The sequence below is a fragment of the SAR202 cluster bacterium genome, assembly GCA_009392515.1.
Taxonomy (GTDB): Bacteria; Chloroflexota; Dehalococcoidia; order Lucifugimonadales; family UBA6952; genus UBA6952.
On the sequence record VFGE01000039.1, the window covers coordinates 1 to 50,167 of the forward strand.

Annotated in this window: 47 protein-coding genes; 26 read left to right on the forward strand and 21 right to left on the reverse strand. The window is 33.7% G+C overall.

The features are described from left to right. Positions 1-2,126: valine--tRNA ligase (locus FI695_06115; protein ID MQG51537.1), on the forward strand; the 2,126-nt coding region annotated here is incomplete at its 5' end. 6 nt (positions 2,127-2,132) lie between these two features. On the opposite strand, the gene FI695_06120 is transcribed toward FI695_06115, so the two are convergent. Next, the gene (locus tag FI695_06120) at positions 2,133-2,927 is read right to left on the reverse strand and encodes an enoyl-CoA hydratase/isomerase family protein (GenBank protein ID MQG51538.1); all 795 of its coding nucleotides are present in this window, start codon (positions 2,925-2,927) and stop codon (positions 2,133-2,135) included. A 76-nt stretch (positions 2,928-3,003) separates the two neighbouring features. Here FI695_06120 and FI695_06125 point away from each other — a divergent pair, with 76 nt between their 5' ends. Continuing rightward, positions 3,004-3,768 carry a 2-dehydro-3-deoxyglucarate aldolase gene (locus FI695_06125; GenBank protein ID MQG51539.1) on the forward strand — a complete coding sequence of 255 codons (765 nt, stop codon included), beginning with the start codon at positions 3,004-3,006 and terminating at the stop codon, positions 3,766-3,768. Here FI695_06125 and FI695_06130 read toward each other — a convergent pair. The 7 genes from FI695_06130 to FI695_06160 form a co-directional block, all read right to left on the reverse strand. Further along, the gene (locus tag FI695_06130) at positions 3,765-4,520 is read right to left on the reverse strand and encodes a hypothetical protein (protein ID MQG51540.1); all 756 of its coding nucleotides are present in this window, start codon (positions 4,518-4,520) and stop codon (positions 3,765-3,767) included. The genes FI695_06125 and FI695_06130 overlap by 4 nt on opposite strands. 1 nt (position 4,521) lies before the next feature. Continuing rightward, entirely contained in the window at positions 4,522-5,307 is a 786-nt protein-coding gene (locus tag FI695_06135; protein ID MQG51541.1) for a hypothetical protein, read from the reverse strand. Continuing rightward, positions 5,304-6,035: a hypothetical protein gene (locus FI695_06140; GenBank protein ID MQG51542.1), complete on the reverse strand. Its 732-nt coding sequence runs from the start codon at positions 6,033-6,035 to the stop codon at positions 5,304-5,306. Before FI695_06140 ends, FI695_06135 begins: the two co-directional genes overlap by 4 nt. Beyond that, entirely contained in the window at positions 6,025-8,607 is a 2,583-nt protein-coding gene (gene secA, locus FI695_06145; protein MQG51543.1) for a preprotein translocase subunit SecA, read from the reverse strand. Before secA ends, FI695_06140 begins: the two co-directional genes overlap by 11 nt. Positions 8,608-8,624: 17 nt before the next feature. Further along, a complete protein-coding gene (locus tag FI695_06150; GenBank protein MQG51544.1) occupies positions 8,625-9,578 on the reverse strand; it encodes a ribose-phosphate pyrophosphokinase in 954 nt (317 codons plus the stop codon). After that, positions 9,578-10,399 carry an enoyl-CoA hydratase gene (locus FI695_06155; GenBank protein ID MQG51545.1) on the reverse strand — a complete coding sequence of 274 codons (822 nt, stop codon included), beginning with the start codon at positions 10,397-10,399 and terminating at the stop codon, positions 9,578-9,580. Before FI695_06155 ends, FI695_06150 begins: the two co-directional genes overlap by 1 nt. Positions 10,400-10,496: 97 nt before the next feature. After that, positions 10,497-11,792: an MFS transporter gene (locus FI695_06160; GenBank protein MQG51546.1), complete on the reverse strand. Its 1,296-nt coding sequence runs from the start codon at positions 11,790-11,792 to the stop codon at positions 10,497-10,499. A gap of 241 nt (positions 11,793-12,033) precedes the next feature. On the opposite strand from FI695_06160, the gene FI695_06165 reads away from it, so the two are divergent. Together FI695_06165 and FI695_06170 are read left to right on the forward strand one after the other, a co-directional pair. Next, positions 12,034-13,218, forward strand: coding sequence for a thiolase family protein (locus tag FI695_06165; protein ID MQG51547.1), 1,185 nt, complete (start codon positions 12,034-12,036; stop codon positions 13,216-13,218). A gap of 14 nt (positions 13,219-13,232) precedes the next feature. After that, positions 13,233-14,570, forward strand: a complete 1,338-nt coding sequence (locus tag FI695_06170) for an MmgE/PrpD family protein (protein MQG51548.1) — start codon at positions 13,233-13,235, stop codon at positions 14,568-14,570. Between the two features lie 19 nt (positions 14,571-14,589). Here the strand turns inward: FI695_06170 and FI695_06175 are convergent, their stop codons facing one another. Beyond that, complete coding sequence (locus FI695_06175; GenBank protein MQG51549.1) at positions 14,590-15,777, reverse strand: pyridoxal phosphate-dependent aminotransferase; 1,188 nt, start codon at positions 15,775-15,777, stop codon at positions 14,590-14,592. 159 nt (positions 15,778-15,936) lie between these two features. Here FI695_06175 and FI695_06180 point away from each other — a divergent pair, with 159 nt between their 5' ends. Genes FI695_06180 through FI695_06210 form a run of 7 tightly spaced genes read left to right on the forward strand, consistent with a single transcriptional unit; the run spans position 15,937 to position 21,417 of the window. Beyond that, entirely contained in the window at positions 15,937-17,250 is a 1,314-nt protein-coding gene (locus tag FI695_06180) for an adenylosuccinate synthase (GenBank protein MQG51550.1), read from the forward strand. A 9-nt stretch (positions 17,251-17,259) separates the two neighbouring features. Further along, complete coding sequence (locus tag FI695_06185) at positions 17,260-18,180, forward strand: fumarylacetoacetate hydrolase family protein (GenBank protein ID MQG51551.1); 921 nt, start codon at positions 17,260-17,262, stop codon at positions 18,178-18,180. 25 nt (positions 18,181-18,205) lie between these two features. Further along, positions 18,206-19,123, forward strand: coding sequence for a fumarylacetoacetate hydrolase family protein (locus FI695_06190; GenBank protein MQG51552.1), 918 nt, complete (start codon positions 18,206-18,208; stop codon positions 19,121-19,123). A 2-nt stretch (positions 19,124-19,125) separates the two neighbouring features. After that, a complete protein-coding gene (locus FI695_06195) occupies positions 19,126-19,542 on the forward strand; it encodes a hypothetical protein (protein MQG51553.1) in 417 nt (138 codons plus the stop codon). After that, a complete protein-coding gene (locus FI695_06200; GenBank protein ID MQG51554.1) occupies positions 19,533-19,985 on the forward strand; it encodes a hypothetical protein in 453 nt (150 codons plus the stop codon). The genes FI695_06195 and FI695_06200 overlap by 10 nt, the downstream gene beginning before the upstream one ends. A 14-nt stretch (positions 19,986-19,999) precedes the next feature. After that, positions 20,000-20,707 (forward strand): PIG-L family deacetylase, encoded by a 708-nt coding sequence (locus tag FI695_06205; GenBank protein ID MQG51555.1) that lies wholly within the window; start codon positions 20,000-20,002, stop codon positions 20,705-20,707. An 8-nt stretch (positions 20,708-20,715) separates the two neighbouring features. Further along, positions 20,716-21,417 carry an amino acid ABC transporter substrate-binding protein gene (locus FI695_06210; protein MQG51556.1) on the forward strand — a complete coding sequence of 234 codons (702 nt, stop codon included), beginning with the start codon at positions 20,716-20,718 and terminating at the stop codon, positions 21,415-21,417. A 1-nt stretch (position 21,418) separates the two neighbouring features. Here FI695_06210 and FI695_06215 read toward each other — a convergent pair whose 3' ends face one another. The 3 genes from FI695_06215 to FI695_06225 all read right to left on the reverse strand — a co-directional run bounded on the left by FI695_06215 (position 21,419) and on the right by FI695_06225 (position 23,324). After that, positions 21,419-21,655, reverse strand: a complete 237-nt coding sequence (locus tag FI695_06215) for a hypothetical protein (GenBank protein ID MQG51557.1) — start codon at positions 21,653-21,655, stop codon at positions 21,419-21,421. Between the two features lie 72 nt (positions 21,656-21,727). Continuing rightward, entirely contained in the window at positions 21,728-22,396 is a 669-nt protein-coding gene (locus FI695_06220) for a hypothetical protein (protein ID MQG51558.1), read from the reverse strand. A 13-nt stretch (positions 22,397-22,409) separates the two neighbouring features. Continuing rightward, positions 22,410-23,324: a fumarylacetoacetate hydrolase family protein gene (locus FI695_06225; protein MQG51559.1), complete on the reverse strand. Its 915-nt coding sequence runs from the start codon at positions 23,322-23,324 to the stop codon at positions 22,410-22,412. A gap of 85 nt (positions 23,325-23,409) precedes the next feature. On the opposite strand from FI695_06225, the gene FI695_06230 reads away from it, so the two are divergent. Both FI695_06230 and FI695_06235 read left to right on the forward strand, forming a co-directional pair. After that, positions 23,410-25,665 carry a peptide ABC transporter substrate-binding protein gene (locus FI695_06230; protein MQG51560.1) on the forward strand — a complete coding sequence of 752 codons (2,256 nt, stop codon included), beginning with the start codon at positions 23,410-23,412 and terminating at the stop codon, positions 25,663-25,665. An 82-nt stretch (positions 25,666-25,747) separates the two neighbouring features. Next, positions 25,748-27,106 carry an MFS transporter gene (locus tag FI695_06235; protein MQG51561.1) on the forward strand — a complete coding sequence of 453 codons (1,359 nt, stop codon included), beginning with the start codon at positions 25,748-25,750 and terminating at the stop codon, positions 27,104-27,106. A gap of 11 nt (positions 27,107-27,117) precedes the next feature. Here FI695_06235 and FI695_06240 read toward each other — a convergent pair whose 3' ends face one another. Then, positions 27,118-28,431, reverse strand: coding sequence for a replication-associated recombination protein A (locus FI695_06240; GenBank protein MQG51562.1), 1,314 nt, complete (start codon positions 28,429-28,431; stop codon positions 27,118-27,120). A 21-nt stretch (positions 28,432-28,452) separates the two neighbouring features. After that, on the reverse strand, positions 28,453-30,090 hold the full coding sequence (locus tag FI695_06245; protein MQG51563.1) for a thiamine pyrophosphate-requiring protein: 1,638 nt from the start codon (positions 30,088-30,090) through the stop codon (positions 28,453-28,455). Between the two features lie 159 nt (positions 30,091-30,249). On the opposite strand from FI695_06245, the gene rpiB reads away from it, so the two are divergent. Beyond that, complete coding sequence (gene rpiB, locus FI695_06250) at positions 30,250-30,699, forward strand: ribose 5-phosphate isomerase B (GenBank protein MQG51564.1); 450 nt, start codon at positions 30,250-30,252, stop codon at positions 30,697-30,699. A 2-nt stretch (positions 30,700-30,701) separates the two neighbouring features. Beyond that, positions 30,702-31,031, forward strand: a complete 330-nt coding sequence (locus FI695_06255; GenBank protein ID MQG51565.1) for a multidrug efflux SMR transporter — start codon at positions 30,702-30,704, stop codon at positions 31,029-31,031. Between the two features lie 6 nt (positions 31,032-31,037). Here FI695_06255 and FI695_06260 read toward each other — a convergent pair whose 3' ends face one another. Beyond that, positions 31,038-31,994, reverse strand: a complete 957-nt coding sequence (locus FI695_06260) for an ROK family protein (protein ID MQG51566.1) — start codon at positions 31,992-31,994, stop codon at positions 31,038-31,040. Positions 31,995-32,106: 112 nt separating this feature from the next. On the opposite strand from FI695_06260, the gene FI695_06265 reads away from it, so the two are divergent. The 3 genes from FI695_06265 to FI695_06275 are packed head-to-tail and all read left to right on the forward strand — an operon-like array spanning position 32,107 to position 34,585. Next, positions 32,107-33,120, forward strand: a complete 1,014-nt coding sequence (locus FI695_06265; GenBank protein ID MQG51567.1) for an LLM class flavin-dependent oxidoreductase — start codon at positions 32,107-32,109, stop codon at positions 33,118-33,120. Positions 33,121-33,131: 11 nt separating this feature from the next. Then, positions 33,132-33,734, forward strand: coding sequence for a hypothetical protein (locus tag FI695_06270; protein MQG51568.1), 603 nt, complete (start codon positions 33,132-33,134; stop codon positions 33,732-33,734). After that, positions 33,731-34,585, forward strand: a complete 855-nt coding sequence (locus FI695_06275) for a hypothetical protein (protein MQG51569.1) — start codon at positions 33,731-33,733, stop codon at positions 34,583-34,585. The genes FI695_06270 and FI695_06275 overlap by 4 nt, the downstream gene beginning before the upstream one ends. Here the strand turns inward: FI695_06275 and FI695_06280 are convergent. Beyond that, on the reverse strand, positions 34,572-36,410 hold the full coding sequence (locus FI695_06280) for a CocE/NonD family hydrolase (GenBank protein ID MQG51570.1): 1,839 nt from the start codon (positions 36,408-36,410) through the stop codon (positions 34,572-34,574). The genes FI695_06275 and FI695_06280 overlap by 14 nt on opposite strands. A gap of 10 nt (positions 36,411-36,420) precedes the next feature. After that, positions 36,421-37,257, reverse strand: a complete 837-nt coding sequence (locus FI695_06285) for an alpha/beta fold hydrolase (GenBank protein MQG51571.1) — start codon at positions 37,255-37,257, stop codon at positions 36,421-36,423. Positions 37,258-37,334: 77 nt separating this feature from the next. On the opposite strand from FI695_06285, the gene FI695_06290 reads away from it, so the two are divergent. Together FI695_06290 and FI695_06295 are read left to right on the forward strand one after the other, a co-directional pair. Beyond that, entirely contained in the window at positions 37,335-38,213 is an 879-nt protein-coding gene (locus tag FI695_06290) for a hypothetical protein (GenBank protein MQG51572.1), read from the forward strand. 5 nt (positions 38,214-38,218) lie between these two features. Beyond that, positions 38,219-38,683, forward strand: coding sequence for a ClbS/DfsB family four-helix bundle protein (locus FI695_06295; protein ID MQG51573.1), 465 nt, complete (start codon positions 38,219-38,221; stop codon positions 38,681-38,683). On the opposite strand, the gene FI695_06300 is transcribed toward FI695_06295, so the two are convergent. Both FI695_06300 and FI695_06305 read right to left on the reverse strand, forming a co-directional pair. Then, positions 38,677-40,005: an MFS transporter gene (locus tag FI695_06300; protein MQG51574.1), complete on the reverse strand. Its 1,329-nt coding sequence runs from the start codon at positions 40,003-40,005 to the stop codon at positions 38,677-38,679. The genes FI695_06295 and FI695_06300 overlap by 7 nt on opposite strands. A 16-nt stretch (positions 40,006-40,021) precedes the next feature. Beyond that, complete coding sequence (locus FI695_06305) at positions 40,022-41,578, reverse strand: mycofactocin system GMC family oxidoreductase MftG (GenBank protein MQG51575.1); 1,557 nt, start codon at positions 41,576-41,578, stop codon at positions 40,022-40,024. A gap of 166 nt (positions 41,579-41,744) precedes the next feature. On the opposite strand from FI695_06305, the gene FI695_06310 reads away from it, so the two are divergent. The 5 genes from FI695_06310 to FI695_06330 are packed head-to-tail and all read left to right on the forward strand — an operon-like array spanning position 41,745 to position 47,212. Beyond that, positions 41,745-42,116: a cupin domain-containing protein gene (locus FI695_06310; GenBank protein ID MQG51576.1), complete on the forward strand. Its 372-nt coding sequence runs from the start codon at positions 41,745-41,747 to the stop codon at positions 42,114-42,116. Then, positions 42,116-44,440: a penicillin acylase family protein gene (locus tag FI695_06315; protein MQG51577.1), complete on the forward strand. Its 2,325-nt coding sequence runs from the start codon at positions 42,116-42,118 to the stop codon at positions 44,438-44,440. The genes FI695_06310 and FI695_06315 overlap by 1 nt, the downstream gene beginning before the upstream one ends. Before the next feature lie 21 nt (positions 44,441-44,461). Next, the gene (locus tag FI695_06320) at positions 44,462-45,670 is read left to right on the forward strand and encodes a CoA transferase (GenBank protein ID MQG51578.1); all 1,209 of its coding nucleotides are present in this window, start codon (positions 44,462-44,464) and stop codon (positions 45,668-45,670) included. 9 nt (positions 45,671-45,679) lie between these two features. Then, entirely contained in the window at positions 45,680-46,888 is a 1,209-nt protein-coding gene (locus tag FI695_06325) for a CoA transferase (GenBank protein ID MQG51579.1), read from the forward strand. A 9-nt stretch (positions 46,889-46,897) separates the two neighbouring features. Continuing rightward, the gene (locus FI695_06330; protein MQG51580.1) at positions 46,898-47,212 is read left to right on the forward strand and encodes an EthD family reductase; all 315 of its coding nucleotides are present in this window, start codon (positions 46,898-46,900) and stop codon (positions 47,210-47,212) included. On the opposite strand, the gene FI695_06335 is transcribed toward FI695_06330, so the two are convergent. Further along, the gene (locus FI695_06335) at positions 47,202-48,314 is read right to left on the reverse strand and encodes a hypothetical protein (GenBank protein ID MQG51581.1); all 1,113 of its coding nucleotides are present in this window, start codon (positions 48,312-48,314) and stop codon (positions 47,202-47,204) included. The genes FI695_06330 and FI695_06335 overlap by 11 nt on opposite strands. After that, positions 48,298-49,497, reverse strand: coding sequence for a hypothetical protein (locus FI695_06340; protein ID MQG51582.1), 1,200 nt, complete (start codon positions 49,495-49,497; stop codon positions 48,298-48,300). The genes FI695_06335 and FI695_06340 overlap by 17 nt, the downstream gene beginning before the upstream one ends. A 103-nt stretch (positions 49,498-49,600) precedes the next feature. Between FI695_06340 and FI695_06345 the strand changes: the two genes are divergently transcribed. Further along, positions 49,601-50,167, forward strand: a 567-nt coding sequence (locus tag FI695_06345; GenBank protein ID MQG51583.1) for an NAD-dependent DNA ligase LigA, incomplete at its 3' end; no start/stop codon positions are given.

A 50,167-nucleotide genomic window follows, 5' to 3' on the forward strand; every position in this document is an offset into this window, starting at 1 on the left:
TAATCAATTGGTGCCCAAGATGTCTAACCTCTCTATCTGATTTAGAAGTTAAACATTCGGAAGAAAAAGGTGATTTGTACTATATTCGCTATAAAGTTGTAGGCAGAGATGAAACATTAACTGTTGCAACTACAAGACCTGAAACTCTTTTTGGTGATACTGCTGTAGCAGTTAATCCATTTGATGAGCGTTATTCTCATTTATTAGAAAGTAAAATAATAATTCCACTAATTAACAAAGAAGTTAACATTATCTCTGACGAAGCTGTAGAACTAGGATTTGGAACCGGTGCACTGAAGGTGACTCCTGCGCATGACATTAACGACTTTGAAATAGGTTTAAGACATAAATTAGATACAATAAATGTTATGAATCCAGATGGGACATTAAATCAGTTTTCTGGGAAATATGAAGGTAAAGACAGAATGGTTGTAAGAAAGGAATCAGTAGCTGAACTTGAATCACTAAATCTACTTGATAAAATTGAATCAATCGTACATTCCATTGGTCGTTGCGATAGATGTGACACAATTGTTGAGCCTTTGATCAGTAAACAGTGGTTTCTTGAAATGAAACCATTAGCAGAACCTGCAATTAAAGCTGTAAATAATGGAGATATACGAATAATACCCGAACGTTTCACAAAAATATATCTTAACTGGATGAATAACATAAGGGATTGGTGTATAAGTAGGCAGTTATGGTGGGGACATAGAATTCCAGTTTGGTATTGTAATCTTTGTGATAATATGACTGTATCAATTAGTGCCCCTGAAGCTTGCTCTAGCTGCAAGTCAACAGATATATATCAAGATTCTGATGTATTAGACACATGGTTTAGTTCTGGTTTATGGACTCATTCAACTTTGGGATGGCCTAATAATACTAAAGATTTGAATAAATTTTACCCCACTAGTGTTATGGAGACAGGGTATGATATTTTGTTTTTCTGGGTCGCTAGAATGATTGTTTTTGGTATAGAAAATATGGGCGTTTCACCTTTCCATACCATCTATTTACATGGATTGTTGAGAGACGAAACAGGGGCTAAAATGAGCAAAAGTAAAGGGAATGTACTAGATCCATTAGATGCAATTCAAAAATATGGTGCAGATGCTTTACGCTTTGCACTTACTACTGGATCTACACCTGGTAATGATGTAAGGATAAGCGAAAATAAATTAGAATCTGGTAGAAATTTCTGTAATAAAATATGGAATTCATGTCGATTTATTAATTTTTTGTACTCTAAAACTGACGGAAGTATAAATTTTGAGATTGATGAACAAAACCTTAAAATAGAGGACATATGGATTTTATCTAGGTTAAGTATATTAATACAAGATGTAAATAAATTGTTAGAAGACTACCAATTGGGAGAAGCAGAAAGAATTCTTCACGATTATATATGGAGTGATTTTTGTGATTGGTATATTGAAATGGCTAAAGTTCGCTTTGCAGAAGGTGATAAAGAGATTGTTTCGATATTAATTTATATTATGGATATTTTATTAAGACTACTACATCCATTTATGCCATTCATTACAGAAGAATTATGGCATCGCATTCACTCTATTAAATCAAAGACAAATAAAATTACTAGTATTATGATATCAGACTATCCACAATCCTCTATTGAAGTAATTGGAGATGATTCAAAAATTAATATAATTATAGAATTAATTCGTGGAATACGCAATGTTAGGTCTGAATTTAATATACAAGGAAATGAAGATTTAAATATTTATATTGATACAACTAATTCTGATTCACTTGAAATAATTAATATAGAAAAAAGTTTCATTAAAAATACTACCAAAATCAATGATATTTTATTTACTCAAATTAGTGGCACAGATCCATCTAAATCCATAAAATTTGTTGTGTCCGACATAATTGTTACAATACCTCTCTCGGGGTTAGTTAATATGGAGAAAGAGATCGAAAGATTAAATAAGGAACTTTCAGAAGTAGATAATAATATTAATCGATTACAAAATCTTCTAAAAAGCGAAAATTTTGTAAATAAAGCTCCTGAAGAGGTGGTTGAAGCTGAACAAGACCGATTAAATTTATCCCAAGAACGACAATATCAACTTCAGGAAATTCTCAAATCAATTACTTAAATATAATTAATAACCTTTAAATTCAGGTTTTCTTTTTTCTGCAAATGCTCGAGGACCTTCTTTTGCATCTTCCGTGTATCTAGTAAGGGTACTAAGAGTATTGGCGAATTGTACTGCATTTGGTAAATCCATAGAAAGCCCGCGTATTATTGCTTCCTTTAATGATCTCACGGCTACAGGAGCTAATTGAGAGATTTGATGGGCTAATTCTATTGCCCTACTTTTTGTATTTTTTAAAGGTACAACCTCATTGACTAATCCAAATTGCATAGCTTCATTTGCATCAAAAACTTTTCCGGTTAATAACCATTCCATAGCTTTGGCATAGGAAACTTGTCTAGGTAAATTTGCAATTGCTGGCCCTGCCCCACTAAACCCTCTGAGAATTTCAGCGTAGCAAAAAGTTGATGTTTCTGAAGCAATCCTAATATCCGTAGTTTGGCATAATATGTTAACTCCATCTGCATAACAATAGCCATTAACTGCTGCAATTACTGGTTTAAAAAATGTATCTGGATATCCACTTGCTACACCTACTATATTGGTTGGTGACCAAAAATGTTGATTTACAGATTGTTCATTTCCTTTCGACATATTTACGAGGTCAGCACCTGCAGTAAATGCTTTATCTCCAGCACCAGTAAGGACTACTACACGAACTTGATTATCCAAACGAACTTTTTCGAAGGTTTCTCTTAGACAATTTCTCATTTCTTCATTAATAGCATTATGTTTTTCGGGTCTATTCATAGTGATAATTGCTACATTATTATTAATTTCTAACAAAACTGTGTCACTCATAGCCGTCTCCTTTTTTAATTGTAATTTAATCTATCAGAACGTATTATGATGTAAATACAAATTTGAGACTTTTATTATGAGAGATAATTTTGTTCTAGAAAATATGAAAAAAGGAATACCTTGCTTAGGGATTTCACTTACTTTTCCTTCTACACATATGTTAGAAATGTGTGCTTATGCTGGTTTTGATTGGGCTTTGATAGACTGTGAACATGGAAGTATGTCTAATGAATCTGTTGAATCATTAGTGATAGCTTCTGAAGCTGCAAATATAATTCCCATTGTCCGTCCTTCTACTGCGTTTAGTACAAACCTTGGCCCATTACTTGATAGAGGTGTTATGGGAGTACAGTTTCCTCACATTAGTACATTAGAAGACGCTAATAAAATTATTGAACAAACAAAATATCCACCTAAAGGCTTTAGAGGCATAGGGTCTTCGGCTCTACGTATTTCTAAGTATGACATTGGTGTTTCACGATCAGAGTATATGAAATGGGCTAATTCTAATCTACTTATATGTATTCAAATTGAGGACCAAATTGGTTTAAATAATATAGAAAAATTATCTGAAATAGATGATATAGATGTGATTTTTGTAGGACCTACGGACTTATCTATTTCTCTTGGATATATGGAGAGAACTGAAGAATTTGATAAATTGTTAGTTGACACTCTACAAAGTATAGTAAAACTAGGAAAAATTGCTGGTTGTGCTGGTACTCCAAGTTGGATAAATGAATACCGAAATATAGGAGTTAATTACTTATATACCCATATTCCTTCGATTATAACTACGGCTGTAAAAGATATGATAGATAAAAATAATAATAAAATTTAGATTTTTATTCTGTTTAAAAAAGTTTTAGCTCCGTTTTTTAACCAAGGATCAAATGAGGTCATTAAGAATTTAGCACCTAATTCTACATATTTCTGAACGTTGTCGTCTGTTACAAGTGTACCGGCAATTTTATTTTTATTAACAATTTTGTCTATAGCCTTATCAATTGTTGATTGAACATCAGGGTGGGAAATGTTGCCCAAGTGCCCTATACTTTGAGCAAGATCACCTGGTGCGACACTAAATACATCTATGTTGTCCACTGATAAGATTTCATCGAGATTATTTATTGCTTTAATATCTTCAATTAATACGACAACTAAGGTTTCTAGATTTGCTTTTTCAAAATAATTATCTACGCCAATTCCTTGCCTACTTACAAAGTTCCCCCTTTTACCCAAAGGTGCAAATTTTGAACCTTCTACTACGTTTAAGGCATCTTGTTTTGTATCAATATGTGGAACAACTACACCCTGTGCACCTACATCAAAGGTTCTATATATCAAGCCCTGTTCGTTGTAATTTACTCTTACTATTGAGGTCATTCCATATAAATCAGCAGCTCTGGTTAAATTTGGTATATCGCTAAAATCAATCGCCCCGTGTTCTGTTTCAATCCATATACCATCAAAACCTAATTGGCCTGCAAACTCTACCATATCAGGGCTAAATGCTACCGGTGACATCAGTACGGTGGTGATTTCGCCTTTTGCTAGTTTATTTTTTATTTTATTTGGACGTAATTCAAACATGTTACACCTCTCTGTTTTTATCAAATTCCATCAATATCCTTAAATAGTCTTTTGAATGATTTTGATAGATATCTTGTTGTAAAGATTGAACATTATTATATAACTCTTTTTCTTCATCAAAATATCCTGTGTTACCTAATGTATAGTTGTCCATTAGTTTATATATTTTATTACCATTGACCCAATACATTTGGATTGTGATATCTATTGCAGGTGGTTCGTATATTATAAAGTAGGAGTCTTTATTAATACTTTCTTGATATGATTTTTCTGGCTGGTATACTACCCATCCATGATTACCTATTGTATTTTTCAAATGTTCATAAGCTAAAAAGCTTGTTAGATTATTTTCAAATTCAAGTATATCTATATAAGAACATATATGATTTCCATTCATATTAACATCAGGATACTTCCCAAAAGTTATCATTGGATAATTTGAGAATGGTTCGTATTGTAAATATAAGTCCCGAGTTACTTCTTCTGAAATTAATTCATGAATTGTTACATTGTGTTCTTTGTGTATAGTTTTACACCACTTTGTTTGATTAGTGACAACAGAATTATTCAATAAATTAAAATCATCTTCATTATTAAAATAACTTTCGCATAAACTAGTATTAAATTTGCATAGATTGTCTTTTTTGTTTAATGAAAGATTGGAATCAACAGGAGTTGGAGTCACTGTTGGTATACTTGACAGTCCAGCATCTACATAATAATTTAAATCTTCTTCTGATGAACAGGCTATTAAAAGAAATAATAATGTTATTACTAAATGTCTCACGATATAATAAATTCCTTATTTATAATTTTGGTTTTATGGATGTCATTAAATTTTTTTAATCCTTTTGCAGTATCGCTTGCTATTCTGGAGCTATCTTTTGTGCCTATTCTTAGTTTAAATAACCAATATGTAAATTCTTTAAGTTCAGTAATTTCTCTGATATCTCTTGTTTCGCCATAATTTAGTATTTGAAATTGATTTATCAAGGCTTTTTCAGAATAACCATAAATCTTTTTATATGCATCTGATGTAAAGTTTGCGTAATTAGTTAGCCCATTAGCATATCGTTCTTTTTGTATTTCTTCTTCAACGGAATATAGAAGGCATTCTTCAATTATAATTCCATAAAAATAGTTTAAATGTCCACTATATTTATCAAAACCTATGGCTTGTTTAAATTCGTTTGAAGTATAGCCATTGGGGATAATATTGTTAAATAATAATTCATGTGCTTCCTTTGCAGGAATAAGATCTCTAGATTCATTTATTATTCTATTTGCGAGCATTTTCCAATCAAATGCTTCTTTTTGTAGAAGATATTTGTAAGTAAATTTCCCAATAATTTCTTCAGGAACTCTCCAATATTTGATAGTGTTTAGTAATTCTCTTACCCAATCATTTCCACTAATTATAGATTGTTGAAATATGTGTACCAAATCTCTATTTTCAATTTTATCTTCAGAGATATTAAACGAACTATAATTCCAAGTATTGTTATTAGTTTCCATGACACCTTTTATATTTTTTCCCACTTCCACACGGACATGGATCATTTCTACCTATACGAGAATTGCTAATAGTAGATGTATTATTCGTTGAATTTGTTATTGGTGTTTTGTTTTGAGTTTGATAGTCTCTTGAGTTTGCAATATTCGAAACATTAAATATACTATGTGAAATACCTTGGCCAATTTTTTCTATAATTGTATCAAATAAATTGCGAGATTCACGTTTATACATAACTAGTGGGTCTCTTTGACCATAGGCTTGTAATCCTATACTTTCTCTAAGGTTTTGCATTGTTGTTAAATGCTCAACCCACACTGAGTCCATAACCCTTAACATAAACCCAATTTGTAGACTTTTATGATTCTCATCTTCAATAAATTGCTCTATATAAAGTTTTTCAAAATATTCTATTGCAATATTTATATAATCTTCAGGATTGTTAATCTCTGATGAAACAAATTGATCAAATCCTGGCAAAATCCTATTAAGATCATTTATCAAAGGCTCTGTTAAGTCTATTGTATTATCATGGATATTTTCTTCATAAAATGAATCAACAATATTTTCAATTTCTTTTACAAATATTTCTTTCAAAATTTCTAATAGATTATTATCGTTGAGAATGTTCATTCTTTTATCATATATAATTGATCGCTGAATATTCATAACATCGTCATATTCAACCAAATGTTTTCTGATATCGAAATTATGTCCTTCCACTTTTATTTGAGTTTGGTTAATAGCTCTAGTTACTAAAGTGTTAGTCACAGGCTTATCATCCATACCAACTTTGTTCATTATAGTTTGTACTCTGTCCATACCAAATCTTCTCATTTGCTCATCTTGTAAAGAAACATAAAATTGTGTTGTACCTGGATCTCCTTGACGACCTGATCTACCTCTAAGCTGATTATCTATTCTTCTTGCCTCATGTCTTTCAGTTCCAATAATGTAAAGGCCACCTAATTCAATTACTTCATCATGTTCTTTTTGCCAATCAGCAGGATCACGATCTTCAGGATTGCCTCCTAAAACAATGTCAGTACCTCGTCCAGCCATGTTGGTCGACACAGTCACAGCACTCAATCTTCCAGCTTGTGCTACTATTGAAGCTTCTTTCTCATGTTGCTTAGCATTTAGTACTTGATGAGGTACTCGACGTTTTTTAAGTAAGTTACTTAGTTGTTCAGATTTTTCAATAGAAGCAGTTCCTATAAGAACAGGTCTTTTTAATTGATACAAATCATTTATTTGCTCTACTAATGCATTGAGTTTATAATTTTCATTCAAAAAAATTAAGTCGTTTAGATCTTCTCTAAGCATTGGTCGATGGGTGGGGATACTAACAGATTCTAATTTATATATTTTATAGAATTCTTCTGCTTCAGTAGCAGCTGTACCTGTCATTCCGGACAATTTTTTATACAATCTAAAATAGTTTTGTAGAGTAATACTTGCATAAGTAACACTTTCTTGTTGTATCCTTACTTGTTCTTTAGCTTCTAATGATTGATGTAATCCTTCAGAATATCTTCTACCAGGCATTAATCGTCCTGTAAATTCATCTACTATGACAACCTCGCCATTGGATACAACATAATCAACATCTTTTTGGAATATGTAGTGAGCTTTCAAGCTGTTTTCTACATAGTGTGCAAGTAAATAGTTTTCTTGAGAATACATGTTGTCTACTTTTAAAATTGTTTCAAGTTTAGTTATTCCATCTTCAGTTAGAAGAGCAGTTCGTTCTTTTTCGCCAATTTCAAAATCGTCTTCATGTTTTAGTTGTTTTACGGCAAGATTAACCTTTTTATATACATCCGTTGGTTGTTGCGATGGGCCACTGATTATTAATGGTGTTCTAGCTTCATCGATCAAGATATTATCTACTTCATCAACTATGGCGTAATTTCTATCTCGTTGAGATAACTGATGATTTTGAATCACCATGTGGTCTCTTAAATAGTCAAATCCAAATTCATTGTTAGTACCATATGTTATATCAGCTAAATACGCATCTTTTCGTGAACATTCTATAAGTTGAGGTACTTCTTTATTTGTATCAAAATTGCCATTGTAAGCAAATGCGTGTCCATTGTATTGTAGACAGGCAACAGAGAGTCTTAAAAAATTGAAAACAGGCCCCATCCATGAACAATCTCTTCGTGCTAAATAATCATTTACGGTAACTAAATGCACTCCTTGTCCAGATAAAGCATTTAAATATAGAGGTAAAGTAGCTGTGAGTGTTTTTCCTTCTCCGGTCCTCATTTCCGCAATTGAACCTTGGTGTAATACAATACCACCCATTAATTGGACATCATAATGTCGTTGACCTAAAATTCGATTTGATGCTTCTCGTACAACTGCAAATGCTTCTGGAAGTATTTCTTCTAATGGGGCACCATTAGAAATCTTATCACGGAAATATTCGGTTTTATTTGCTAATTCTTCATTGGTTAGTACATTGATTGACACTTCTAATGAATTAATAATATCTACTTTTTGTTGAAGTTGTTTTATTACTTTTTCATTAGAGTCAGAAAATATATTCAATAATTTGGTAAGCATTTGTACTCTCTTCCATATTATTCGTCATTGAACATAGCTCCTACTGATAGGCCATTATGAATTCTGTGGATTGCTTCACCTAGCAATGGTGCAACGGAAAGAACAGTGATTTTATCAGAAGGGTTTTTGTCATCTAAAGGCAAAGTGTCTGTTATGATTAATTCCTTTAATGAACTTTCTGCAATTCTTGAAGTTGCTGGGCCTGAAAGTACTCCATGAGTAACACATGAATATATATCTTTAACCCCTCGATTTTTAAGAGCTTCAATTGTTGATACCAAAGAGCCTCCTGTATCAAGTTCATCGTCAACTGTTAAGGCAGTTTTGCCTTCAACTTCACCAATAATATTTAAAGCTTCTGTTGTGTCATTATTCCCTACTCTTCTTTTTTCCATAATTGCTAATGGAACATTAAGACCTGCAGCAACATTTCTTGCTCTTTTGGTTGCTCCCATATCTACAGCCACAACTACCAAATTGGGGATGTTTTTTTCTTGAATATATCTGGTTAATATAGGGATTGCTGTGAGTTCGTCTACAGGGATGTTAAAAAAGCCTTGAATTTGGCCTGCATGTAAATCAATTGTAAGAACTCTGTCAGCACCTGCAGTAGATATTAAGTCAGCAATTAATCTTGCGGTTATAGGTACTCTTGGCTGATCCTTTTTATCTGTCCTTCCGTAGGCAAAATAAGGAATAACTGTAGTTATTCTCCCAGCTGATGCTCTTTTGGCGGCATCTATCATAATAAGAGTTTCCATTATTTTGTCATTAACTGGATTGCTAAATGGTTGGACAATAAATACGTCTCTTTCACGTATGTTTTCTTCTATTTGCACAAAAGTATTATCATTTGCAAATTTATGTATATTGAGTCTACCGTTAGATATGCCTAAATACTCACATATAGAGTCAGTTAGTTGTATATGGGAAGTCCCACTTAAAACCCTTAATTCTTTATAATCTGCCATTACCTTCCCTCATATGTAGGTTTTCTTTTTTCACGGAAAGCCTGTACGCCTTCACGATGATCTTGCGATGTTAAAGTTATAGTTTCTGCAGCAGCAGCCATTTTCATGGCTGTTTCTAAATCAAATTCCAATCCTTTGTAAAGCATAAGTTTAGCAATGCGAATAGCTATTGGAGGACCATTTGCAATTCTAGTAGCCATATCCATAGTAAAGTTTTCTAATTCATCTTCTTCAACTAGATGGTTGAGTAAACCGTGGTGTTTAGCTTCTTCTGCCTCCAAGAAATCCCCAGTAAACAATAACTCAGCAGCCTTTGATACACTTCCTAAAGCCTTAGCATATAGCCAGGTGCCGCCATAGCCAGGAAATAATCCAATTCGAACAAAGGCAACCATAAACCTAGATTTAGGTGTACCTATTCTAATATCGCACGCACATGCTAAATCAAATCCAGCTCCTACTGCAGCTCCATTAACCATAGCAATTGTAGGTTTTTCCATCCGTTGGAGTCCAAGTATCATAGATTGAGCTGTCTTAAATCCTCTGCGAATTTCTTCCGCTCCTCTTTCACCTGAATGTGGTCCTTGATTATCACCACCTGCCATCCCTCCAGTATCAGCACCAGAACAAAAACCTCTACCTTCCCCTGTTAGTATTAATACTCTTGCATCATCATTATCGGAAACTTTTTCAATTGCATCCACAAGCTCTAATCCCATTTCTCGAGTTATAGAGTTTAATTTTTCTGGTCGACGAAGGGTAAGTTTCGCAATCTTAGTTTCTGGATTTATATCTAATGAAATGTTGTTGTAATTTGCCATTTGATAACATCCTTATACATTGGAATATAATTAAATAGAACCAATATATTCTACAGTGCTTAATGCGCTAAATCAATCAAATGAGATGTTTTCAAAATTATTCAGATGGGTGGTGTATTTTATTCGGTGATTTGGCTAATAATATTACAAATGTTCCCATTAAAAACATTACTAACAACCCATTAAATGCTAAAGTGTAAGTTTTCATTGTGTCATAAATTAAACCAATAATAATTGGACCTAATGCTGATGCTCCTGTGGTAAAAGGTGTTAAAAAACCTCTAATAGAACCCACAAACTCTCTTCCGTAATAATCAGCCCAAGCAACATTGCTCAACACAATATGCCCTCCTACACAAATACCATAAATTACAGCAAATAATAAAAGCATAAATACTGAAGTTGCAAAGAATTGTAATATAGCTAATCCTATTGCACAGCCTATATACAAAATAGCCATACAGTACTTAACTTCGATTTTTTCTACTAAAAACCCCCATACTAATCTCCCACAAGAAGCAGTAACAGCATGAACGCTTAACACTAAAGCTGCGACACCAGTTGAAAAACCATGATCCGTAATATAACTAAATTCGTGAACTACCACGGAGGCAACACCAACACCACCAATAAGCATAGAAAATGTTAATATCCAGAGAGTATTGGTTTTTAATGCTTCGCTTAATGTCCATGATTTATCAGTGATATGTTTTTTATTATTCGATAAGTTAGACTCTATTTCAGATTGAGTTTTAGCGCCATCTGGTAACAGTCCTATATCTTCTGGTTTTCTAACCATTAACGTGGAAACGGGGAAAAGTAAAAAGAAAAATATAACAGATATTAAAATCCAACCCATACGCCAACTTGAATTTAGAATAACCAACCCTACAATAGGCGCTAGGATTGCACCAGCAGCTGTATTGCCCATTGTGCTAAATGCAGTTGCTCTTCCTCGATATTTGATAAACCATTTCAAAACTGTGGCATTTGCGACGACCCCTCCCATTCCTGCACCACCAGCAAGCCCAACTAAAATAAATGCTAAATAAAATTGCCAAACTGTATGTACTTGAGTTAATAGTAAACATGCTATTCCTCCAGCAATTGAAGAGGTCACCATGATTAATTGAGGCCCTTTATTATCTACATATTTACCCAAGAAGGGAGCTAACCCCGCTGTTACAAACGTTCTTAGAGTAAGAGCACCAATTAATGTAGATCGACTCCAGCCTAAATCTTCGGACATAGGCTTTAAGAAAACACCAAAAGTAAAACTCTGCATACCTCCACCTGCAAAAGAGCCTAAAAAAGCACCTAATACTATTATCCACCCATAAAAAAAAGGAGTTTTACTATCTACTAATTGATATCTGTTTTTCTTTATCTTCAATATTTGTAAGTTAAATATTTTTATATAAATATTTAATAGTTTATATTAATATGTGTTAAAAAATAACAAATGTTCGTTCTTTAAATTCAATTATTAATAGTAATTTAATCTAATAGGTAATACGAGAATTTAAATTTAGAGAATATCTATACGTGCGAAGAAACATATTAATTCTATTTCTACTTGAATTGATCATCTATATATGTTTTTATATACCTAATAATAGATAAGGAGTTTATTTATGGATAACGCAGTAATAGTTAGTGGTGCACGAACCCCAATAGGACGATATGGTGGTGCATTTAAATCTTTGAAAGCTTCTGATTTAGGTTCAATAGCCATTAAAAGTGCAATTGAACGATCTGGTATAACAGCATCTGATGTAGAGGAAGTAGTATTAGGTAATGCTCTTCAAACAGATGAAGCAGGTTATGCAGCTCGTATGGCTTCATTAAAATCCGGAATTTCATATGAAGTTCCAACTATTGCTATAAATCGACAATGTTCTTCAGGTTTAGAAGCAATTAATATTGCTGCACAAATGATCATTTCTGGTGCTATTGATATAGCTGTTGCAGGCGGTATAGAACATATGTCAGGTGCTCCTTACTTGATGAGGAATGTTCGATGGGATGGTTTGAGAATGGGAGATGGGAAACTTCAAGACTCATTGATTGAAGGTTTAAATTGCCCCGCTAATCAATACCATATGGGAGTTACTGCTGAAAATGTAGCACAAGAATTTGAAGTCTCTAGAATTGACCAAGACGAATTAGCTGTACTGAGTCATCAGAGAGCAGTTAAAGCTATAGAGAATGGTCGTTTTGATAAATATTTAGTATCTGTTGAGGTACCTCAAAGGAGAGGTGATCCCGTATTAGTTTCTACTGATGAACAGCCACGTGCTGATGCTAGCTTCGAGTCCTTATCAACATTAAAACCGGTCTTTCGTGAAAATGGTACTGTGACAGCAGGAAATTCCTCTGGAATCAATGATGGTGCAGCTGCAGTTGTTATAATGTCAGAATCAAAGGCACAAGAATTAGGTTTAAAACCAATAATGAAATGGGTTAATAGATCAGTCGCTGGAGTAGAACCTTCATTAATGGGTACTGGTCCGGTTCCAGCAGTACAAAAATTAATTAAGAAAACAGGAATTAATATTGGAGATATAGACCTAATTGAGTTAAATGAAGCTTTCGCCTCACAAGCACTGTATTGTATGAGAGAGTTAGATTTAGATATTGATGTTACTAATGTTAATGGAAGTGGTATCTCATTGGGACATCCAGTTGGAGCTACAGGTGCAATAATGACAGTTAAATTGATGGAAGAAATGGAATATCGTGATATTAATATCGGTTTAGCAACGATGTGTGTAGGTGGTGGACAGGGTTGTGCAACTATATTTGAACGTTTGAATTAGTTAAGGTTAAAGTTATGAGTACAACCAAAGAAGTAGCAAAATTTGTATTAGATTTGGATTTTGAATCATTAGATTCAGATGTTATAAATGCAGGTAAGAAAGCATTTATAAACTTTTTAGCTGTTTCAATATATTCGTCAACTGATCCAACTTTACAAATATTATTAGAATTATTTAATGAAAACACAAATAAACAATTCGCTTCTATAATTGGGACTAATATAAAAAGTAACTTAGACAATGCAACTTTAGCAAATGGTTATCTTGGACATTTAGAAGATTTTGATGACACCCACTTTCCCACAATCATCCACCCTTCTTCCCCTACTTTTCCTTCGGCTCTAGCTTTAGCGGAAAATATGGGTAAAAGCGGCAAAGAATTCCTACTTGCTTCCATATTGGGTATAGAAATTTGTTGTCGTGTAGGTGTTGCAATGCATCCGTCTCATTATGATCAAGGATGGCATATAACAGGAACTACTGGTGTGTTTGGCTCAGCAATCGCATCGGCAAGTTTACTAAATCTAAATCAATTACAGTTGCAAAATTGTTTGGGTATAGCAGGAACACAAGCCGCTGGTGTTCGAGAAGTTTTTGGAACTATGTCTAAGCCATTTCATGCAGGACGTTCTTCTCAATCTGGATTATTGGCAGCTAACCTTGCTTCAAAAGGATTTACTTCAGCTACGAATATTTTTGAAGGGAGAAGAGGGTTTTTTGATGTTCTTGCTCCGGAGTATGACTTAAATATATTAACGAACAACTTGGGTTCTAAATGGGAAATATTCCAAAATGGACTTAAGCCTTATGCTTGTGGCGTTGTAAACCATCCACTAATTGATGCAATGATAAAGTTTAAAAATGAGAATCAATTTACTATAAATAATATTAAAAGTATTAAAGCTTATGTACATTATTTAGTTCCAGAGTTAGTTGGGCATAAACAGCACCCTACTATTGGATTGGAAGGAAAATTTTCATTTCATCATAGCATGGCTGTAGGTTTGTTGTATGGCCGTGCTACCCCGTTGGAATATACTGATGATATTGTTAAAGATTCTGATGTTGAAAAATTAAGAAATATAATTGAATGTGAAATTCGCGAAGACTTCACTGAAGAACAGGCAATTGTTGAAGTTACTTATACTGACAATACTGTTGCTGTTGTAGAAGTGGGAAGTTGTTCTGGATCACCAGAAAATCCATTAACCGACAAACAATTAACTGACAAATTTAACATATTGGTTCAAGAAACTCTTGGTGAAAAAAAGACTGAGCAATTACTTGATGTGCTTTGGAATCTTGAGGAAGTTGATAATGTGGCATCGATCTTTCCTATGATGCTTATTTAAGTATTGTTAAACAATAATTTTATTTTATAGCTTTTTGAAATGCTGCTTCAAAACCAGGTATTGATCCTTCTAATTCATCCTGAGTTACGCAGTATGAGATCCTGAAATATCCTTGCTTGCCAAAAGCCGACCCAGGTACTACTAGGACATTTTGTTCTTTTAATAATTGGATAAAATCTCTATCATTTATTAAAGGCGATTTAGGGAACATATAAAATGCACCCTCAGGCTTTTTTACTTCATATCCTATGTTAGATAATGCATTGAATAAAAAATCCCTTTTTTGAGTATACCCTGTTATATCTACTGTGATATTTTGTAAATCCCCAACAATATTTTGCATTAATGCTGGTGCATTAACAAAACCAAGTGTTCGGTTACAAAAAATCATACCATCAATTAGGGTTTCTGCATCTTTTAATAGAGGATTAACCGCTATATACCCAATGCGCTCTCCAGGTAAACCCAGATCTTTTGCATGTGACGTTGCAACTATTGTTCGATCATGAAATTTATATAAAAAAGGATATTCTTTGTCGTCATAAATTATTTTTCTATAAGGTTCGTCGCTAATAATAAATATATTAATATTTAATTCTTTTTCCTTTTCATGTATGACATTAACAATATCCTGTATAACTTCAGGAGGATAAATTACTCCAGTTGGGTTGTTTGGAGAATTAATAATTATTGCCTTAGTATTTTGTGTAATAGTTTTTTTAAGTTCATTAATATTTGGATAAAAATTATCATCACAATCTACTATAAATGATTCTCCATTATGATTATCAATATAAAAACGGTATTCTACAAAATAGGGATTAAGAATAATAACATTGTCTCCATCATTTAATAATGTTTTTAAGACAACATTGAGAGCACCTGCTGCGCCACAAGCCATAATTATATTGTTTTCTGAAAATTCTAATTTAGTTTCTTTGCTCAAGTTGTCGGCAATTGATTTCCTTGTAAATTGATAACCGGAATTAGGCATGTATCTATGAATTCCATTAGGGCGTGTATGAACTATATTTTGAAGCGCAGAGTAAAATTCATCAGGAGGCTCAATTATTGGATTTCCTAAAGAAAGATCAAATACATTTTCGGCGCCATATTTTTGCTTCATGATAGCACCCTCCTCAAACATCTTTCGGATTTCTGAACCTTGTTCAAGAAAGCTATTAATCTTTTTAGAAACGTATCCCATAAGCACCTGTAATTTTAGTTATTAAAGAAATTTATCATTAAAAAGATTACTAATCAACCTTTCCTATAATTACATCAATAGTATGTACTTTAATTAATTTGTCTCCTCTGATATACTCTCCAAGCGTCTATAAATTTCAACTCAAATGATAGGAGACCTATGCCCGGAATTGCAGTTATCGGAGGCCAATGGGGTGACGAAGGTAAAGGAAAGATTATTGATTATCTAGCTGAGAAAACTCAATATGTTGTTAGATATTCTGGTGGTAATAATGCCGGCCATACAGTAATTAATTCTGAAGGAGAATTCGCTTTAAATTTAATTCCATCTGGCATCTTTTGGCAAAATGTAACTCCAGTAATCGGTAACGGTTTAGTTGTGGACCCAGAGGTCGTAACTCAAGAAATATTTGGACTTCAAGATAGAGGTATAAATACTGAAAAATTGATTATTAGTGATCGAAGTCACGCAATAATGCCTTATCATATTTTATTGGATCAACTTGAAGAGCAATCAAAGGGTAATAACGCTATTGGAACAACAGGAAAAGGAGTTGGCCCAGCCTATGTAGATAAAATTTCCCGTATAGGAATTCGTATAGGAGAATTAGCTAATTTGTATAATGATCCATCTTCTTTAGATAGTTTTGTTATAAAATTAACAAATATCCTAACAATTAAAAATAATATTATTACTAAAATATATAATTCCGATCCTATAGAATTAGAACCTTTGTTAGAACAATGTAAAATATGGGGCGAAAGATTATCGACATATGTATTTCAAACTGATCATATATTGCATGATGCCCTAGAACGTGGCGAAAACGTATTGTTCGAGGGGGCACAAGGAGCATTGTTAGATATCGATCATGGTACTTATCCTTTTGTAACATCATCTTCTCCAACTATTGGGGGAGTGTTTACAGGTACCGGAGTGCCATATACTGCTATCGATGAAGTTGTTGGTGTTTTCAAAGCCTACACTACGAGAGTAGGTTCTGGACCAATGGTAACTGAACTACATGATACAGTTGGAGAACATATTCGAGAAAAAGCAAAAGAATATGGGACTACTACAGGGAGAGCGAGAAGAGTTGGATGGTTTGATGCTGTTGCTGCCAGATTTTCAGCACATATTAATGGTTTTACATCGATTGTTTTAACCAGATTAGATGTTTTAGATGGATTTGATGAATTAAAGATTTGCAATAAATATCAATTTGGTGATAAAACTATTTCAGATTTCCCTACAGACAATTCAACATTAAATAGATGTCAACCGATCTACGAAACATTACCAGGGTGGTCTGATCCGACGGCATCTATGACTGGTTTGGATAACTTTCCAATCAATGCTTTGGAGTATGTGAAAACTCTAGAAAAATATATTGGGGTACCGATAAAAATAATTTCCACCGGTCCTCAAAGAGAAGAAACTGTATTAGTAGAAAGTTTTGTGAATGAAATTTAAGGAGGCTATATGAAACTATTATTATTTGATGATTATCAATTAGGTGTATTGAATAAAGATGGAAATGTTGTAAATGTATCTCAAGAAATTGAAAACTTTGAAAAAATGCCTCCAAATTTGCGAGTTGTTGAAGTCATAAATAATTGGTCTAAATACCAATCTAAATTTAATGATTGTATTGAAAAAAATGCTGGTACGGATTTATCTGGGCATAAAATTCGACCCCCTTTACCTAAGCCTGGGAAAATGGTTTGTATGGCAGTAAATTATATGGAAAATGGCACTAGGAGTGAACCTGCCCCTATAAATGCTTTCCTCAAGTCTCCAAATTCAGTTATTGGGGATGGCGATACTATTGAAATGTCAGAACAAGATGCCATTGTTTTTGAGCATGAAGCAGAATTAGCAATGATTATTGGCAAAGAAGCAAAAAATGCCAAACAAGACGACTGGAGAGATTATATATTTGGTTATATGAATTTTATCGATGTGTCTTCGCGAGGCTTAGGAGCCCCACCTATGGACAGTTTTTTTGCTATGAAATCACCTAATACTTCTGCTCCTATGGGACCATTTATTGTTACCGCCGACGAGATTCCAGACCCATTGAATTTGGATGTCAAGTTATGGGTAAATGGGAAATTGCGACAAGATTACCATACGAGTGATATGGCGCATAAAATACCTCGTTGTATTGAATGGACTTCATCAATTACTAAATTAAACCCAGGGGATATTGTTCCTACAGGAACTAATCATAGAGGATTAGGTCCTATTCATGACGGGGATAAAATCGAAATGGAAATTGAAAATATGGGGAAACTTACTGTATTCGTTAAAGATTCTTTAAAACGCCAATGGGCGGACGAAACAAGGCTTGAGCGACAAGAAAGAGGAGAACAGGAGACTATGGCTCCCCGAATTAAGTAAATATATAACATATGGAGTTTATCTTATGAAATTATTATTGTTTGATCGTGATAAATTAGGTGTTTATAAAGGTGAAAATGTAGTTGATGTATCTGATGCTGTGAAAGGAAATACATATTTTTCCCCACAAGAAATCATGAATGATGTTATTGCTAATTTTAGTACTTATAAACCAAAATTACAGGAAATTGTTAATTCCGATGATGGGGTCCCTGCTAGTTCGCTAAGAATTAGTGCTCCTCTTCCCTATCCCAACCAATTAATTGCAATGGCAGTTAATTATATGGAATTTGGAGCAAGATCAGCACCAGCACCAATTAATGCTTTTTTGAAGTCTCCTGATTCAGTAATCGGAGATGGAGATACTGTTCAATTACCATCTGCAGATGCTGCAATATTTCATCATGAAGCAGAATTAGGCTTGGTTATTGGTAAAAGAGGATTTAAAATTGAAGCTAAAGATGCATATGACTATATATTTGGATATGTTAATTTTATCGATGTTTCTGCAAGAGGTTTAGGAAATGGTAGTTTTTATTGGGGGAAATCATGGGATACATTCGGTCCGATGGGACCTTGTATCACTACAGCAGATGAAATTTCTGATCCACAAAATCTTGATATAAAATTATGGGTGAATGATGTTTTAAGGCAAGACTTCAATTCCAATGATATGGGCCATAACATTGCAAGATGTATAGAATGGGTTTCCCAAACAACTGTTTTGGAACCTGGTGATATTATTGTTACAGGCACTAACCACCAAGGATTAGGTGCTATTCAAGATGGGGATAAAATTGAAATAGAAATTGAAAATTTAAATCGTTTAACTGTTCATGTTAAAGATGATCTCAAACGTGAATGGCCTAAAGGAATAGATCAAGCTACTGCTGATCGAGCTGCCGGTAGAACCACTACAGGTGGATTTGGTGAAAGGAGTTAAATATGGTTGCTGAAGAAGGTAAAGTATTATTAGATTGGGATGCCCTTGAAATTGGTGAAACTTTTCCTGTATATGAATATATGATTCAACAGGATAATATTGATCAATTCCGAAAAGGCGTAATGGATACAGAAGCATCTTTTCCTACAATTTCTCACAAGGTAGATGTGAGACAGTACGATAAAAAGTATACAGATAATGGATCAGTTAACGCTAGATGCTCATTTTTTTGTTATAATGCCCCAATTCCTGGAAAACGTTTATATGTTACTGCATGGATAGCCGATAAGTATTTAAAACGAGGGAAAAATTATATCGTGACTGAAGCTGTTACTACTGACGAAGATGGGAGATTAATTGATCGAGTTATAACTCATGAAATGAAACAACCTGGGGAAGTAGGTAAAAAATGGGGATAGAATATAGAACTTATAATTTAGGAGATGAAATTACGCCATTGGTTAAAACCATGTCTCAAGAAGCCATAAATGACTTTGAAGGCAGTGCAGGTGTTAAACATCCAACACAATTTACTGATACCGAATTTGCACAAGAAAGATTAGGGACAGCTGGAACAATAGCTTCAGGAAGAATGTCTGTAACCTTTTGCCTAGAATTAATGCGTCGTAATTTTGGTGCCGATTCATTTAATCGCACTGGTATGGTGGATTTACGAAACTTACGCCCTGTGCGTCCTGGAAATACTATTACCTTCACAGGTAAAATCATTGATATCTCTCGTGAAGCTAATGGTAATAAAATAACTGTTGAAATTAATGCAACAAATGATGAAGGCAACCTTACTGGCGTTGGTAAAGGTAGTGTAATTGTCCCTAGTGGCTATTTTGCTCCAGAAGAATAATAAAGGAGAATTCAATGCTTGAACCCTTAGGTAAATACGAAACAGCAATGGTTGTAACCGCTCATCCAGATGATGCAGAATTTGGTTGTTCAGGTACTGTTGCCAGATGGATTTCTGAAGGTACACAAGTTGTATATGTATTAGTAACTGATGGTAGTAAAGGAACTGAAGATAGATCTATTTCTCCGGAACAACTTGCAGAAATTAGAAGAAATGAGCAAATAGAAGCAGGTAAGATATTAGGGCTGAAAGATGTCGTATTTCTTGACTATCCTGATGGCTACTTAGAACCTACATTAGATGTAAGAAGAGATATATCTAAACAAATTCGTATTCATAAACCTCAAATACTAATAACTACCAATCCTAATAGAACATTAACTGGTGAAAATTACATTGGGCATCCAGATCATTTTGCTGCTGGTGAGGCAGCATTATCAGCTGTCTACCCATCTGCAAGAGATCACTTAACATTTCCAGAGCTTGATCAAGAAGGATTCGAACCGCACAAGGTGAGAGAAGTATTGATTATTGGTCATGACGACCCTAATATTTGGTTCGATATTACTGATTCTATAGATACAGCTGAAAAAGGACTACTTGCCCATAAAAGTCAATTAGGCCAAGAAGCTGCTGATAGAACCAGAGAACGTAAGAGTGAAATTGGTAAGCTTTATGGGGTAAAATATGCGGAACATTTTAAAGGATTTGTTATTCGTTAATATTTACTATGCCAAAAAATAATATGACCTTGAATTATTCTAATATTGATACGCTACATCCTGAAATATTAACTATTGGTACATATACCGAATTTGCTCCGTTTTCTTATGAAGTAAATAGGGAAATCCTCGGTACAGATATTGCTTTTCTAAATAAATTTGCAAATCATATTGGATATCGAACTAATATTGTTACAATGAACTTTTCTGAATTATGGCAAGCCCCTAATCAAAATCAATGTGACATTGCAGCAGCTGGTATAATGGCTAGAAATGACCGGAATATAGGTAATTATGCTAAATGGAGTAACTCCTATATGATAGTTTGCAGATCGTTGTTGATAAAAACACAAGATATTGAGGACTTCTCTATCCCAAACGGTTTTCTAGGAAAAAAAATTGTAGTTACCCCGGATTCAACAGCTCATATTGATGCTATTGATCGATATAAACCATTGGGTGCAAAGATTATTCCTTTTGTTGAATCTCAAGAAAAAGTGGTATTGGATCTTTTAAATAGTAAAATAGACGCTTTTGCAGAAGGTAATATAAGTAACGATTTTTTAAAAAATAATTATGGTAATACCTTATTATCATTATATGATTTACATGAGATGGATGTAAAAGAAACATTAAATTTTGTAGTTCGCACTTACAACAATAATTTAATTGATTATTTAAACGATTTTATTGCGTCAAACCCGTACTAATTTATAAAGCATACATTTTGTCTTTAGCAATATCCTCATAATTTTCCCGTCTCCATCTGTATGGTAATTCAATTATAGTCCCTGGCTTGTCACTAGAAACCAAAACATTTAGTGCGTCTTGAGCGATTACTTTTTGCTGGGCTTTATTATTTGGCTCTCCCATGGGTCGTCCAAAGGGAAATTTAACATGCAGTGTACGCGGAGGTTTAACAACATCAGCCATTTCTTTATACATCATAATAATTACAGTAGGAATCCCTACTGATTCAATTGCTCTAGCTATAAGTCCACCTGACCTATTACATACTGGTCAAGTGGAGGTTAAAACTACAGCATCAATGCTATCTTTTTTAAGTTTTTCAGCTACTTCTTTAGCGGTTGTTTCAGATAATAAATCAGGTTTTTGAATAAATCCCATAAATGAATAATTCGTATTTGCTAAACTTCCAATTATTCCATCCTTTTCGAGTTCTTTAAATGTATCTAGGGGGAATACACAATTAACATCTTGTTTAGGTCCGGAAATGTCATAATGAATATGACTGACATTTAAAGTATTTGAAGGAACAGAGCTATCTATTGCTCGGTAGGACCAGTCTCCTAATTTTTCTGGACCATCGGTTTCAAATGCTTTTTGTTCAGGTGTAAAAAAACCACCAGTGGTTACCAATGCAATTTTTGATTGATTAATTGGTTTTCCGAGATTTGCCCAGGGTATTCTATCTTGAATTTTAGATCTTGTGTGTGGTCCTTGCCAAAATTGTGTTGCCTTTGATTCCCATATCTCAAGTGTATCATTGAGGATATCTAGATCATTTTTCTTTCTACTATTTACAGAAGCATTATAGAGGTCTGATAAAAATTCAGAAATAATCTTTTCGTCATCTAGCCATCCCAAATATTTTAATTTGCCAAATTCGGCATCAGCATTTGGTGGATTTAGAATATTTTTTACTTTTTTTAAGAAATCTTCTTGCATGTTAAATTGCCCTTTAGGTTAAATGTCCTCTGTATGTTGTATTTTCTCCCAGATATACGCTTCTTTCCCATATTCGTTTTAATGGGTCAATAATATTTACTTTAAGAGTTCCTATAGAATCAATCGTGAGTTCTAGAACATCTTTATCTTGCACTGGGCCTAAACCTTCATGATTAGTGCCACAACTAAGTAAATCTCCAGAGTTTAATGTCATAATATTTGTTGCAAATTCTATAAGTTCAGGTACTCGGTGTTCCATATCATCTGTATTATATCTATGCATTATTTCATTATTATTTTTTAGTTCAACATTTAAATTATTAGGGTCAATTATTTCATCTTTTGTTACAATACATGGGCCTAGAGGTCCAAATGTGTCAAAGGATTTCCCCATCCAACTGCCAGATCTCCAAGTGCTTCTACCTTCACCTCTTCCTGAGACATCTATAAAACAGGTGTAGCCAAAAATTGCATCAAGATGATTTGCTTGTGTAATATCTTTTGCAGGGCCTTTGATGACAATAGCCAATTCAGCTTCATGATGAAAAACATAAGGGCTTGTGTTGTTTGGTAAAAAGACTGTCTCATTTGGACCAATAATAGTTTCAGGAGATTTTAAAAACATATTTAAAGGCCGAGCGTCCCTTTGTGCATGTTCCCAATAGTTACCTATACAACAGAGTATTTTGCTAGGACGAGGTAAAGGTGGTAGTAATTTTATATTTTCAAATGAGATAGAGGCCTTGGCTTCTACTAATGTAGATATTAGTTCATTTTTCGATTCATAATTATCAATAAGATTCACTATCATATCTTGGCCAGAAATATCTTCAGTATGATAAAGACTGGATATATCCGTTACTCCATTTTTAGTCATAACACCTGGATGTATTTTATTGTCATTAGTTTTAAACAGTACTATCTTCATAATTTGCCCTGATTGGTAATTCGTTAGATAATTATATATAAGAATTAATATTCTTTTGATTATATCACCTTGAATTTTATCGTGTATGAAAATTAATTATATTTTATTTATAATAGCGTTTCTTTTAACTACCTTAGCCTGTAGTAGATTTGATTTGCCTAGAATTCAGGAAGACAAATCAGTTCCTCCAGAAACTTTCACGTTAACTCCTACCCCTACCCCTAATAAAGAGAACAACAACAATACTAGTGCTGAAGATAACCTAAGTAGTTCCAAAGATACAAATTCGAATATTGTATCTGGTGATAATGATTTAAAAGAACAATTTGTACCTGTACTTGATGATCTTTATATAGATGATCTTTTTGGTTTTTCTATTAAATATCCTTCAAGTTGGATAGTAGATTCTACTAAAAGTGTTCCTTCCATCGCAGAAATAAAATTAACGCCAGATAATATAATAGGTGATATTTATCTTTTATATACTGATGGGAATTTATCTAATGTCGATATCGTTGACCAATTTATAAGCCCTATCAAACAGCAATCAGATTTTACTATTCTTTCAGAAACGAACCTTACATTGGTTAATGGTAATCAAGCCTATCAAATACAATATCAGTGGAAAGATAGTAATTCTATAAAAAACGGATTTGTTCAATCTGTTACAGATAAAATTAAAAATTATATAATCATATTTGAAATTGATTCATTAATATATGAGAATAATTTACCAACTATTCAATTACTTGCTAATTCTTTTCAACCAATTGAACCTCAACCATACAATATACCACGTTATGAAAGCCTGGTTTTACATCTAGATTCTGGACCAGTTAGCTTAGATCCTGCATTTGCTACTGGAGCTAAATCAATTCAATATATTCAACAAATCTTTAGTGGTCTAACTGGTTTTGATAAAGATGGATATTTACAACCGGATATTGCTGATAGTTGGTTGATATCAGATGATGCACAAACCTATACATTTACTATTAAAGACAATGCTAGATACCATTCAGGACGTAAAGTTACAAGTATTGATATTCAATATTCTTGGGAACGAGCTTTAAAGTCCCAAAATAAAAAAAATGTACTTAACTACTTAGGAGATATATTAGGAGCCAGAGAATTCAGTAGTGGAGATATAGATAATTTAAAAGGTTTTAATATAATTGATGATAGCAAATTCGAAATCAAATTGGTTTCTCCAACTCCTTATTTTATTTCAAAACTTTCACATTCACATACATTTTTGGTTGATTCGGAACAACTTGCTAGATACAGCGAGAATAATAGAGCTTGGGAAGCAAATCCTATCGGTACAGGTCCATTTGTAATGGGGGATTGGTTGCCTGGCGTTATTATGTATTTATTCCCATATCCAGACTATCATCTCAATAAACCTGAAATTGATAGTCTGATTTTTCGATTATATGGTGGAAAGCCAGCTCTAATGTATCAATCTGGTGAAATAGATGCAACTACACTTTTTTCTGATGAAGTTATTGATATATATAACTCTGATTTAATTTTTGGTGGTTCTCCAGTTAAAGAACAAAATCTAATTAAATCTACTGAAATGAGTACTTATTATATAGGATTTAATACTCAATCAATTCCTTTTGATGATATAAATGTCCGAAAGGCTTTTGCTCAAAGTAGCAATGTCGAAACAATTGTTACTAATTACTTTGAATCTGTCCACCAAAATGCATATGGGTTAATACCCCCACAAATGCCTGATTTTAATTCTAATTTGGATAATAATAATTATATTTATGATCCAGAATCAGCTTTGAATTATCTGTCAAACTCAAAGTATTACATAGATAAATCCTTGCCTGATATTTTTTATAATACACCAGGATACACTGCCCCTAATTCACTAATAAGTGAAATAATTAATACTTGGATTGATAACCTTGGTGTTAATATTACAACAAATGTTATACCTCCAGATCAATATTATTATTCTATTGATAAAGTGCCTTACGATATTTATGATTATGGGTGGATAGCAGATTATCCTGATCCACATAATTTTCTTTATTCATTATTTCATTCCAAATCTGGTAATAATGTTAGTAAATATAACAATCCTAATTATGATTCACTAATTGATCTAGCAACTATGGAAACTAACGAAGATAAAAGAATACAGTATTATATAGACGCTGAAGAAAGTCTTATTAATGATGCAATACTTATTCCTCTTTATCATGGAAGTACTTTCGCTTTGATAAAAGATCACGTTAGTGATATTAATTTTACTCCATACGGTATGTTGGATTTAAGAGATGTGAAGATATCAAATTTTAAAACAGTCTCATATAGATAGTTGCATATATTACTTTAGATGTGCTATTTTGATCAGGTGTCCTTTTTTATTTATGTCTATCAATTATTAATTGTGAAAAGAATTGAATACTATCTCCGCAGAAGAATCATATAAGCCAAGTCCCTTAAGATCATTTAAAACAAAAGGATTCCCCACATACTGGTTTGCGATGATGGCGCAAATGGCTGGATTAAATATGCAGATGGTTTCTCGAGCATGGTTAATATATGAACTCTCGGCATCTTATACAATTTTAGGAGCTATGACTGTTGCTCACGCCCTTCCAATGTTATTTACTTCGATGTTTGGAGGAGTACTTGCAGATAGATTTCTAAAAAAACGACTCATGCAAAGTGGACAAGTTTTACTAGCCATTACCTCGCTTTTTGTAGCAGTTTGCCTTTCTCTGGATCTCATTAATCTCTCTACAGGTGCAGGAGTATCATATGTTATGATGGCTTCGGTTTTTCAAGGAACTATTATGGGTTTTACTATGCCTTCAAGGCAAGCAGTAATACCTGAAATTGTAGGTAGGGAAAATTTAACTAATGCTATTGCATTAAACCAATCAGGGATGAATTTAAATCGCCTAGCTGCACCGGGAGTTGCTGGATTAATGATTGCATTATTAGGTATTACAACTGTTTATTATTTTATGACTTTTCTATATATATTAGCTACTATAATTATTTCATTTCTCCCTATAACAAAAAGTTTAAACCCGCATGCTAAAGAAAAAAGTCCATTGAGAGATTTAATCAATGGCTTTAAATATATTTTTAATGAAACTGTTATCTTTTATTTATTATTAGCAACTTTATTCAGTGTTGTTCTTTCTATGCCGTATATGGGATTAATGCCTATATTTGCTAAAGATATACAAGTTGTAATTGCTTCAGATTTTGCTTGGATGAATTCGACCCTAATAATTAGTTCATTTAATTTACCTGAATTACTTACTTATTCCAGTTTTCGCCTTGGATGTTTAATGAGTATTTCGGGAATAGGTGCTTTGATTGGTTCTCTTATTGTAACCATTCTATCTGATAGCAATAGAGGAAAATTATTTATTTATAGTGTATTAGCTCTAGGTATTACTCTCACAATATTTTCATTCACAAGATCCTTTATTGTTGGATGTGTTTCCATGATGTTTGTTGGTTTTTTCCAATCCTTACGTTTGTCCCTGAGTAATGCTTTAGTACAAAGTTATGTGAGTGATGAATTCAGAGGTCGAGTGATGTCAGTTTATATGATGGAATTTGGAATGACTAGTTTTAGTACATTTCTTGTTGCTACTATGGCTGGTGTAATTGATACCACTAATGTTTTTGCTCCAGGGTTTGGAATTCAATTAACAATGGGAATTGCTGCAATTTTATTAATTCCAGGTGCGTTGATTTTCTGTTTTGGCAAAAGATCCCTGCTTAATTTAGGATAATATAACCTACATTATAAATTTCCCCATAACTTTTCAAATCTTTCTTTCAATGTTTTTTCGACTCCGTTTTCTTTTGGTACATAAAAACTCTTATTATTAATATTATTTGGGAAATTATCTTTTTTAATAAATCCATTTTTTGAATCATGGTCATAGGTATAACCTTCTCCAATGTGAAATTCCTTATCAACAGTTGTTTCAGCGTTGATTAAATGATTAGGTATTTCTGTTATTGGATTATTAGTTACTTCTTCATAGGCACTATCAATTGCTAAATAAGAAGAATTACTTTTTTCAGATAGTGCTAAGTAAATTGTTGCATTTGCTAAAGGGATCCTTGATTCTGGCATACCAAGTTTGTTTACACTTTCAAATGTGGAATTGGCAAGAACCATAGCATTAGGGTTCGCTAAGCCAATATCTTCAGATGCACTTATAACTAATCTCCGAGCAATAAATAAGGGGTCTTCTCCATTTTTTAACATTCTTGCCAAATAATATATAGCTGCATTTGGGTCTGACCCTCTTATCGATTTAATGAATGCAGATATAGTATTGTAATGATTATCATTTTTACGATCATAAAGCGCATTATTTGCTAGAAGATCTCGAATAATATTATTACTTAATGTTTTTTCTCCATTTTTATTAATGGTAGAATTGACTGCTAATTCAAAAGTATCTAAAGCTTTTCTTGCATCTCCAGATGAACCTGTTATTAAAGTATCCAAAACACTGTTGTCAATAATGATTTTTTCATCAGTCTTTAAATATTCTTGTGTGTTATCCAGTACTTTTTTCAGGATTTTATTCAATGTTAAATTATCATGAGGTTCAAACTTGAATATCTTTATCCTGGAAATCAAAGGATTAATAATCGAAAACCCAGGGTGTTCTGTAGTTGCTCCAATTAGAATAATTACCCCATTTTCAATTAACGGTAATAGTGAATCTTGTTGGCTTTTAGAAAATCTGTGTATTTCGTCTAAGAAGAGAATAGTTTTGGATAGATTTGGGTTCGATAAAATTTCATCGCTTACTTTTCTTATATCTGAGATCCCTGAAGATACTGCGGATAACGAGGTAAAATTCATATTTGTTTCTTCAGCAATTAATTTAGCAAGAGTTGTTTTGCCAGTACCTGGAGGGCCCCAAAATATCATAGATGGGATAGTTTTATTTTTGATAAGATTATTTAAGATTTTACCTTTGCCGAGTATGTGTTCTTGGCCTATAAAACTATCCAAACTATTTGGCCTGATTCTTGAAGATAATGGTGCTGATTGAACCAGATTATTTCTTATATTATGCTCAAATAATGACATATTAAGTTTAATTGGATTACTTTATCCTCTACACAACCTGTTTTCTTCTTTTGTCATAAACTCGAGTAATACTGGCTTACCTGTATTCATAACTTCTTGAGCTCGTTTAATTGATGGAATGATTTCAGACGGGTCTTCTACTCTTTCTCCATGTGCCCCTAATGCAGTTGCTAATTTAGCATACTCACCATATAGGTTGGTAAATCCAAAGTTTTCAGTTGCTTTTGGATAATTAACTGAATAACCACTTAATACATGATTATTGAAAACAATTAGAAGGACAGGAATTTTGTGGCGTACAGCAGTTTCAATATCCATACCACACATACCAATTGAAGCATCTCCCATTATTGCGGCGACAGTTTTATCTGGTGCAGCAAGTTTAGCTCCCATTGAAATACCTAGTGAATATCCTAATTGACTTGAATTGGCCCATCCCATATATGAACGAGGAGTTACAGTTTGATAGAAAGGAATTGTTTGATCTCTTGGATGACCTGATTCATGGGTTAATATGGTATTTGAACGGTCGACTGTATTCATAAAATCCCAAATAATACGATATGGGTTAATTGGGGCTTCATTAGATGTTAATAAAGGCATCCACTCATCTAACCATTCATCTTTAACTTTTTTAATTTCTTGTTCAATGTTTCCAGTACCTTTTCTAGCTTCTTCACCCGCTTGTTTTTTTAATTCTTCAATAAGTTGTGGCAATACCAGAGATAAGTCCCCCATCAAGGAATGATCTAATTGTTGTTCTTTATTTAAATCAATTTCATCTACATTCGCTTGGATTAATGTTTTTCCAGTAGGAACACCAATTGATGCTAAATTAGTTGTGAAACTACATCCTAATCCAAATATCAAATCAGATTTGTCCAAAAATACCTTAACAGCCTTTGTATAGGTATTTCCACCTGTTCCAAGTGATAATGGATGATCTTCAGGGAATCCGCTCTTGCCAGTATTACTGGTTAAAACAGGCGCATTTAATAATTCGGCAAATTCGATTAAATCTGAAGTGGCTTCAGCCCATAATATACCTGCCCCTGCGTAAAGGACAGGGTTTTTTGCTTTTAACAACATTTCGATTGTTTTGCGAATATCATTTGGGTCAGCAGCTGTCTTATTAAACTTTACCTTTTCATAATTAAGTTTTGAGTCGTCAAATTCACCTTGAGCAACATCTTGCGCTACTTCTAATAAAACTGGACGACCACGTCCTGATCTTAGATAAGTGAAGCCCCGTCTCATCATTTCTGGAATTCTATCAAGCTGATTAATTCTATCTGACCATTTAGTAACTGGTCTGTAGACTTCACTTGATCGAAAGTCTGGGGATTGTCCTAATCTTGCATTAGCCGTTCCACCTGGAATTACGAATATAGGGACCGATTCCGCGTAAGCATGCGCAACACCACTGAATGCATTTTCAATGCCAGGTCCTGTTTGAGTTACAACAATACCGTTTTTCTTTCCACTCATTGTTCTGGTATATCCATCTGCCATATTAACTGTAGCTCTTTCCGTTCGAGACATTATTGGCTCAATACCCAAACTTGCAGCGGCTTCTATAAGTGTGTTTGCGGGATAACAAAATAAATAATCCGTTTCTTCTTTTTTTAAGATATTTGCAATAGCTAATTCGCCCTTCATAATCCCTCCTATTTGGTGATTTTGTTCAGGTTACACATTTCTTCTATTTAACGTCAAGCAAAACATACTACTACCTCTCCTACTTATTGATCATTTTTGTTATACTTAGGCTTGTATTAATTTTTTTATTGTATTTTAAATAAAATCAATGGAGTTATTGTGAAAATTGCACTTGGTTCTGATCATGCAGGTTTTGAAATCAAAGAAGAAATTAAATCCTTTTTGACTTCTTTAAATATTGATTTTGTAGATTTAGGAGCTTCTGAATTTGATGCCCTGGATGACTACCCAGATTTTGCTAAAAATGTTGGATACTCCATTAGAAATGGTGAAGCAGAAAAAGGCATTATTGTATGCGGTAGTGGGGTTGGTGCTTCAATAACAGCAAATAAAATTAAAGGAGTTCGCGCCGGACTCTGCCATGATGGATATTCTGCTCATCAAGGTGTAGAACACGACGATATGAATGTCCTATGTATTGGTTCCAGAATTATAGGAATAGAGCTTATAAAAGAAATTATTATTTCTTTTATCAATGCAAAATTTTCTGGTGAAGAACGTCATTCAAGACGTTTGCAAAAATTACTTGATATAGAAGCTTCTGAATAGTTATGGCATATTTATATCTGGCAATAGCTATTGTTTTTGAGGTAGCAGGTACTGTAACACTAAAGGCCACAGAAGGTTTTTCAAAAATCATACCAAGTTTAATTGTAATCTTTTGTTATATTGTTAGTATATATCTAGTATCATTGACAATAAAAACTATACCAGTAGGGATTGCATATGCTATATGGACAAGTACAGGACTTTTGTTTGTAGTTTTAATTAGTGCTGTTGCGTACCGTCAAATTCCTGATATTCCTGCAATTTTAGGTATGACTTTTATAATTATGGGTGTTTCTATAATACAAATTTATTCTAAAATGATTAACAACTAAGTATTCTTATATAAGATTCCTGGCTACTATAGATGCTCCTACTAAAACCATATTTTCGTTTAACTTACCTTTTCTAATTTTGTTATGTTTATTCTCAGTAATCGATAGGTCTTTAAAATAATTGTCAATGTAGTTAACAATTTCAGGTATACCATCGATGACTCCTCCACCAATAACTACAGCTTCAGGATCAAATATATTAAAAAAATTAGTTATTGATATTGCTAATTTATTTGAAATTTCCTTAATAATATCCACGGCTTCTTCATTATTTTCATAATATGCCATAGAGACTGTTTCTGCACTGATTTGTTTATTTGTTTTTGCCGCTAATAAATTAAATACTGAATTCTTATCTATGGATGCAATATTTTTTGCTATTTTGCCAATAGCTTTGCCACCACAATAGGCCTCTAAACAACCTTTTCTACCACATTCACAAAGATTTCCATCTTCAACAATAATCGTGTGTCCGATTTCTCCGGCAAATCCCTGAGATCCTTGATATAAATTGTTGTTTAAAATTATACCACCACCAATTCCTGTACCTATAAATATTCCTAATGCATTTGTACAATCCTTAATTGCTCCATAGGCATGCTCTCCTATTACAGCAGCTGAACAGTCATTTATTATTGTTATAGGAATATTTATTTCTTTTTCTAATAATGATTTAAGGTCTACGTTTTTCCAATTGGTATTTGGGGAATGAATGATTAAGTTCGATTCTTCATCTATCCATCCTGCTGTACCAATCCCTATTTTTGCATATGATGTTGTATATTCATCTGGAATTTGAGTAAGGATATTATCAATAAAATATTGAATCCATTCAGACATTGAATTGAAATTATAATTAGGCTTTGAGACAGCCCATTTAACGTTGCCATCAAAATCTACAATGCCTAGTCGTATTTTGGTGCCACCGATATCTATACCAAGTACGTATTTATTATCCACAATTCATCCAGCTAAGTGATTAATTATATTAATTTCTTTCATCCAAAAAATTGTTTGAAATATTTTATAGAGATTATACATGATATAATTTATACTGTATTGAAAATATTTATTTATGAGGTCGTTTATGAAATTTGGATTCTGGGTCTTAAATCAATGGGACAGCACCGACAATATGACTCAAAGGATTAATGAGGGAGTTGAACAAGTAAAACATGCTAGAGAAGCCGGTTTCGATTTTATTGGTACAGGTCAACATTTTCTTTCATACCCCTTCCAAATGGTCTCTACATTACCCTATCTTGCAAGATTAGCTCAAGAATCCGGAGATATGGAAGTTGTTGCTGGAGTATTATTACTCCCTTTGTTAAATCCTCTTGAGACAGCAGAAGCTACTGCTTCACTAGATGCAATGACAAATGGTAAATTTATTATGGGTGTTGGTATCGGCTACAGAGATGAAGAATTTATTTCATTTAATGTCAAACCTAAAGAAAGAATCCCTAGATTACTAGAATCGCTAGACTTGATTAAGAGACTATGGACCCAAGATGAAATTGAATTTGATGGAGAATTTTATAGAGTTCCATATTCCAAAATTGCTACTCACCCTATTTCTAAGCCCCATCCACCGATTTGGATGGCTGCTAACCTTGATGTCGCTGTTAAAAGAGCTGCTAGAAATGGTTATCCATGGTTAATAAATCCTCATGCAACTACAAAAAGTCTAACACCTCAGATTAAAATGTATAAAGACATTGCTATGCAAACAAATGGTTATGTACCTGACTTGCCAATGTTGAAAGAATTATATGTGCATAAAAATAGTTCTACAGCCTATTCAAAAGCCCAACCCTTCTTAGAACCTAAATATGCCGCTTATGCCTCATGGGGCCAAGATGATGTTTTGCCTAATAACGAAACATTTAAAATACCGTTTGAAGAGCTTGCTAAAGATAGATTCATGTTAGGCAATCCTCAAGAAATCATTGAGGAAATTCAAAGATATGAAGAAACCCTCGGTATAACACATATGTTTTTTCGTATGCAATGGGCCGGATTGCCTCACAGTGAAGTTTTAGAACAGATTGAATTGTTTCGCACAGAGATAATTCCACATTTTAAATAATGGTTTGAAATATGCTTGATTATAATAATCTTACTTCAATTATAAAAAAATCCCCATTTTTTAAGCGGGTAATAGATACTTTGTTATTACGATCTAGAGTATATGCTGAAGCAGAAATCTATTCCTCTGCACTATGGCAAGCTTTACTTATCCCATTTTTGATAGCAATAATACGAGGTTTTACAGTAACCGGCTACAATCCTGAAAGTGTTATCGAATCATATAATAGTATTAATGACCTTTGGGTATTTCTCATAGGTGTAATCGCTCAAATGATTGTTTGGATTTTATGGACATTCGGCTGTTATTTTATTGGAATTAATTTATTATCTACATCCCCTAAACATGCTTCATTTGGCGAATTGACACGAGCTACTGGATTTGCACAAACACCAAATATTGTTATTCTTTTAGGTCTTTTACCATTTTTTGATCTCAATACTATGTTACTGATTGGGTCTATCTGGTGGTTTTTCGCCATGATGGTTGCAATTAGATATGTACTTAATTATGAATCTTTATATAATACCTTTTTTCTTACATTGGCAGGTTTTTTGGTTGTGCCATTAATACTTTGGCCTGGTTATGAATTAATTCTACAATTTTTACTATGATGTTTACTAACCCTTACATAGAACCAGAACAAAATATAAAAAAAGATGGGTATCTTGGATCCTTTATTACTTATAAATCTATCGGATCAATATCCCTAAAAGCTCTTCAAATCTACAAAAATAAATATCCTCAATTACTTTTAATTTCCATAATTTCATTTATTCCGAGTTTAATGCTGAGTATGTTTTATCCTGAAGAGCTATCTTCAATAGCATCGTATTTTTTAGATTCAGAGGCTACTACTGAAGTTTTTCCTGATTTGACATTTAATGTGTATTTGTTGTTAATACTTCAAGTGTTACTAATCCCATTAGTTGATGCTGCTATGATTATAGCACTAGGCAGAATTATTATTTCGCAAGATACAAATATTTTAACCGCCTTCTACTTAACTTTAACACGAGGATATTCCTTAATATTAAACGTTGTTATATTTTATTTAATATTAATATTATTTGTATTTTTATCACTATTATTTATAGGACTTCCGCTACTGTTTTTGTGGATTATATCCACTATCACATATCTTCATGCCATATATTTTGAGAATTCTGGAGTTGGTTCTGCTTTATTTAGGAGTCTCAAATTATTATCAAAATCATGGCTTGATTTGTTTAAATTCTGGGTTCCAATATTAGGACTGACTGCTCTACAATTTATTAGTTCACTATTTATATATGAGGGTTCTCTTGCCACAATATTCAATGAATTATTATCATTTGTTTTGCGACCGTTAACCCTTATTATTTATTCACTTGCATATATACACTACAGAATTAAATTTGAAGATCTTTCATATATCAATTACGGTAATTCTGTTGTGAATTTAGGTCTATCTATTGAGGAATAATAGGTAACATAATATATGAGGCGTGATCTTTTGATTGGTGGATTGTGTTCAAAGCAATAATTTTAGCTTGATCAACACCCAAAGGTCCTCCTGTATTTGGATTAACATCAAATCTTGGAAAATTAGAACTCGATATATCTACTCGTATTTTATGGCCAGATTTAAATAAGTTACCTGTAGGATATAATTCAAAATCTAGAGAATAAATCTCTCCAGGTATCATTAATTCTTCTTTTTCCCAAGAATTTCTATACCGTGCTCTCATGATACTATCAGTAAGATTCATATGAAAACCATCGGGATAATCATCATTTGGGGGGCAGACATCTATGAGTTTTGCAGTAAAATCTGTATCTTTTGCAGACGAAGAAATTTCCAAATGAATCTTTATGGGGCCGGTAACTTCTATATCTTCAATTAATGCTTCTGTTTCAAAAACTAAAATATCAGATCTTGATTCCAAAGGAAGGTAAGGCTCTTTCGATCCAAAAAATTGTGATCCTTCAATTTGATGGAAAGCACCAGCCTGAGCAATTATTCCTCCTGATAATCCTCCGCCAATAGTTGGAATTGGAGTGTCTGGATCAAATTTAAATGTTGTTGAATCATCTTGATTTAATGGCTTATTTGTATCCATACTCCCATCTTTGTGGAAATAGTAAGGAGTGAAATTAGTTCTAGCTAATGGCCATTCATTTTCGAATCTCCATTGTCCTCCGTGTTGCATTCTTTCTTGTTCATCTTTTAGACCACTACCACCACCCATAATAAATAAAAGAAGAGAGTTTTGTTCCTGGAAACCATTATCAAAATCTTTCATCCATGCATCGAACCATAATAGCCTGTAGTCGTCCCAGTTTTCTGCTAGTGAATTAATACTGGCTGTAGGCCCAAAGTCTACTTCTCCAGCATAAGAAACAGATCGTTGTCCGTGGGTCCAGGGCCCCATTAAAACACGTACTGGTGATTTTTTCTTATTTGATAGGCCGATATAATTTTCAAAAGTAGTTCTTGTGTAAGAGTCATACCAGCCACCAGTATGTATTTGAGGTATATCTGACCATTCATCGTAGAATAGTTCTCCTGCTAATCCAGGCTGTTTCCAATAGTCATCATATTCTCCCCTACTCCATTCTTCTAAAATATAGTCTTCATAAGCAGGGGTCCATTTTAAAGGTGAATGACCTTTTTTCCATGGTAAACGCAAAAGCCAATCTTCTTGATTAACTTCATCTAAATACTTAGCTACAACTGGATTCTCTATTGCTTCTTTACTTAATTTGGCTTGTGAAATTGCCCATCCTAATTGTCTTAATTCAAATGCTCCATTATGACGTGCCGAACTCATATAAGCATTTGAAAACCCTCCACAATCTATAATCATGGCTTGTAATCCTTTGGCATTCATTGAAGCCATAGCAGCTTGTGTATGAGCACCATATGATGTTCCGTATGTTCCTATTTTCCCATTACACCATTCTTGATCTACTATCCATTCAGTTAAATCGTAGCCATCATTTGCATCTTGAGTGTATTTATGGAATTCACCTTCTGAATTATATCTACCTCGATTATCTTGTATTACTACGATATAACCTCTTTTAGTAAAATATTCAGCTTCTTCGGCAAATCTATCTGAACCTTTGTCATAAGGCGTTCTATGTAACAATACAGGTTTTGGTGTTTTATCTATTTCCCCATCAATACTAGGATAATATATATCTGTAGATAGATTGATATCATCTCTCATTTTAACTTTGATGTCTTTTTCAACTTGTACTTCATATGTTACTTCTGAACGAACATTTTTAAATAAATTATCCATAACACCCTTCCTAGAGATTTGATATCCAGTTTAATATTTCTTTTGCATGCTGATCATGCATATCTGTCCATGCGTGATCAGCGCCTTCTACAATAACTACTGAATTTTTTTTATGTGACGATTTCATAATTTCATGCGTATCTGTTGCACAATTTTCTAATCTTGGGTGGGTTTCTAATGTTCCAGCAATTAGTAGTGTTGGGTTTGTGATTTCTTGTGCATAGAGTGTCATATTGTATTGTTCACTTCCATGTTTGTCTAAATAAGCTTTTGCTCCAAATGTATGTGGCATTGGGAATTGGACATCCATTAAAGCATTAGGTTCATTATTTTTTATATGTTCTTTTGCTAAATTCACACATCTAGTAAATTCTTCTACTGCATCTGGATGGTTCATAAAATAATCATAGGAAAGTCTGACTGGAGATGAAGATATAATTGATATTATATTAGGATTTGGGTGTTTTGCGCCATAATAGACAACTTTTACCGCGCCCATACTATGGCCATATAAATGTATTTTTTTATATCCCTGATTAACTAAAAATTCTATTGCTGCATCTATATCATAGTAGCATTCAGATAAGATATCGAAAGCATTTCCGTAAAATCGTTCACCATATCGTGAAATTAAATCATGTCCACGGGTATTAAAACTAGCCACATCGTAACCTGCTTTACCAAATCGATCGATTAAAGCAAGATTCATTGCGCCGTAGAAATTCCCACTTGATCCATGTATTAATAAAATACATTCTTCAGGGTTATTGGGGGAATCAATTCTTGATAGTATACCTATGTGTTCTAAATCGTCTTTTGTATGTATGCTGTTAAATTCTATTGCCATAATTTATCTCCTTAGTTAAGACAAAATTCTACTCATTCTAGCTTTATTCGTCTAGACGAATAAAGATTACTCATATAATGTTTAACGAAATATCCCAAAAAAGTATTTCTTCAATTAATTTTATAACTACAAGGAGTATTGTGATGCCTGGAAAACAAACTATTTTTTCTTATGAAGGATATGAAGATATGAGGGTTACATTAACAAATGGTGTATTACTAGTAACCTTAGATAACCCGGATAGATTAAATGCTCTTTCAACCCCTATAAGGCATGGATTGAAACGAGTTTTAACAGAATTTGAAGAAGATGATAATGCTAAAGTTATGGTTATTACAGGCGAAGGAAGAGGATTTTGTTCTGGAGCAGATTTGGGTAGTACCGGAAGTTATAAACAAACAGAAACAAGAAAACAAATTGAAGAAACACGGTTCGAATGGATAAGTAGATTCCGTTCTATTAATAAACCTATTATTGCAGCAGTTAATGGTGTAGCTGCTGGTGGTGGCGTTTCTTTGGCATTAGCTGCAGATATTCGTATAGCTTCTGATCAAGCAAGATTTGTTACCGCATTTCTTAGAAGAGCTATATTGCCTGACAACGGTGCCACATGGTTTCTACCGAGAGTGGTAGGTGTTTCTAAAGCCCTATTAATGTTGTGGCTTAGTGATGATGTTGGTGCTGAGGAATCAGCACAACTAGGGTTAGTTGATAAAGTGGTTCCGCATGATTCTTTAATGGATGAAACAATGTTAATTGCAAATCGTCTTGCTGAAGGTCCTTCTATAACTTTAGAACTGACCAAGAAAGCGGTTTACCATAGTTTGAATGTTGATTTAATAACACAATGTGATTATGAAGAAAACCTTGGTGCTATTGTTCATAATACTGAAGATAATGCTGAAGGTCGTTTGGCATTTAGAGAAAAAAGAAAACCTAATTTTCAAGGAAAATAATATATATGAGCAAAATTCACACGCTTAATGAAATAAATTCTTCCTGGAACAATTTACTAAATACTATTAACTCTTTTCCATCTAAACATGAAAAAACACCTGGTGCTGTTGGCACTTGGTCGTTTTTAGAAGCAGTGGTACATATATTTGCATGGGATAATGAATTACTAATCAATTTAAAAGATTATCATAACAAAAACCAAATGCCTAAATGGAAAGATTACAGCAATGATGAGATCATTGAATTAAATCAGAATCAAGTTGATGAGTATACTAATTATAGTTTCGAAGATTTATACAAACGGCTTATTGATAACCATTCTAATTTGGTTAAATATTTAGAGGATTTTCCGGAAGATTTATTTGTGTCTGACCCATTTACTTCAATAATGATAAAAGATGAAACCTATTTACACTATCAAGAACATGACCAAAATATAAAAAATTTTTCAATAACTTTAAATCAGTGAAGAATTGGTGGTTTAGCAAAATAGGTTGCTATTGCAGAAATTAGCATTAAAAACCCAAATACAATCCACATGTAATAATAACTTTGTGTTTGATCAAATATTATTGAGCCAAAAAGTGGCCCAGATGCGTTAGTTACCATTTGCACTGGCCATACCATTCCTCTTATCGAACCTAATGAGTTACGTCCATAATATTCAGCAAATATTAGTTGATATAAAGTATTAAACAAACCAGCACTTAGTATTCCTTGGGTAATACCCCAAAGTATTGCTATATAAAAATTGTTAATAAATAAAATAACAAAAATTGTGAGCGAATTTACAAGAAAAGTTACAACAATTGTTTTTCGAGTCCCAAATTTTTCAGCCATAAATCCAGAGAAAAAAGCTCCTATAGCACCACTAAATGACCAGATGGCCATAACTATGGCTCCTTGGTTTCTATCAATACCTTGAGTGTCGAGATATGAGATTAAATGGAAGCATAGTCCTGGTCCAACTAGAAACAGTAAAGAAAAAGCTAGTATTAAGAAATAGAAGTTTGGTTGTTGTAAAACCTCTTTTCTATTAAAAGAAACTTCATCAGTTTTTGATTTATTTAATTCAAGCTTTTTATCTTTTTCACTTAGCTCTCCATCGGGTAGTAATCCCATATCTTCAGGTTCTTTACGAATAAGTATCATTACTGGCAATAGCGAAACTACAAAAACAACTATTCCAGATATTGTGAGAGCCATTCTCCAGTCATAAATATCTGCTACAAATGCGACATATAATGGTGTTACCGAATTACCCAGCATTATACCAAGTCCACTATATGCTATAGCTCTAGCTCGTTTAACAATAAACCACTTCGATACGATGACTTGAGTTGCAAGGGCTATAATACCCATTGTCATTATACGGTTTACAATTAAAATAATGAAAAATTGCAGGTAATTTTCAACAATGGCAAGTAAAACAAATGAAAGTCCAAGTATGAAGATCGATGTTGTTAAAATCCAACGGCCACCATATTTATCTAGTGCTGTTCCAATAAAAATTGCAACTATACCAGCTATAATAGTCCCAAATGATGTAGCGTAAGTAAAAGTAGTCTTAGACCAACCAAATTCTTCAGTTATTGGGTCCAATATCACGGCTAAAACCGGGAAAGTACCGGCACTTTGGCTAAACCCAGCTAGTGCAACGGCAAGTACTATAAACCACCCATAATAAATTGTTTTCGTGTCTGTTGTATTATCGGGTGTATTAATAGTCCTGTCCTTAAAAGATTTAAGCTCAAAAAAAGAGCACAGATGGAAATATAACTCAATTAGTATTAATGGTCAATTATTGTTATTTTCCGTCTTTGATAAAATCAGCAATCTTTTCGGCAACTACCATAACTGTAACATTAATATTTGCACGCACACAATCTGGCATTATAGAAGCATCGCCTATTCTTAACCCATCTACTCCATACACTTTTCCATATTGGTTTACGACTGCCATCGTGTCATTTTGTGGTCCCATTTTTGCAGTACAAGAAACGTGGTGTCCAGTTAGAACATGTTTCTTTATCCAAAGATCAAGAGAGTCGTTGTTCTCCAAATCAAAGTCTGTTGGTCTTAGGCGTTCCAAGATTAAACTAGATAATTCTGAATTATTTTCTAAACTGACTAGCATACGTATCCCATCACGATACCTTCTTATATCTTCATGATGATCAAGTAGGTTGTAATCGAGATAAGGATGATCTCGGTAATCAGATGATTGTAATTTTATTTCCCCGCTTGATAAAGCGAGATTCAAGCCTAATGCGGCACTTATGCCTACTGGTTCTCCTATGGCTCTATATGATTCACCGGCTACCGCATTAAAATAGACTATCATATCGTTATGTATATTTGACCCACTAGCAGTGTAACGTAGTAGTACTTGAATTCGTGGCCCTACTGTGTCTAAATCTACTTCAGGTTTTGTTTTCCAAATAACAGGTAATAACGGATGATCTCTTAGATTTTGCCCCACACCAGGTGCATCTATTAACACATCTATATTGTGTTCAGATAAATGTTCTTTAGGGCCAATGCCTGAAAGCATAAGGGTTTGTGGGGTCCCGATTGCGCCTTCACACAAAATGATTTCATTACCTTCGATAATAAAATCTTCATTATCTGAAGATACTTCTAATCCGACTGCTTTTGGTATGATTTGACTTTTGTCGAAGATAATTTTTTTTACAAATACGTTAGGCCGAATGGTTAAATTTAGTCTATGTCTTGAAAGTCCTAGGTATCCAATAGCAGTAGACCATCTAATACCATCTGGGTTATTTAATGGAATTGGGCCTGCTCCAATAGTTCCTGGTGCGTTCGCATCTTCACAGTGTTCATATCCAGCTTCTATACATGCAGTATAAAAAGCTTTTGAAGCTGGTTTCCATTCTTCTTCAGGGAATCTATGGCATATTATTGGGCCATTTGTACCGTGAAAGTCGCCTGGGTCGTTTTGATATGTAGTGTCAGTTTCAATTTTGTTAAAATATGGAACCAATGTTTGAAAATCCCATTCTGTATTTCCCCATAATTTCCAATTATCATAATCTTCGGGAATCCCACGGAGAAAGATCTGGCCATTAATGGAGCTGGAACCTCCGGTTACTTTTCCCCTAGGAACATCTATATCGGCTTCATTGGTTGCTCGGGCTTTATATTGCCAATTATGTGGGCTATCCCATACATTTACAGTGGATTTATATCCATATTTTACCTCTTCAGGCATATTATCCATATCCGGGTAATCTGATCCAGCTTCAATCAATAATACAGATTTTGATAAGTCTTCAGATAATCTAGTAGCTATTATTGCTCCAGCAGAACCAGCACCTACTACTATGTAATCATATTTCATAATTATCTCCTACTAGTACTTTGGAAAGCTCAATAATTTTTTGAATAGTATATCTTAGATACAAATAAACATATACTTATTTGAATAATAATTATGATTTCTTTTTAAAACTTACGTGATAAACTTGATTTATTTTCTAAACAAGAATTTATGCTAAGAGGTAATAATGAATGAAGTTCAAATAATTAAACATGAACAACGTGAAATTGAAATTTCTTCTGGATCAATGACTAGGATAGCAGGTGTGTCAAAAAGTATTGTAGGAGCAGAAGGTATTCATTTAGCTATAGCTACAATACCATCAGGGTGTAGTGCCACCCCACACATACACACAAATTGCGAATCTGCTATATATATAATTAGTGGTTCTGGTAAATTTTTAGTTGGCTCCAACCTAGAAAAGGAATTATTTTTTGAAGCTGGAGATTTTTTTCATGTCCCATCAATGGCTCCGCATCAACCAATAAATACAGGAAATGTTGAAGTGACAATGATTGTTGCTCGCAATACACCTGTGGAAATTGTAGAGGAAATATAATGAAGAAAACTATAAATGACTTAAAGGATTCGATAAAACAAAGGGCAATCATCAAATCTGGTAATAACTCTGTTAAAGGGTTAGACGGTATCGCTACAATAAATTGGGATGTTTATGGAGTTCCTCATGCAACAGTTACAAGTGAATTAGATATGTGGTTTATCCAAGGTTTTTTACATGCTCAAGATCGATTATGGGGAATGGAGCGTACACGTAGATTTGTAAAAGGAACTTTATCGGAAATTATTGGGCCCGGTGGCTTAGGGCCGGACAAGTTTTTTCGACGCGTTGGTACTATGAGGGCTGCAAAAAAAGAATGGGATTCTCTAGAGAACGAAGGGAAAAATGTTATTGAAGCGTATACAGCAGGTGTTAATGCATACCTTGATTTAGAACTTCCCTTACCTATTGAATTTGAATTACTAGATTATGTTCCAGAAAGATGGTCGCCATTAGATGTTACTGGCCGATGGAAACTCATAGCACATTCACAATCTCTTAGTGGGCATGCAAAAATTAGCCGTATGCAAATGTTGCAGGCTTTGGGAGTTGAAAACTTTAAAAAAATCTTTCCCTACTATCCTGTAGATGCCCCAGTTATGGTTCCTATGGGCGAACTTGCCGGCGAAAGGTCAATAACAAATTTAAATGAACTTTTTGAAAAAGCATATAGTGAAATTGGATTTTTAAACGGAACAGGATCCAATAATTGGGCTGTTGATGGCTCTTTGACTGAATCGGGATCCCCTCTTCTGGCAGGAGATCCTCACCTTGCAGTAACTGTTCCATGTTTTTGGCATGTACAGCATATAAGTGGTCCCGATTTTTCCTTTATTGGGGCTTCAATGCCAGGTGTTCCTGGGGTAACATATTATGGTCATAATGGGCATACAGCCTGGAGTCTAACAACGGCTGGTGTAGATGCTCAAGATATCTATTTTGAGCAAATTAGAAATTCTAACAATCCTGAATATTTTTACAAAAATGAATGGCTCCCAGCAGAAAAACATGAAGAATTAATATACGTTAAAGGTGAAAAAAATCCAATTACAGAAATAATTTATGAAACTCATCATGGTCCTATTATTCAAGATCCAATTGGAGATGGTAAATATAGTATTTCGATGAATTGGTCTGGAAAAGAAACCCAACAAACTTTTAGTAGTTTTAAAGCAATGCATTCTTCTAAAACAGTCAATGAACTAATTGAGGCCCACAGGAAATGGACTACCCATACAAATAGAATTTTGGCAGATACTCAAGGAAATATAGGATATATATTATCTGGGCAAGTACCAATTCGTATGGGGAATGTTCCTAATTTGTTTCCTGTCCCAGGTTGGACAGGAGATCATGAATGGATAGGAGAAATACCATTTGAAGAAATGCCAAGGCATATTAATCCTGAAAATCATTACCTCAACACATCAAATAATATGATTGTTTCCTATGATTTTCCTTATTATATCAATGCTACTGGCACACCATATCGAGGGCAAAGAGTTAAAGAATTGCTTCTCAGGACTACTAAACATAACTCATCGACATTTTCAAAAATACAGATGGACACCTTTAGTATACCTGGTTTGAATTTAACTAAACGTATTCAAAACATTTCTCCTACTACTGAAAATGGTCAAAAAGCAAAAAATCTACTATCGGCTTGGGATGGGAATCTTTCAGCAGAAAGTTTTGGTTCGATTTATGAGGTACTTCGTTGGAGAATTCAAGTAAATATATTAAATAAGATTAGAGATGCTATGTTGGGTGAAAAACCAGCAGAAGAAACATTGAGAGTCCACATGACAGCTTTGGAATTTCTTATCTGTTCTGACGATAATTCAATTTTTCAATCAAATATATTTCCATATAACAATTGGGATGAATGTTTAACTATATCATTAGATGAAGTAGGTCAATTTCTAATGGATAAATTAGGCAATGATACTAACAAATGGAATTGGGGAAATGTTCACTCTATATTATTTAGACATGGAAATGGCCGACAAGAACCTGAAGCTTCGCTTTTGAATGTTGGGCCTTTTTCTATACCAGGTTCTGGAGATACTATATGTAACTTTAATCATACTAGTGGCCCAGATTTTAAAGCCACTTCTATGCCTAGTTTCCGTCAGATAATTGATCTTAGTGATTTTTCAAAATCTTTATTTATAATTCCACCGGGTAATTCTGGAGATCAGTCAAGTACACATTACAATGATAATGTAGAAAAATATTTTTCAGGAGAATATAATCCACTTTTATGGGATACTAAGGATATTGAGAAAAATATCGAATCGACACAAATAATAAACCCACTCTAGTAGTGGTTTAAGGGAGCGAGTATGACAAATGCATCTGGAGCACTTTCAGGAGTTCGTGTTGTAACATGTTCTACTGCACAAGCAGGAACAGTTCCGTATATGCTTATGGCTGACCTGGGTGCTGAAGTTATTAAAATAGAAGTCCCTAATGTTGGAGACAACTCAAGAAAATCAGGAGACATCAAAAATGGAATTAGTTCCTATTTTGAAACTAATAATCGCGGGGTAAAAAGCATAACATTAAATCTTAAATTACCTGAGGCACAAAAGATTCTTCATGAATTAGTAGCTACAGCCGAAATATTTGGTCAAAATTTCAGACCAGGGGCAGCTGAGCGTTATGGGTTTGGTTATGAACAACTAAAAAAAATCAACCCAGCACTTGTTTATGCAAGCATTTCAGCTTATGGTCCAGATGGTCCTGATTCAAATTTAAAAGGTACTGATTCTGTTGGTCAAGCACTTGCCGGTGTCACTGAAGCTTTTTCTATACCTGGTCAACAAATGAGAACCGGAGTTGTTTCAATAGCTGATGAAACATGTGCAATAGTAACATTTGGTGGTGTACTTGCAGCACTCATTCATGCACGAGCAACAGGTCAAGGCCAAAAAATTGAAACCTCACTTATAGGAAGTGCTTTTCGATTAATGGGATGGACAATGGCAACGGCAATGTGGAGAAATCAACCCCCTATTACTGGAGCAAGAATAAATGGAAGTCGAGAACGTGCTGGAATTGCTGCATGTTTTAATGATGCAGATGGGAAACCATTAGCAATACAACTTGGTGCCAATGATTGGATTCCAGCTCTAAAGCTTCTAGGTTTTCATGAAACAATGGAGAAAAACGGATTAGCTGATCTTGGGATATCATTTGAATCTGATGATAAAAAAAATCAGATACTTAATCAATTATCAGAATTGTTTGCAACAAACAAACGAGATCATTGGGTAGGATTGTTGCGAGAAGCTGATATGGTTGCAGCTCCTGTGAACAGCATGTTAGAAGCTTCGGAAGATCCTAATATGATAGCTAATGGCTATGTACAAAAGATGACATATCCAAATGGTGAGACATTAAAAATTCATGGCACACCTTGGAAACTTTCTGAAACACCTAGTAAACCTGGTATAGCACCCGACCTTGGTGCTCATAACAAAGAGATACTTAATTCGTTGGGTTATGACGATCAGGCTATAGAAAATCTCAAAGAAATTAAAGCTATATAGGGAGCGAGTATGACAAATGCATCTGGAGCACTTTCAGGAGTTCGTGTTGTAACATGTTCTACTGCACAAGCAGGAACAGTTCCGTATATGCTTATGGCTGACCTGGGTGCTGAAGTTATTAAAATAGAAGTCCCTAATGTTGGAGACAACTCAAGAAAATCAGGAGACATCAAAAATGGAATTAGTTCCTATTTTGAAACTAATAATCGCGGGGTAAAAAGCATAACATTAAATCTTAAATTACCTGAGGCACAAAAGATTCTTCATGAATTAGTAGCTACAGCCGAAATATTTGGTCAAAATTTCAGACCAGGGGCAGCTGAGCGTTATGGGTTTGGTTATGAACAACTAAAAAAAATCAACCCAGCACTTGTTTATGCAAGCATTTCAGCTTATGGTCCAGATGGTCCTGATTCAAATTTAAAAGGTACTGATTCTGTTGGTCAAGCACTTGCCGGTGTCACTGAAGCTTTTTCTATACCTGGTCAACAAATGAGAACCGGAGTTGTTTCAATAGCTGATGAAACATGTGCAATAGTAACATTTGGTGGTGTACTTGCAGCACTCATTCATGCACGAGCAACAGGTCAAGGCCAAAAAATTGAAACCTCACTTATAGGAAGTGCTTTTCGATTAATGGGATGGACAATGGCAACGGCAATGTGGAGAAATCAACCCCCTATTACTGGAGCAAGAATAAATGGAAGTCGAGAACGTGCTGGAATTGCTGCATGTTTTAATGATGCAGATGGGAAACCATTAGCAATACAACTTGGTGCCAATGATTGGATTCCAGCTCTAAAGCTTCTAGGTTTTCATGAAACAATGGAGAAAAACGGATTAGCTGATCTTGGGATATCATTTGAATCTGATGATAAAAAAAATCAGATACTTAATCAATTATCAGAATTGTTTGCAACAAACAAACGAGATCATTGGGTAGGATTGTTGCGAGAAGCTGATATGGTTGCAGCTCCTGTGAACAGCATGTTAGAAGCTTCGGAAGATCCTAATATGATAGCTAATGGCTATGTACAAAAGATGACATATCCAAATGGTGAGACATTAAAAATTCATGGCACACCTTGGAAACTTTCTGAAACACCTAGTAAACCTGGTATAGCACCCGACCTTGGTGCTCATAACAAAGAGATACTTAATTCGTTGGGTTATGACGATCAGGCTATAGAAAATCTCAAAGAAATTAAAGCTATATAGAGCTTATACATGATTGTTGTTAGTATGTTTTTTCCAAACACAAATCAAACAAAATTTGATAATATTTATTATCGAAATTCTCATTATAAAATTGTAAGAAACCTTTTAGATCCTTTAGGTTTAGTTGAAATTGAAATGCTAGCAGGAGTATCGGATACTAGTCCAGAAACTCCGCCTAAATATCATGCTATTACTAATTTTAAGTTTAAATCTATTGAAAATGTCCATAATGCCTTCACGCAAACAGCCAAAACAATCATTATAGATAGCCAGAATTTCACAAACACTAAACCTCTTTTTCAAATATCCGAAATTATAGTATAACTCTCCTATTTCGAAGTTCAATGATATCTGATTCTAAGTAGCCTAGTTCTTGTAAAACTTTATCTGTATCTTCTCCTAGTTGTGGGGCGGCTTTTGTAGTGCTTATATGCTTATTATCTATTATCGCAGGGTGTACTGATTGTTTGATTTCTCCATACGTTGGCGATGTTACGGATATTTGCATTGAATGATCGGCTAAAAATTCATTTTCCATTAATTGTTTTGTAGTGTTAACTTTTTCACAATAACCACCATAGCTTCGTACTAATTTTATAATTTTATTTGAATTAATCTTTGATAAGTGTTTGATAAAATCTTCTTGCGATGATGATTTAGTTGAATTTTTGATCATATTAAAATTCTCTTGACTTTGGGCATCTATATATATCCAGGAATCACTACATTGATATAAACGTTTGTATTCATTAATTCCAAAATTATCATGCGTTGACTCCAATTCCCAAGGCTTATTGTCAATGAAGAAAAATTCTGCTGCTTGTACTGCCATAATTGTATTCATTAAGCATGTCTCAACATTATGAGATTTGCCTGTTTTGCTTCTATCCAATAAACCCAAACAGACTGACCATGCACCTAGTAAGGCCGCTGTATAATCAGATAAAGCTACTCGCATAAATGCTGGTCTATCTTCATTTTCAGATTGATAAATCATGCTTCCACTCATAGCTTGAAATAATGGATCAAATCCCGGGGTTTTATTATAGGGGCCAGTGGTCCCATATGCATTTATAGTGCAATATGTAATACTTTTGTTGTATTTAAGAAGGCTTTCATAATCTACATTTAATTTTTCTGCTACCCCGTAACGATAATTTTGAACAACACAGTCACTAATTTTAGAAATTTCATAAATAATGTCCTTACCTTCTTGGTGTTGCAAATTTACTGCTATTCCTCGTTTACTTCTATTCCATGTTTCAAATCCTGCAAGGGCCCTAAATCCATCTCCATCAAAAGATTCAACCTTGATAACATCTGCGCCTAAGTCAGCAAGTAATCCGGAACAATATGCTCCTGCAATATATCCAGCTAGATCAAGCACTCTAAACGATTGTAATAATTTATTATTCATTATTTCCATAAATTATATTCTTATCTTTAAAATGATTTATTTCTTTTTGCGTATATCCAATTTCTGTTAATATTTTATTATTATCAAAACCTGTAGGTTTAACTAGTGGGTTTATTTCAGTTTTCCCCCCATCAAAATATACGATGTTAGATATCTGTTTAGTATTTCCTAAGTTATTATTATTAAATGATTCAATTGTTTTATTATGTGACATTTGTTCATGGTTGATATATTCGCTTTTTGTTCCTACTTTGGCAAACGGTATATCTGTTAACTTCATGAATTCCTCCCAATATTCTAACGTCTTTTTCCTGAATATAGGTTCGAATATTTCTGCAAGCTCTAGATGATATTCAGCGGGAATTCCCCAGGGAGCATCAATAAACCTTTCGTCAATAACAAGTTCTTCAAGTTCTAGACCTATACACAATTTGTTCCAAAATGATGGATTTCCACCGGCTAGAAAAAACCAACCATCTTTGGCTTTAAATAATCTATATATAGGAACCCCTGCCCTTATTCCATCACGTATTATTGGCTTTCTTACCGGAAGGTTCATGCCCGTCATAAATTGAGCACTTTGCATAACCATAGCACTATGGGATAAAGAAATTTCAATTTTTTTACCTTCGTTATGGATTTCTTTCCATAAGAGAGCGGCAGTAATATGATAACTAGAATTAAAGGCTGCACCATAAGCCGCTGTAGGCACCCGTACAAATTCTGGTATTCCATCATCTCCCTGGTCGCCCATTAATCCAAAAGCAGCTCCAACTGAATATTCATTCCCGTGTCTTTCTTTATAAGGCCCTGTTGAAGAAAAAGGAGGAATAATACAATATATTATATTATCATTGTGATTTCGTACTGATTCATAATCAAGTTCATTTATTGAAAGTTCCGATTCAATACCATCAAGGATAATTACATCAGATATCTTAATAAGTTCAGATAAAATTGATTTGGAATCAGGTTTTTCAAGGTTGAGTGAAAATTGCTCTTTCCCACGGTTCCATAATTGATAACGAACATCATTTCTTGCATCTGTGTATTGATCAAATTCAAGTTTAATCACTCTAGCGCCCATATTTTGTAGCAACATAGAACAATATGGCCCCGCAATACCCTCTGAAGCATCTAAAATAACAATGTCATTTAGTACATTGATCACGTAATCCTCTTTAATAGAGATTTATAGTATTTGTTATTGGTATAATATATTGGTAATTTAAATGAATAATGAATAACTATAAATAGTATTTATCAGCAATACAATAACAATTCGAATAATAATCATGACAGATGAGAATATATATAAACAAATAGATTCATTACGATCCTTGATTGAATTTCATAATATTCAATATTACCAATTAAATGATTCCAAAATTTCTGATTCCGAATACGATGAATTATTTAATCAACTAAAAAAATTTGAAGAGTTATACCCTCACTTAGTGAATCCAGCATCTCCAACTCAAAAAGTTGGCAGTCCTGCTTTAGATCAGTTTGCTAAAGTTAATCATAAATCTCCTATGCTAAGTTTAGGAAATGTATTCGATAAGCATCAATTAGAGGTATGGTATGCTCGTATAAGTCGGTTGTTAGATGATGACTCATTTGAGATGCAATGCGAATTGAAATTTGATGGCCTTGCAGTTTCAATCTTATATGAAAATGGTTCATTAACTACTGGATCTACAAGAGGGAACGGTATTATTGGTGAAAATATAACTAATAATATAAAAACTCTCAAAAATCTCCCTCACAATATTAAATTTACTAGTAATTCACTGATAGATGTTCGCGGAGAAGTTTATTGCCCTTTAGATCAGTTTCATAACTTTAATAAAGAAAGAGAA

What these genes read in the sequence shown, in the direction of transcription:
- FI695_06210 (MQG51556.1), top strand. Translation starts at nt 20,716, where the DNA reads ATGCCAAAAAATAATATGACCTTGAATTATTCTAATATTGATACGCTA.
- FI695_06325 (MQG51579.1), top strand. Translation starts at nt 45,680, where the DNA reads ATGACAAATGCATCTGGAGCACTTTCAGGAGTTCGTGTTGTAACATGT.
- FI695_06190 (MQG51552.1), top strand. Translation starts at nt 18,206, where the DNA reads ATGAAATTATTATTGTTTGATCGTGATAAATTAGGTGTTTATAAAGGT.
- FI695_06280 (MQG51570.1), bottom strand. Translation starts at nt 36,410, where the DNA reads ATGGATAATTTATTTAAAAATGTTCGTTCAGAAGTAACATATGAAGTA.
- FI695_06230 (MQG51560.1), top strand. Translation starts at nt 23,410, where the DNA reads ATGAAAATTAATTATATTTTATTTATAATAGCGTTTCTTTTAACTACC.
- FI695_06165 (MQG51547.1), top strand. Translation starts at nt 12,034, where the DNA reads ATGGATAACGCAGTAATAGTTAGTGGTGCACGAACCCCAATAGGACGA.
- FI695_06185 (MQG51551.1), top strand. Translation starts at nt 17,260, where the DNA reads ATGAAACTATTATTATTTGATGATTATCAATTAGGTGTATTGAATAAA.
- FI695_06125 (MQG51539.1), top strand. Translation starts at nt 3,004, where the DNA reads ATGAGAGATAATTTTGTTCTAGAAAATATGAAAAAAGGAATACCTTGC.
- secA (MQG51543.1), bottom strand. Translation starts at nt 8,607, where the DNA reads ATGCTTACCAAATTATTGAATATATTTTCTGACTCTAATGAAAAAGTA.
- FI695_06140 (MQG51542.1), bottom strand. Translation starts at nt 6,035, where the DNA reads ATGGAAACTAATAACAATACTTGGAATTATAGTTCGTTTAATATCTCT.
- FI695_06195 (MQG51553.1), top strand. Translation starts at nt 19,126, where the DNA reads ATGGTTGCTGAAGAAGGTAAAGTATTATTAGATTGGGATGCCCTTGAA.
- FI695_06255 (MQG51565.1), top strand. Translation starts at nt 30,702, where the DNA reads ATGGCATATTTATATCTGGCAATAGCTATTGTTTTTGAGGTAGCAGGT.
- FI695_06150 (MQG51544.1), bottom strand. Translation starts at nt 9,578, where the DNA reads ATGGCAGATTATAAAGAATTAAGGGTTTTAAGTGGGACTTCCCATATA.
- FI695_06285 (MQG51571.1), bottom strand. Translation starts at nt 37,257, where the DNA reads ATGGCAATAGAATTTAACAGCATACATACAAAAGACGATTTAGAACAC.
- FI695_06265 (MQG51567.1), top strand. Translation starts at nt 32,107, where the DNA reads ATGAGGTCGTTTATGAAATTTGGATTCTGGGTCTTAAATCAATGGGAC.
- FI695_06295 (MQG51573.1), top strand. Translation starts at nt 38,219, where the DNA reads ATGAGCAAAATTCACACGCTTAATGAAATAAATTCTTCCTGGAACAAT.
- FI695_06175 (MQG51549.1), bottom strand. Translation starts at nt 15,777, where the DNA reads ATGGGATACGTTTCTAAAAAGATTAATAGCTTTCTTGAACAAGGTTCA.
- FI695_06245 (MQG51563.1), bottom strand. Translation starts at nt 30,090, where the DNA reads ATGAAGGGCGAATTAGCTATTGCAAATATCTTAAAAAAAGAAGAAACG.
- FI695_06240 (MQG51562.1), bottom strand. Translation starts at nt 28,431, where the DNA reads ATGTCATTATTTGAGCATAATATAAGAAATAATCTGGTTCAATCAGCA.
- FI695_06120 (MQG51538.1), bottom strand. Translation starts at nt 2,927, where the DNA reads ATGAGTGACACAGTTTTGTTAGAAATTAATAATAATGTAGCAATTATC.
- FI695_06270 (MQG51568.1), top strand. Translation starts at nt 33,132, where the DNA reads ATGCTTGATTATAATAATCTTACTTCAATTATAAAAAAATCCCCATTT.
- FI695_06290 (MQG51572.1), top strand. Translation starts at nt 37,335, where the DNA reads ATGTTTAACGAAATATCCCAAAAAAGTATTTCTTCAATTAATTTTATA.
- FI695_06330 (MQG51580.1), top strand. Translation starts at nt 46,898, where the DNA reads ATGATTGTTGTTAGTATGTTTTTTCCAAACACAAATCAAACAAAATTT.
- FI695_06225 (MQG51559.1), bottom strand. Translation starts at nt 23,324, where the DNA reads ATGAAGATAGTACTGTTTAAAACTAATGACAATAAAATACATCCAGGT.
- FI695_06305 (MQG51575.1), bottom strand. Translation starts at nt 41,578, where the DNA reads ATGAAATATGATTACATAGTAGTAGGTGCTGGTTCTGCTGGAGCAATA.
- FI695_06130 (MQG51540.1), bottom strand. Translation starts at nt 4,520, where the DNA reads ATGTTTGAATTACGTCCAAATAAAATAAAAAATAAACTAGCAAAAGGC.
- FI695_06155 (MQG51545.1), bottom strand. Translation starts at nt 10,399, where the DNA reads ATGGCAAATTACAACAACATTTCATTAGATATAAATCCAGAAACTAAG.
- FI695_06275 (MQG51569.1), top strand. Translation starts at nt 33,731, where the DNA reads ATGATGTTTACTAACCCTTACATAGAACCAGAACAAAATATAAAAAAA.
- FI695_06215 (MQG51557.1), bottom strand. Translation starts at nt 21,655, where the DNA reads ATGATGTATAAAGAAATGGCTGATGTTGTTAAACCTCCGCGTACACTG.
- FI695_06205 (MQG51555.1), top strand. Translation starts at nt 20,000, where the DNA reads ATGCTTGAACCCTTAGGTAAATACGAAACAGCAATGGTTGTAACCGCT.
- FI695_06180 (MQG51550.1), top strand. Translation starts at nt 15,937, where the DNA reads ATGCCCGGAATTGCAGTTATCGGAGGCCAATGGGGTGACGAAGGTAAA.
- FI695_06320 (MQG51578.1), top strand. Translation starts at nt 44,462, where the DNA reads ATGACAAATGCATCTGGAGCACTTTCAGGAGTTCGTGTTGTAACATGT.
- FI695_06170 (MQG51548.1), top strand. Translation starts at nt 13,233, where the DNA reads ATGAGTACAACCAAAGAAGTAGCAAAATTTGTATTAGATTTGGATTTT.
- FI695_06335 (MQG51581.1), bottom strand. Translation starts at nt 48,314, where the DNA reads ATGGAAATAATGAATAATAAATTATTACAATCGTTTAGAGTGCTTGAT.
- FI695_06315 (MQG51577.1), top strand. Translation starts at nt 42,116, where the DNA reads ATGAAGAAAACTATAAATGACTTAAAGGATTCGATAAAACAAAGGGCA.
- FI695_06200 (MQG51554.1), top strand. Translation starts at nt 19,533, where the DNA reads ATGGGGATAGAATATAGAACTTATAATTTAGGAGATGAAATTACGCCA.
- FI695_06220 (MQG51558.1), bottom strand. Translation starts at nt 22,396, where the DNA reads ATGCAAGAAGATTTCTTAAAAAAAGTAAAAAATATTCTAAATCCACCA.
- FI695_06310 (MQG51576.1), top strand. Translation starts at nt 41,745, where the DNA reads ATGAATGAAGTTCAAATAATTAAACATGAACAACGTGAAATTGAAATT.